The sequence below is a fragment of the Alteromonas sp. G5_S2_22_S1 genome, assembly GCF_054968525.1.
This window is the reverse complement of sequence record NZ_JBQKUJ010000002.1, coordinates 1-57,671: the sequence shown is the minus strand read 5'-3', so window position 1 is coordinate 57,671 and position 57,671 is coordinate 1. Positions and strand designations below refer to the sequence as shown.

52 protein-coding genes (1 of these 52 running past the window's edge) are annotated in these 57,671 nt (G+C 45.3%); 31 read left to right on the top strand and 21 right to left on the bottom strand.

Annotated features, from left to right (window positions below; genetic code table 11):
• The 5 genes from rapA to ACTRWF_RS02480 form a co-directional block, all read left to right on the top strand.
• A protein-coding gene (rapA, locus tag ACTRWF_RS02500; RefSeq protein ID WP_015066178.1) for an RNA polymerase-associated protein RapA crosses the window boundary here: on the top strand, nt 1-57 show its 3' portion. It extends 2,787 nt beyond the left edge of the window; the window shows 57 of its 2,844 coding nt (coding positions 2,788-2,844); its start codon lies off the left edge, out of view; the stop codon is at nt 55-57.
• Nucleotides 58-96: 39 nt separating this feature from the next.
• Nucleotides 97-813, top strand: coding sequence for a bifunctional tRNA pseudouridine(32) synthase/23S rRNA pseudouridine(746) synthase RluA (gene rluA, locus ACTRWF_RS02495; protein ID WP_015066177.1), 717 nt, complete (start codon nt 97-99; stop codon nt 811-813).
• A 163-nt stretch (nt 814-976) separates the two neighbouring features.
• On the top strand, nt 977-1,861 hold the full coding sequence (locus ACTRWF_RS02490) for a DUF3530 family protein (protein ID WP_015066176.1): 885 nt from the start codon (nt 977-979) through the stop codon (nt 1,859-1,861).
• A gap of 143 nt (nt 1,862-2,004) precedes the next feature.
• Nucleotides 2,005-2,328: a hypothetical protein gene (locus ACTRWF_RS02485; protein ID WP_012517198.1), complete on the top strand. Its 324-nt coding sequence runs from the start codon at nt 2,005-2,007 to the stop codon at nt 2,326-2,328.
• 97 nt (nt 2,329-2,425) lie between these two features.
• Nucleotides 2,426-3,772: an AmpG family muropeptide MFS transporter gene (locus tag ACTRWF_RS02480; RefSeq protein ID WP_462835091.1), complete on the top strand. Its 1,347-nt coding sequence runs from the start codon at nt 2,426-2,428 to the stop codon at nt 3,770-3,772.
• A gap of 28 nt (nt 3,773-3,800) precedes the next feature.
• On the opposite strand, the gene ACTRWF_RS02475 is transcribed toward ACTRWF_RS02480, so the two are convergent.
• From ACTRWF_RS02475 to rppH, 7 genes are all read right to left on the bottom strand, one after another.
• Complete coding sequence (locus tag ACTRWF_RS02475) at nt 3,801-4,778, bottom strand: sensor domain-containing diguanylate cyclase (RefSeq protein ID WP_012517196.1); 978 nt, start codon at nt 4,776-4,778, stop codon at nt 3,801-3,803.
• Complete coding sequence (locus ACTRWF_RS02470; protein ID WP_012517195.1) at nt 4,775-5,845, bottom strand: response regulator; 1,071 nt, start codon at nt 5,843-5,845, stop codon at nt 4,775-4,777. The genes ACTRWF_RS02475 and ACTRWF_RS02470 overlap by 4 nt, the downstream gene beginning before the upstream one ends.
• A 9-nt stretch (nt 5,846-5,854) precedes the next feature.
• Nucleotides 5,855-6,688, bottom strand: coding sequence for a thymidylate synthase (locus ACTRWF_RS02465; RefSeq protein WP_012517194.1), 834 nt, complete (start codon nt 6,686-6,688; stop codon nt 5,855-5,857).
• A gap of 18 nt (nt 6,689-6,706) precedes the next feature.
• Entirely contained in the window at nt 6,707-7,510 is an 804-nt protein-coding gene (gene lgt, locus ACTRWF_RS02460; protein ID WP_012517193.1) for a prolipoprotein diacylglyceryl transferase, read from the bottom strand.
• Between the two features lie 4 nt (nt 7,511-7,514).
• The gene (locus tag ACTRWF_RS02455) at nt 7,515-8,321 is read right to left on the bottom strand and encodes a TSUP family transporter (RefSeq protein ID WP_462835090.1); all 807 of its coding nucleotides are present in this window, start codon (nt 8,319-8,321) and stop codon (nt 7,515-7,517) included.
• 5 nt (nt 8,322-8,326) lie between these two features.
• Nucleotides 8,327-10,618, bottom strand: a complete 2,292-nt coding sequence (ptsP, locus tag ACTRWF_RS02450; RefSeq protein ID WP_462835153.1) for a phosphoenolpyruvate--protein phosphotransferase — start codon at nt 10,616-10,618, stop codon at nt 8,327-8,329.
• A gap of 253 nt (nt 10,619-10,871) precedes the next feature.
• Nucleotides 10,872-11,414, bottom strand: coding sequence for an RNA pyrophosphohydrolase (rppH, locus tag ACTRWF_RS02445; protein ID WP_024015674.1), 543 nt, complete (start codon nt 11,412-11,414; stop codon nt 10,872-10,874).
• Nucleotides 11,415-11,527: 113 nt separating this feature from the next.
• Here rppH and mutH point away from each other — a divergent pair, with 113 nt between their 5' ends.
• Nucleotides 11,528-12,205 carry a DNA mismatch repair endonuclease MutH gene (gene mutH, locus ACTRWF_RS02440; protein ID WP_012517189.1) on the top strand — a complete coding sequence of 226 codons (678 nt, stop codon included), beginning with the start codon at nt 11,528-11,530 and terminating at the stop codon, nt 12,203-12,205.
• 92 nt (nt 12,206-12,297) lie between these two features.
• Here the strand turns inward: mutH and ACTRWF_RS02435 are convergent, their stop codons facing one another.
• On the bottom strand, nt 12,298-13,380 hold the full coding sequence (locus ACTRWF_RS02435) for a helix-turn-helix domain-containing protein (protein WP_278383330.1): 1,083 nt from the start codon (nt 13,378-13,380) through the stop codon (nt 12,298-12,300).
• Nucleotides 13,381-13,440: 60 nt separating this feature from the next.
• Nucleotides 13,441-14,946, bottom strand: a complete 1,506-nt coding sequence (locus ACTRWF_RS02430; protein ID WP_020744882.1) for a CYTH domain-containing protein — start codon at nt 14,944-14,946, stop codon at nt 13,441-13,443.
• 172 nt (nt 14,947-15,118) lie between these two features.
• On the opposite strand from ACTRWF_RS02430, the gene ACTRWF_RS02425 reads away from it, so the two are divergent.
• Complete coding sequence (locus tag ACTRWF_RS02425; RefSeq protein ID WP_231125126.1) at nt 15,119-15,721, top strand: TIGR04211 family SH3 domain-containing protein; 603 nt, start codon at nt 15,119-15,121, stop codon at nt 15,719-15,721.
• Nucleotides 15,722-16,280: 559 nt separating this feature from the next.
• Here the strand turns inward: ACTRWF_RS02425 and putA are convergent.
• Nucleotides 16,281-20,078 (bottom strand): bifunctional proline dehydrogenase/L-glutamate gamma-semialdehyde dehydrogenase PutA, encoded by a 3,798-nt coding sequence (putA, locus tag ACTRWF_RS02420; RefSeq protein WP_462835089.1) that lies wholly within the window; start codon nt 20,076-20,078, stop codon nt 16,281-16,283.
• A gap of 490 nt (nt 20,079-20,568) precedes the next feature.
• Here putA and ACTRWF_RS02415 point away from each other — a divergent pair, with 490 nt between their 5' ends.
• The 10 genes from ACTRWF_RS02415 (at nt 20,569) to rpoS (ending at nt 30,228) form a co-directional block, all read left to right on the top strand.
• Complete coding sequence (locus tag ACTRWF_RS02415) at nt 20,569-22,191, top strand: methyl-accepting chemotaxis protein (RefSeq protein WP_278383327.1); 1,623 nt, start codon at nt 20,569-20,571, stop codon at nt 22,189-22,191.
• A 414-nt stretch (nt 22,192-22,605) separates the two neighbouring features.
• A complete protein-coding gene (locus tag ACTRWF_RS02410; RefSeq protein ID WP_278383326.1) occupies nt 22,606-24,321 on the top strand; it encodes a TIGR03545 family protein in 1,716 nt (571 codons plus the stop codon).
• 99 nt (nt 24,322-24,420) lie between these two features.
• Entirely contained in the window at nt 24,421-24,711 is a 291-nt protein-coding gene (gene ftsB / locus ACTRWF_RS02405) for a cell division protein FtsB (protein WP_012519942.1), read from the top strand.
• Between the two features lie 5 nt (nt 24,712-24,716).
• Nucleotides 24,717-25,433, top strand: coding sequence for a 2-C-methyl-D-erythritol 4-phosphate cytidylyltransferase (gene ispD, locus ACTRWF_RS02400; RefSeq protein ID WP_278383325.1), 717 nt, complete (start codon nt 24,717-24,719; stop codon nt 25,431-25,433).
• A gap of 14 nt (nt 25,434-25,447) precedes the next feature.
• Nucleotides 25,448-25,921, top strand: a complete 474-nt coding sequence (gene ispF / locus ACTRWF_RS02395; RefSeq protein ID WP_012517178.1) for a 2-C-methyl-D-erythritol 2,4-cyclodiphosphate synthase — start codon at nt 25,448-25,450, stop codon at nt 25,919-25,921.
• Entirely contained in the window at nt 25,918-27,003 is a 1,086-nt protein-coding gene (truD, locus tag ACTRWF_RS02390) for a tRNA pseudouridine(13) synthase TruD (protein WP_020744658.1), read from the top strand. Before ispF ends, truD begins: the two co-directional genes overlap by 4 nt.
• A gap of 78 nt (nt 27,004-27,081) precedes the next feature.
• Nucleotides 27,082-27,717 carry a protein-L-isoaspartate(D-aspartate) O-methyltransferase gene (locus tag ACTRWF_RS02385; protein ID WP_012517176.1) on the top strand — a complete coding sequence of 212 codons (636 nt, stop codon included), beginning with the start codon at nt 27,082-27,084 and terminating at the stop codon, nt 27,715-27,717.
• Nucleotides 27,714-28,292, top strand: coding sequence for a YqaA family protein (locus ACTRWF_RS02380; protein ID WP_012517175.1), 579 nt, complete (start codon nt 27,714-27,716; stop codon nt 28,290-28,292). Before ACTRWF_RS02385 ends, ACTRWF_RS02380 begins: the two co-directional genes overlap by 4 nt.
• A 1-nt stretch (nt 28,293) precedes the next feature.
• A complete protein-coding gene (locus tag ACTRWF_RS02375; protein ID WP_462835088.1) occupies nt 28,294-29,163 on the top strand; it encodes a peptidoglycan DD-metalloendopeptidase family protein in 870 nt (289 codons plus the stop codon).
• Nucleotides 29,164-29,235: 72 nt separating this feature from the next.
• A complete protein-coding gene (gene rpoS / locus ACTRWF_RS02370) occupies nt 29,236-30,228 on the top strand; it encodes an RNA polymerase sigma factor RpoS (RefSeq protein WP_012517173.1) in 993 nt (330 codons plus the stop codon).
• Nucleotides 30,229-30,406: 178 nt separating this feature from the next.
• On the opposite strand, the gene folA is transcribed toward rpoS, so the two are convergent.
• The 4 genes from folA to rplU all read right to left on the bottom strand — a co-directional run bounded on the left by folA (nt 30,407) and on the right by rplU (nt 33,128).
• On the bottom strand, nt 30,407-30,910 hold the full coding sequence (gene folA / locus ACTRWF_RS02365; RefSeq protein WP_462835087.1) for a type 3 dihydrofolate reductase: 504 nt from the start codon (nt 30,908-30,910) through the stop codon (nt 30,407-30,409).
• A gap of 195 nt (nt 30,911-31,105) precedes the next feature.
• Entirely contained in the window at nt 31,106-32,284 is a 1,179-nt protein-coding gene (gene cgtA / locus ACTRWF_RS02360; protein WP_015066163.1) for an Obg family GTPase CgtA, read from the bottom strand.
• 259 nt (nt 32,285-32,543) lie between these two features.
• Nucleotides 32,544-32,801 carry a 50S ribosomal protein L27 gene (gene rpmA, locus ACTRWF_RS02355; protein WP_012517170.1) on the bottom strand — a complete coding sequence of 86 codons (258 nt, stop codon included), beginning with the start codon at nt 32,799-32,801 and terminating at the stop codon, nt 32,544-32,546.
• Nucleotides 32,802-32,816: 15 nt separating this feature from the next.
• Nucleotides 32,817-33,128: a 50S ribosomal protein L21 gene (gene rplU, locus ACTRWF_RS02350; protein ID WP_012517169.1), complete on the bottom strand. Its 312-nt coding sequence runs from the start codon at nt 33,126-33,128 to the stop codon at nt 32,817-32,819.
• Nucleotides 33,129-33,832: 704 nt separating this feature from the next.
• On the opposite strand from rplU, the gene ispB reads away from it, so the two are divergent.
• Entirely contained in the window at nt 33,833-34,807 is a 975-nt protein-coding gene (ispB, locus tag ACTRWF_RS02345) for an octaprenyl diphosphate synthase (RefSeq protein ID WP_015066162.1), read from the top strand.
• 204 nt (nt 34,808-35,011) lie between these two features.
• On the opposite strand, the gene ACTRWF_RS02340 is transcribed toward ispB, so the two are convergent.
• The 3 genes from ACTRWF_RS02340 to ACTRWF_RS02330 all read right to left on the bottom strand — a co-directional run bounded on the left by ACTRWF_RS02340 (nt 35,012) and on the right by ACTRWF_RS02330 (nt 39,546).
• Nucleotides 35,012-35,728, bottom strand: coding sequence for a ZIP family metal transporter (locus ACTRWF_RS02340; RefSeq protein WP_015066161.1), 717 nt, complete (start codon nt 35,726-35,728; stop codon nt 35,012-35,014).
• A gap of 300 nt (nt 35,729-36,028) precedes the next feature.
• The gene (gene pepQ / locus ACTRWF_RS02335) at nt 36,029-37,360 is read right to left on the bottom strand and encodes a Xaa-Pro dipeptidase (protein ID WP_462835086.1); all 1,332 of its coding nucleotides are present in this window, start codon (nt 37,358-37,360) and stop codon (nt 36,029-36,031) included.
• Between the two features lie 131 nt (nt 37,361-37,491).
• Nucleotides 37,492-39,546, bottom strand: a complete 2,055-nt coding sequence (locus ACTRWF_RS02330; RefSeq protein ID WP_462835085.1) for a transglycosylase SLT domain-containing protein — start codon at nt 39,544-39,546, stop codon at nt 37,492-37,494.
• A 496-nt stretch (nt 39,547-40,042) separates the two neighbouring features.
• Here ACTRWF_RS02330 and fadB point away from each other — a divergent pair, with 496 nt between their 5' ends.
• Both fadB and fadA read left to right on the top strand, forming a co-directional pair.
• On the top strand, nt 40,043-42,193 hold the full coding sequence (fadB, locus tag ACTRWF_RS02325; protein ID WP_020744651.1) for a fatty acid oxidation complex subunit alpha FadB: 2,151 nt from the start codon (nt 40,043-40,045) through the stop codon (nt 42,191-42,193).
• An 18-nt stretch (nt 42,194-42,211) separates the two neighbouring features.
• Nucleotides 42,212-43,375: an acetyl-CoA C-acyltransferase FadA gene (gene fadA / locus ACTRWF_RS02320; protein WP_015066159.1), complete on the top strand. Its 1,164-nt coding sequence runs from the start codon at nt 42,212-42,214 to the stop codon at nt 43,373-43,375.
• Between the two features lie 76 nt (nt 43,376-43,451).
• On the opposite strand, the gene ACTRWF_RS02315 is transcribed toward fadA, so the two are convergent.
• Nucleotides 43,452-44,420: an integron integrase gene (locus ACTRWF_RS02315; protein WP_012517162.1), complete on the bottom strand. Its 969-nt coding sequence runs from the start codon at nt 44,418-44,420 to the stop codon at nt 43,452-43,454.
• A 696-nt stretch (nt 44,421-45,116) separates the two neighbouring features.
• Here ACTRWF_RS02315 and ACTRWF_RS02310 point away from each other — a divergent pair.
• The 7 genes from ACTRWF_RS02310 (at nt 45,117) to ACTRWF_RS02280 (ending at nt 51,254) form a co-directional block, all read left to right on the top strand.
• Complete coding sequence (locus ACTRWF_RS02310; protein ID WP_013785562.1) at nt 45,117-45,473, top strand: hypothetical protein; 357 nt, start codon at nt 45,117-45,119, stop codon at nt 45,471-45,473.
• Nucleotides 45,474-45,628: 155 nt separating this feature from the next.
• Entirely contained in the window at nt 45,629-46,039 is a 411-nt protein-coding gene (locus tag ACTRWF_RS02305; protein WP_462835084.1) for a hypothetical protein, read from the top strand.
• A 541-nt stretch (nt 46,040-46,580) separates the two neighbouring features.
• Entirely contained in the window at nt 46,581-47,189 is a 609-nt protein-coding gene (locus ACTRWF_RS02300; protein ID WP_150140892.1) for a hypothetical protein, read from the top strand.
• 541 nt (nt 47,190-47,730) lie between these two features.
• Nucleotides 47,731-48,207: an Imm26 family immunity protein gene (locus tag ACTRWF_RS02295; RefSeq protein ID WP_015066149.1), complete on the top strand. Its 477-nt coding sequence runs from the start codon at nt 47,731-47,733 to the stop codon at nt 48,205-48,207.
• A gap of 140 nt (nt 48,208-48,347) precedes the next feature.
• Nucleotides 48,348-48,950 carry a class I SAM-dependent DNA methyltransferase gene (locus ACTRWF_RS02290; RefSeq protein WP_156085911.1) on the top strand — a complete coding sequence of 201 codons (603 nt, stop codon included), beginning with the start codon at nt 48,348-48,350 and terminating at the stop codon, nt 48,948-48,950.
• A 125-nt stretch (nt 48,951-49,075) separates the two neighbouring features.
• Nucleotides 49,076-49,444: a hypothetical protein gene (locus ACTRWF_RS02285; RefSeq protein ID WP_150140876.1), complete on the top strand. Its 369-nt coding sequence runs from the start codon at nt 49,076-49,078 to the stop codon at nt 49,442-49,444.
• A 1,378-nt stretch (nt 49,445-50,822) separates the two neighbouring features.
• The gene (locus tag ACTRWF_RS02280; protein WP_462835083.1) at nt 50,823-51,254 is read left to right on the top strand and encodes a hypothetical protein; all 432 of its coding nucleotides are present in this window, start codon (nt 50,823-50,825) and stop codon (nt 51,252-51,254) included.
• A 503-nt stretch (nt 51,255-51,757) separates the two neighbouring features.
• Here the strand turns inward: ACTRWF_RS02280 and ACTRWF_RS02275 are convergent.
• Nucleotides 51,758-52,210 (bottom strand): hypothetical protein, encoded by a 453-nt coding sequence (locus ACTRWF_RS02275; RefSeq protein WP_020743520.1) that lies wholly within the window; start codon nt 52,208-52,210, stop codon nt 51,758-51,760.
• A gap of 1,554 nt (nt 52,211-53,764) precedes the next feature.
• On the opposite strand from ACTRWF_RS02275, the gene ACTRWF_RS02270 reads away from it, so the two are divergent.
• Together ACTRWF_RS02270 and ACTRWF_RS02265 are read left to right on the top strand one after the other, a co-directional pair.
• Complete coding sequence (locus ACTRWF_RS02270) at nt 53,765-54,460, top strand: hypothetical protein (RefSeq protein WP_462835082.1); 696 nt, start codon at nt 53,765-53,767, stop codon at nt 54,458-54,460.
• A 959-nt stretch (nt 54,461-55,419) separates the two neighbouring features.
• Nucleotides 55,420-55,767 (top strand): DUF3024 domain-containing protein, encoded by a 348-nt coding sequence (locus ACTRWF_RS02265; protein ID WP_071951667.1) that lies wholly within the window; start codon nt 55,420-55,422, stop codon nt 55,765-55,767.
• Nucleotides 55,768-55,872: 105 nt separating this feature from the next.
• On the opposite strand, the gene ACTRWF_RS02260 is transcribed toward ACTRWF_RS02265, so the two are convergent.
• Nucleotides 55,873-56,175 carry a type II toxin-antitoxin system RelE/ParE family toxin gene (locus tag ACTRWF_RS02260; RefSeq protein ID WP_020745299.1) on the bottom strand — a complete coding sequence of 101 codons (303 nt, stop codon included), beginning with the start codon at nt 56,173-56,175 and terminating at the stop codon, nt 55,873-55,875.
• Complete coding sequence (locus tag ACTRWF_RS02255; RefSeq protein WP_020745298.1) at nt 56,172-56,414, bottom strand: type II toxin-antitoxin system ParD family antitoxin; 243 nt, start codon at nt 56,412-56,414, stop codon at nt 56,172-56,174. The genes ACTRWF_RS02260 and ACTRWF_RS02255 overlap by 4 nt, the downstream gene beginning before the upstream one ends.
• A gap of 195 nt (nt 56,415-56,609) precedes the next feature.
• Between ACTRWF_RS02255 and ACTRWF_RS02250 the strand changes: the two genes are divergently transcribed.
• On the top strand, nt 56,610-56,948 hold the full coding sequence (locus tag ACTRWF_RS02250; RefSeq protein WP_012517155.1) for a nuclear transport factor 2 family protein: 339 nt from the start codon (nt 56,610-56,612) through the stop codon (nt 56,946-56,948).
• 137 nt (nt 56,949-57,085) lie between these two features.
• Complete coding sequence (locus ACTRWF_RS02245; RefSeq protein WP_333973737.1) at nt 57,086-57,544, top strand: VOC family protein; 459 nt, start codon at nt 57,086-57,088, stop codon at nt 57,542-57,544.
• Nucleotides 57,545-57,671: the final 127 nt, after the last annotated feature.

The window sequence follows — 57,671 nt, the reverse complement described above, 5'->3', positions numbered from 1 at the left end:
ATTCAGGAAGCTGATGTTCAGCTAGATGCGTTGCGAATTGTGGTAAACAATCCGTAACGCTCCTCCTTAACGGCTACTTATAAGTGACACAACGCAATGGCTAACCCGAGCTTTGTTTATAACCCACCAATGACGCCTTATCTTGATATTTTGTATCAGGATGAGGATATGGTGGTAGCACACAAACCCAGCGGGCTATTGAGTGTTCCCGGTAAAGCACTAGAACACCGCGACTCTCTGATTAGCCGTGTTAACACTGTGTACCCCACTGCTACCGTGGTACACCGGTTAGATATGGCCACTTCGGGTATTTTAGTACTGGCACTTAACAAAGACAGTCATCGCCATATCTCTAAGCAGTTCGAGCTTCGGCTAACCCAAAAACGCTATTTCGCGCGGGTTCACGGCCATATAGAGGAAGATTCGGGCGAAGTAGACTTACCCCTTATCTGCGACTGGCCTAATAGACCAAAACAAATGGTGGACTTCGAACGGGGCAAAAAAGCCATTACGCGGTTTGAAGTCATTGAGCGTGCCACTGACGATGCAGCGCGCCGCTATACCTTAGTGGCGTTATATCCCATTACAGGGCGCTCACACCAACTACGGGTACACATGCTAGCCTTGGGCCACCCAATCTTAGGTGACCGGTTGTATGCTCATGACGAGGCGCTTAGTATGGCCCCTCGCCTTCAACTTCACGCTGAAAGTTTAAGCTTGACTCACCCAACATTGGAAAAGTGGTTACATTTTAAAACCCCTATCCCGTTTAGCCATTATCGCCCGAGCGCCCTTTCTATTGATAGAGACTAGCGTTAATTTGCCTTTTACTATGACGTGCCCCCCCCGTTATTCTTTTTAACCATTGCTATAGTTTTTACTTAGAGTGCCGATAACTGTTTCAGTTATTGGTACAAACGAAGCAACGGGTAAAGCACCAGTTAATGGGTAGAACTAAAAGGTAAATCTCTCTTCTATGAAAAGGCAAACTATCCTTCTGTTATTTGCTGTCATCGTATCCCTCTTACCTATGACGGCGCACAGCAACTTTCTGAAAGACGTTAGTAATGCTTACTTACCTGGTGAAGTAAGAACAATCATGGTGGGTGAAGGCGAAGCACCGATCATTGAAATAGGGGCCAAAACACCACTGCCTCTTGGTACAGCCATAGTTCTTACCGAACCTTTCCCATCTAGCCTCACACTTTCACAAGGCAATAGCCTTGCCGATTTGCTCGCAGAAAAAGGCTGGAACGTAGTCATTAGCCCTTTTCATTTACCCGTAACACCCAGTGAGCCAATAAACGAAGATACGATTCCTGGTTCTTCGAATGAGGGTGATAGCGCGCCTTCATCACAACCCAATGAGATACACCCTCGTAGCAATCAACTCACACAATACCTTAGCTTCGAAATGACCGTTACTTCGCTCACGCTTCAACTCAGCGCGTTGAATAATTATTTACAGGACCGAGGCGGCTATCGCATGGTAATAGCCCAAGGCATGCTTGCCACCACATTTTTGTCTGCCACAGAACAACAGCCCGCCTTAGACCCAGATACATTCATTGCCATATCGCCCTTTTGGCCCGAAGAGTCAACCAATAACTTAGTAATAGAAACCATGGCTCAGGCCAACTACCCTGTCCTAGATGTTTCTCTTAACAACTTTAATGATTGGGAGAGCAATACCACATTAAAAAGGAAAATTAGAGCAAAAAACGCACTAAAGTTGCACTACCGGCAAATAAATATTCCAAATAATTCTTTAACCTTTAGTATAAGAGATATTCACAAACCCCCACAAATTCAGATGGTTGCAAATAGCGCCATAGGCTGGACTCGCCACTTGGGCTGGTAATTTATTCACCTACCGATTAGGCTAAATTAGCACCCAAAACAGTTACCTAAGTATTTCAGACAAAATAATACCCTGCCCTGGCACGTGGTAACTGCGTTATAGACTATAATATTTCATAGCAAACAGAGACGGTTGAATTACTTGTGAATGTTCAAGATTTTGTAGACAACAAAGCAAAGCAGCTGTGTTTCTATTTGAGAGCATTTTGGCAAGGAGAGCTTCCTATCGAGGAGATCGAGCTATTTTTCTGGGATAGTATGGAAGAGTGGGGCCAAATTGAATACACGTTAACCCAGCCCTATACACAAAAAGAACGGGTGTTTTGGCATGTACTTCATCAAGTGCATTACTGGAACGAAGAGAAACTGACAAAAGATCAGTTTCTCATTGATGAACTTAATAACTGCGTCAATTTTCTCGAAGGATTAGGTCATTGCCCTTTGGACTGCGTGGGGATACGCCCTTAGGCTCCCGTCTACGGCAAAAATAAGTGACCAACAACGTCACAGGATGTCGATACTTACCTATTGCCGCTCAATGGGTTATTGCTAAACCTCGTACTTCGTGGCTCAATATGCTTTTGAGTTATTGCCAAAGGCTGAAGTTTTGCTTACCGCTTTAAAAACGTTCAACGACAAACGCTATTTAAGTATTTTTCTGTTTGGTATTTCCAGCGGTTTCCCTTGGATAATGATTGGCTCAGTGCTATCAGCGTGGCTAAAAGACGAAGGCTTGTCCCGCTCTGCAATCGGCCTTTTCGGAATTATCTTTGCCACTTACTCATTCAACTTTTTATGGTCGCCCCTTGTAGATAAGCTCAAGCCACCACTATTAGGTCAGCGTAAAGGGTGGATTTTCGCTATGCAAGGCTGCATCGTTTTACTCTGTCTTGGTATGTCGCAGCTAAGTGCAACTTACGACTTGTATTACGTAGCGTTAATTGGTCTGCTCATTGCTGTAGCGTCAGCTACACAGGACATCGCCATTGATGGCTTTCGCATCGATTGTGTGGAAAAAGAGGATAAAGACGGTATGTCAGCAGCGTCCTCTGTGGCGACGGCTGGCTGGTGGACAGGGTATGGTGGGCTTGGTGCCATACCGTTTTTCTTGGCCGACTTAACGACGTGGTCATGGCCCAACATTTATCTTTTGCTAAGCGTAATAATGGTACTTTTAATGTGCGCTACGTGCATAGCAGATGAACCTCAGATTGATAGAGAGGCTTTGCTTGAAAAGATAACAGACGCCAACGCTACGAGCTCGCCACTTGTCTATTGGATTAGAACCACGCTTATCACGCCTTTTGCCGAGTTTTTTAACCGCAATGGTGTGAAACTAGCAGCGTCGTTTCTGCTTTTCATCTTTCTATTTAAAATTGGCGAAGCATTTTTAGGGCGCATGAGTATCGTTTTTTATAAAGAGGTAGGGTTCTCCAACAGTGACATTGCCACCTATTCGAAATTACTCAACTGGTGGGTGACCATTGTTTTTTCTTTGTTAGGAGGCTTAGTTAATATTCGCTACGGCATATATCGAGGGCTGATGATTGCGGGCGTCGCCATGGCGGCGTCGAATCTTCTTTTTGCGCTGATTGCGCAAACGGGCCCATCCACCTCGTTACTCGCCGTCACGGTGATCGTTGATGGGTTTACCGGCGCATGGAGTACGGTAGGGATGGTCGCTTTTATCTCGCTGCTGTGCAACAGAGCCTTTAGCGCCACTCAGTATGCGCTGATGGCGTCATTAAGTGTAGCCGGCAGGACATTGGTTGCCTCTAGCAGCGGTATTGTTGTTGATAGCTTAAACGGCAACTGGAGTTTATTTTTCATCATTACTGCCGTAATGGTTATTCCAAGCCTTTGCTTTTTGTATTCAATTCGTCACCATATAAAGCGCGTGGAAACGGCTTAACACTCTAACTAGCTTGCCTGTTAGCAAGCTAGCGTTGGCTTGTATCATAAACGCGATATTGATTTCGACCGCTTTCTTTTGCGTCATAAAGCGCCTTATCTGCGCATTCTAACCATGCCAGAGGGCCTTTAAACGCTGAACAAAATTGGGCAAGACCAAGGCTGACGGTGAAATTTATCGACTCGCCTTCGTGCTCGACCACCAAACGCTGTGCGAGCTGACGAATTCGCTCAGCGACAATACGCGCATCTTCAACGGTAGAGTCATTGAGGATAATCGCGAACTCTTCTCCACCATAGCGCCCGGCTAAATCGGTTTCGCGCACACAGCGTTTTATCAAAGCCGCTAGCATTTTTATGACCTTGTCGCCCGCCTGATGACCGTAGGTGTCATTAATGCGTTTAAAGTGGTCAATATCTAGCATAACTGCCGTGCTAGGCTTGTCTCTTCTAACGCAAAGCTTATACATTTCGTCAAAACGTTCTTGCCAGTAGCGACGGTTGAATAGCCCGGTTAGGCCATCTACACGGCTCGCTGTTTTAAGCTCTTGATTGAGGTGCTCCATACCTAGCTTACCTAGCGCTTGCTCTGTCACATCGTATACAAGCATACAAAAACGCTCCACATTGCCATCTTTATCAACGATGGGAAACATGGTCACGTTCTGATACATATACTCAGCAGCACAGGTAACGGGGCGATTACAGGCAAATTTGAATAGGTAAGGGCGCTGCTCCCAAATAATAAACACGGGGCTTTTCAAATTAAAAACCGGGTCGACCTTGGTTCTAAGCCACTTTTCTTCTATTTCAGGAAAGTGGTCAAACAGGCTATGCCCGATTATAAAATCGACTTTTTTAGCACTGTGGTTTTCTAAAAATTTGTTCCATACTTGTACGGTGAAGTTTCTATCGAGCACGGCAATACCAACCTCAATAGAATCTAATAATTCCAAGGGAACTTGAGATACCGCACTGCGATTCAAAGTATCAATGGATGCATTCATAGACCTTCCTTGTCATCTGTATCGTAGCTATCGTCAAGTAGGCGCGAATAGACCTGACTCATGGCATCGCCGGGAAATAGCAGCAGTAAATCAAAGGAAATATCTCGCGCTTTGATTGCATAGCCTATTTCAATAGCCATAAGTTTCCCCCAACGTTGTACGTTATCGCTTAGCAGCGCTGATAGGCCTTGATGCTGCCCCAATAACACAGGGTGTGTGTGACTAAACGCCACCTTTAGCTGTTCTGATAACCCGTTTAAACACGCCCCTATTAGAATATTAGACACGTCCATAAGGGCTTCTAGCGCTAGTTTGTCAGATGACGCCGACGGCGGGTACTTAAGCAGCTCAACAATGTTTTGAGAGTTCGTATCGTTAAAGATTACCAGTGCTTCCCCACTAACCCCCTCACTAATGAACCCTTTTGAAACCGCAGACACACTCTCGTTGCGGTTAATCTCGGCTACCGCCATGGAAAGTTCGTTGCTTTCAATCAGATTAACATTGGGAATGGGCAGGTCAATAAACTCACCAAGTAGCTCTGCTAAGCTCTCGCCTGCCCGCCCCATGGCAATGTTCACCATTTCGCGACAGGCGTCTAACTTTTCTTCGGTGCTTGTAACACGTTGACTTGCGGTAGCCTTAGTTTGGCTAGCTTCTTCTACTTTTTGTAATTTGGCACCAGAAGAGTGCGTTTCTCCACTGTAAATACCATAAGACGATAAAATATGGCTGAGCTTATCGTTGTCGATAGGCTTTCGAATAAAGTCCAACGCACCCAAGGCGAGCATCTTTTCTCTCGCTTGCGCCTGAACGTCACCAGAAACCACAATCACTAAACACGGAAGGTCGTGCTTGCGAATTTCTTCCATTGTTTGGTAGCCGTCCATTACCGGCATGTTAAGGTCTAGAAAAACTACATCGCCTTTGCCTTCTCGAATAAGCGTCAAAGCTTGCTCGCCATTTTCAGCAAAAGAAATATCCACATCCCAGCTATCGGGCAAGCTACGCGCCATTTGACGCCTAGCGAAACCTGAATCGTCGCAAATCAATATTGGAGTACTCATGGATACTCCTTATATGGCAACAGGGGCTTTAATATGTGGGTGAGATTGATAATTTTTGAGCGTAAAGTCGTCGAATGTGAACCCAAAAATATCTTTTACTTCTGGGTTAATTTCCATTGTTGGACGTTCGAACGGTTCGCGACTGAGCTGTAGCTCTACCTGCTCAAGATGGTTTGAATACAAGTGAGCATCGCCCAACGTATGGATAAAGTCACCAGGCTCTAAATCGCACACCTGTGCAATCATCATAGTAAGTAGCGCATAGCTTGCAATATTGAACGGAATACCTAGGAAGATATCACCGCTTCGCTGATAAAGTTGGCAGCTTAGCTTTCCATCTAGAACATAGAATTGAAAAAGCGTATGACAAGGTGGCAACGCCTGTTTACCCATGGCGGCATTTTCTTTTGGCGAATAGTTAGTATCTGGCAATACCGCTGGATTCCAGCCACTCACAATAAGGCGACGTGAATCAGGGTTGTTTTTAATTTGCTCTACAACCTCGGCAATTTGGTCGACTGACGTACCGTCACCGCGATCCCAGCTACGCCACTGATGACCGTAAACAGGGCCAAGTTCGCCTTCATCTGTGGCCCACTCATCCCAAATCTTCACGCCATGTTCCTTCAAATAGGCAATATTGGTTTCGCCTTTAAGGAACCAAAGAAGTTCATGAATGATGGATTTAAGGTGACACTTTTTCGTTGTCACCAAGGGAAACCCTTCCTGCAGATTAAAGCGCATCTGATACCCGAACACACTTAACGTACCTGTACCAGTTCGATCTTTCTTTTTCACACCTGTATCACGTACATGGCGCATTAGAGCGAGATATTCTTTCATCGTTATTCTTATATTTTTTTACTGTTCAACACGGTCTTTGCCGCGCGTATACGCACGGACTATTAATCCTATTCCTAAAGCTATCATAGGTAAACAAAGAAGTTGCCCCTGACTGAGGCCCATTTGGTATAGGCCAATATGAGCATCGGGCTCTCTGAAATACTCAACGATAAATCTAAAGCTACCATACCCAAGCAAGAACAAACCACTTACCGCCCCTACCGGACGCTTTTTAGCTGAATATAGCCAAAGAATAATAAAGAGCAGAACACCTTCAAGGGCAAATTCATAAAGCTGCGACGGGTGGCGAGGAATATTGCCCGCATTAGGGAAGATCACTGCCCATGGTACATCCGTACTTCGCCCCCACAATTCCGCATTAAGAAAGTTACCTATCCGCCCCGCGCCTAAACCAATTGGGACAAGGGGCGCTACGAAATCGCCTAATCGTAAGAATGTTGTATTCATACACTTAGCGCGCCAAAATAGTGCAGCTAAAACCCCCAGCAGCCCGCCGTGGAAGGACATACCGCCGGCCCAAATTTTAAATAAATACAAGGGGTCGTCGAGGAACATGCCAAACTGATAGAAAAATACATAGCCAATACGGCCGCCTAATATCACTCCCACAAAGCTCCAGAAAAGCAAATCGCTTAACTGCTCACGGCTCCAGCTGGTTTGCGACAGGCGCTTTTGTGCTAATAAATACGCGGCAATAAAGCCAACGAGATACATTAAACCATACCAACGTACGCTTAGCGGGCCCATACTGAAGATAACGGGGTCGATACTGGGAAATACCAGATAACTGCTCTGTTCCATTACTTTATTCAATTCCTAAAATCATTCTAATGCTTACCAACACGAGTAAGCACGCCAACATTGCTTTTAACACCCGCACATTTACTCGCTGTCCGAGCTTCGCCCCTATGTTTGCGGTAAACATAGAGGTGGCAACAATACCAGCTGTGGCGGGCAAATACACATAACCTAAACTATGTTCTGGTACATCTATCGCATTCCACCCAGCAATCACGAAACTCGTAGTACCAAAAACAGCAATAACGAGCCCGCAAAAAGCGGCGCAGCCAATAGCCGCCCTAATATTCACACGAAACCACACTAGCGCAGGAACCAGTAACGCACCACCGCCAATTCCCATTAGCGCGCTTAGTATACCTGCTGTGCCGCCAACGGCTGCTAATGTACCTTTGGAGGCTTCATTATCTGATGCTTTTTGCTTACCAAAAATCATTTGCAGCGCAATTAATATTACCAATACCGCAAACACATCTTTGAGCAGCTCCCCAGACATGTGGCTGGCCACCTGGGCGCCGGCGATAGCACCAAACGCAATTCCCAAACCAGTATAAAGCACGATATAGCGCTGAATATTACCGAGTTTATAGTGCGCTAATGCCGACGACGTGCCGGTAAAGATAATGGTTGATAAAGACGTTGCGATAGCAACCGACATAACGGTTTCAGTGGTCATGCCCATAAAGTGAACAAGTAAATAGCTAAGTGCAGGGACAATAATAAGCCCTCCGCCAATGCCCAGCATACCCGCAAGAATTCCAACGACAGAGCCTAAAATCAGACAGCTGACGATAATAACAACAAATGGGTCCATATGTCCTAAGCACCTGCTCGGATAAGGCCTCCTAGGCCCTTGGTTTCAAGATACTGATTCAAGTGCACAAAGACTTCTTCATGGCTGACAGACGTCAGGGCCAGCGAAAGTAGCTGCTTACATTCATCCAGCGTTACTTTTCTGATAAGCCAGTTTATTTTTCTTAAGTTAAACCCGTTCATACTAAGGCGACGATAGCCCATTCCCATTAGTAGCAATGCGCCAGCAGGTTCACCGGCAATCTCACCACAGATAGTAACAGGGACCTGATTTTGATTGGCTTTTTGCACCACATCGTATAGCGCCCCCAATACCGCAGGATGATAGCTGTTGTACAGATCGGCAACCCGCGTATTGTTTCTATCTACCGCTAATAAGTACTGCGTTAAATCGTTGCTACCCACTGAGAAAAAGTCGACGTGTTTTGCCAATTGTGGCAATTGATAAAGCACTGAAGGCACTTCAAGCATAATACCGAGTTTAGGCTTATTTAGCGTTTGCCCCGACTCCGCAATCTCATCAGAAATTTCGTAAAACGCCTGATTAATTAATCGCTTTGATTCTTGTACCTCAGACACCGTAGAAATCATGGGTAGCATGATTTGCAAGTTGCTAAGCCCTACACTTGCGCGCAGCATTGCGCGCACTTGAACTAAGAAGATTTCAGGATGATCAAGTGTAAGACGAATACCTCGCCACCCCAAAAACGGGTTCTCTTCATTAATCGGGAAGTACGGTAAAGGTTTATCCCCTCCCACATCGAGAGTACGCATAGTGATGGGTAACTCAGGCGCGGCCTCAAGTACTTGGCGGTAGAGCTTCACCTGCTCTTGCTCTGAAGGAAAACGCTCGCGAAGCATAAAGGGAATTTCGGTACGATACAGGCCGACCCCTGCGCCGATTTGCTCTGCATTTAGTTCAACTTCAGCAGAAAGGCCCGCATTGATGTAAAGCGACATTCTGCAGCCGTCCACGCTCTCGCAAGGTTTATCGGCTTCTGCATCAATCTTCTCTGCAATGGCCGATTCTTCTTCAATCAGCTGAATAAACTCAGACTTAATGTTGCGATCGGGCGAAACGATAACTTCACCGGAATAGCCATCAAGCAATATCTCTTTATCTTCAAGCAATGCTGGGGTGACGTTCTGACAGCCCATAACGGCAGGCACGCCCATCGCTCTTGCTAAAATGGCGGCGTGGGAGTTGTTCGAACCGCGAATGGAAATAATACCCTTGAGCTTATCTTTCGGAAACTCAGCAAGCATGGGCGCCGAAACTTCGTCAGCCACTAAAATGCTGGCTTCTGTAATTACCTTTTCGGTAACTTTTTGGCCATTAGCCTCATATAAAATATTTGCAAGAATGCGGTCTGACAGGTCAACGATGTCAATGGCACGCTCCTGCATGTAAGGGTCGTCCATGGCCCGAAAGCGGGCAGCGTAACTTTCTACCACCATTTTCAGTGACGACGCCGCATCCCACCCCTGTCGAATCTTTTCTTCAACTTCCCGACCTAAGCTGTTTGCATCAAGTAAGTGATGATAAAGCTGGAAGATAGACTTTACGTCATCGGGAATAGCGTCATCGAGGCGGTTGGACAATGTATCGACATGGCCCCGCGTCACTTCGACCCCTTTGCGGTAAAGCTTGATCTGATCTTGCGGGGATTTGGAGCGCTTTACGACCCAGTTTTTGAGGTTAATGGACTTATCGGGCGACACCCCTTTACCAATTGCTAACCCCGGTGAGCCCGCGATACCGTGCACGTGCTTCTGTTGCGCAATGTTATCTGGGGAGTTTGAGAGCGTTAACGCACCGCGAATATCGGCATTGGTGATTTCTAAGGCTAATTGCGCTGCAAGGGTAACGAGAAACGCCTCTTCATCTTCACTGAAGCGTCGCATTTCTGCTTGCTGAAGTGTGATCACCCCCAACACTCGCCTTTGATTGATAATCGGTGTACCTAAAAAGGCGTTGTATTTTTCTTCTTTTACTTCGGGGTAATGCTTGAATCGAGGGTGGCTATGGGCATTAACGATGTTAAGCGGCTCTTCTCTTTGCCCTACAAGACCAATAAGCCCCTCTGAAAAACCTATGCGTACTTGCTCAACGGCATCTGGATGAAGGCCGTCAGTGGCTTTAAGTATGAATTCTTGCGCTTCATAATCGGCAAGATATATGGAACAAGAGTCTACGTTAAGGGTGTGCTTTACACGAGAGGCCAGCCTAAACAATGCGGTATCGAGAGCAGGAATTTGATTCATTTCCTGCACGATACGTTTTAACGTTGTTAACATTGCGCCTTGTTGACTTTGAGGACTCACCGATTCTTCCTTATCTACTCGAAGTTCGCTCGCCGCTTACTTTTTCATACATCGCTTTTCGCTCATGGCCTACTCTTTCGCTCATCGCCTTTTTTTTCGCTCATCGCCTTTTTTTTCGCTCCGGGCTGAATACTCGCTCAGGGCTTTTTGCTCGCGACTCGCTCAGGGCTGCATACTCGCTCAGGGCTGTTTCACGCGATGCATCTTCAGCCCTGGCGTTGTACCGTTAGCCACGCCTTCGCTTTTTTCCACGCTTGTGTGGCGCTGCGCTTTGACGCTGCAAAGGGCGCTGCTGGGCAGACATAACAACAGGTGAAAACTCCTTCATTACCCGCCTGTAAACATCCCGCTTAAACGATACAACGTTCCTAATAGGATACCAGTAACTTACCCACCTCCAGTCATCAAATTCAGGATGACCTGTCTTAAGCACATTAACATCGCGCTCGTTGCAATCTAGCTGCAACAAGAACCATTTTTGTTTTTGCCCTATACAAACAGGGTTACTACCTTGTCGAATTAATCGCTTTGGCAGCTTATATCTAAGCCAGTTACGGGTAACACTTAAAATGGTGACATCTTTCGGTGTCAGCCCTACTTCTTCGTGAAGCTCCCGGTACATAGCTTGTTCAGCAGATTCCCCTTCATCAATTCCGCCTTGAGGGAACTGCCATGAATGTTGACCATAACGTCTTGCCCAAAATACTTGACCCATTTTGTTGCAAATCACTATGCCCACATTCGCACGGAATCCATCGGCATCTATCACATAGACTCCCGGGCACACTATACTGTTATATGTTTTCATTCTTCCACAAACTATGCTCCAATCATAGTCTTAATGTTCGCTCTTGCTTTTCAAACAGGAAATTAACGTCATTTATGCAACCACCAGCCTCTCCCCCCTCTTCGCCAGATAGTCTTTTAAAGCGTTGTCACGCGATTGCCGGGCTGACGCTTGGAGAATTAGCTGAAATGGCCCATGTTGCTATACCGGCAAACCTGCAGCGCCACAAAGGGTGGCCAGGCATGCTAATTGAGAAGTGGTTAGGGGCTAGCGCAGGTTCAAAGCCACAGCAGGATTTTCCAGAGCTCGGTATCGAGCTTAAAACTATTCCTATCGACGCTAACTTCTCGCCCTTAGAAACCACCTATGTATGCTTTGCGCCACTGTTGATGTCGCCAGGTATCACATGGGAAACCTCAAACGTTCGCAATAAGCTTCAGCAGGTGCTGTGGTTGCCCATTGAAGGTGACAGAGCTATCCCTCTTGCCGAGCGGCGTGTGGCGACGGGTTTTTATTGGCGCCCTAATGAACACGAAGACGCCCTACTCAGGCATGACTGGGAGGAACTGGTTGAGTACATTGCAACCGGGCAAGTCGAGTCAATCACTTCCCGGCAAGGTGAAGCCCTTCACATACGTCCAAAAGCGGCTAACGGAAAAGTGCTGACCGATGCATTAGGGCCAGAAGGGCAGCGCATTAAAACCCGCCCGCGAGGGTTCTATTTGCGTAAAACCTTTACGCAACAGATTTTAATGAATGCCTTTGGCGGATAAAAAAGCCCGCGTAGCGACTAAGCAAAGCATGCAGCAACTAATGCCATCTATTGGAGGATAAACCTGTTGGTGCACTCAACACGGTTGTCGCTCTACTTCTTTTGAGAGCGAGTGTGTAAGTGCTTGACCAGATACTCGCTTAAGAACTTTTCTGAATTCACTCCTATACGTTTTGCCACCGCTTCAAGTTTAGCATCACTGCGCAGCAGCACATTTTTCGCATACTCAAGACGATAATGAAAAATAAACCGCCTAAAGTTCTTTCTCTCTGAAAGCTGTAGAGCCAGGGCTAACGACGTAGGGTCGATATCAGCCCCTTTGCAAAACGCGCTCAGCGTAAGAAAGCGGGTTTTATACGCTTTCGATTCCAACGTATAGCGCTCGGCTTTTGAAATAATACTGCTAATTTCATAGGGCGTCGCTTTACCTTCATCTAGGCGCTCGTAATCAAGGGGGGATGGCGACGTACGGCGAATAAAGGTTAATGAAAACAACACGATTAATATTGCAGTACCTAACATTAGGTGATGAAAGCTTTCCCAAAACGGAACGGGAAAAAAACCAAAGGTCGCCGCCGTTACTAGTAAAATACTCATAAACGCGACACCGACCAAGCTGCCCATCACCCCAGCTAGCTTTGGCATTTTTAAATTTTTAATATCTACTGCCTGCTCAGGAAGGTGCCTGTGATACATTTGAATATGTTCGGTAATAAGAATACCAATTAACAGTACGCTAAACCCTGTAAGCAGTGAGGCGATATACGCTGGCCACAAAACAAAGGGCTCGCCGTGAGGTGACGACAACAGCCACTGCTGTTTATCCTCTACGGGGATCAGCAATACGGTGCATTGAAAAAGTGCAGTGACCACAACAGGCCACCACAGACGTTTTCTTGCCGTTGGGTAGGCCAGTAACATTGGCTTTATCGCACGGTAACAGCAGGTAATGGCTAAAACAGCAAAAACGTCTGACAGCCCGTAAATAACCGCTAGATCAGTAGCATGAGCGAGACGGAGCCATTCGTCTAACATGAAAAGTGGCCAGCACACAAAAGCGCCAATAAGCCAACACGTACTGCTTAAATTAACTTTTTGCACGAACAGACGCACAAACCCTACGGCATACACACCCAATAGTGCGTAAAGGCAATAACTAAAGATAGCTGAGGTCATCAGCGCCCTCCATCCTTGAGAAACAACGTACTAACACAGCCCTCACCTGGTAAAAATTGACTACCAGTAAACATCACGTTGCATAGCGACGGTGCGTGTACGTTCCATAATACGTATTAGCGTGCTGAGCTTTTCTGCGGTCCATTTACGAACCTCGTCATGCGAGTCTACCTCGGCATCATCTATCGACTGCTTAAGCATCAAAAGTGCGTTAAGCTCATCAATGCCGGTTAGCAAATCGAGCCAGGGCGCGCGGAAATTGCCGCGTTCTTCAACAAACAAGTCACCAAGTAAGAAGCCGCTCCACAAGGTTTGGCGCAACATGATTTCCACCGCACTATAATTCACTGGCCCCATGGTTTTACTTAACGGCATGCTCTGCTGTACCGTCTGCCAACCTTGTGAAAGCCAACCTTTAGCGTGGTCGAGCACGGGGTGGTCATAGCCTGTCGCTTCTTTCTGCCAAGGTTTGTTTTGAATAAGGCTAATTGCATGCAGCTTAATGTCGGTAGCGTCGTTATCGAAAAACAGCTTTTCAGGTTCGTGGGCCTGCATAAGCCCCGTTTGTCTGCCTTGTAAATAACTTACCACCGCGGGGTGCTTACTTAGTGTTTTACTAAACATGCTCTTTTTAGACAGCAAGTAACGCAGGCTTTGAAGGTCGTCCTGCCATCCCCATTTCTGCGCATGAGCGACGAGTTTTTTGTGCAGTGCCAATAATTCGGGGCATTGAAGGACAGGAAGATACAGTGAAACGCTTTGCAGCAACAGACGTACACTTTTGGCGACTTCCGCGAGCATTTTTATCGACCCGCTTTCACAGAATACGTGCTCGTGGTGCTGCCAATGTGCAAGCGCAGTTTGCACCGCTCGGCTAAATGCTTCTTCTGTCGTGGTGGTATCTTCTAGCGCGAGAAAATCAGGGAAGTGGCGAATTTTCGCATTAAAGCCATGCAGCAGTTGATAACCCTGGGCCGCTTTCGACACATCGCTCAGCCTTACCGGCATGTTGTCATTTATCAATACCGCTAGAGTAAACAGGGTATTAATATCACCCGACATTAGCTCTAGTTCAATTTCATTGATAGGTGAGCTGGCTTTTTCAGTGCTGGCTTTGCCGCAATCCAGCACGATTTCAACCTCGCTGTCATCAAGTGCAACTACATAAGCATTGCGCGTAAAGTGGGTGCTAAACTGCTTTGAGAGACTTGCGTTTTTAGCCGATACATCCCAGCCTTGTGGCCATACGCTTTCATCAAACAGGGCAAGGTCGGGCTGTGATTTTTCAAGGCTGACATTATATTCCATACGTTTGTGCAGGCCGCCGCTAACCACGCCGTTCGTTTTTAGGGTTTGTTCGTACTCACCATTATTCCCACGCACTCTAAAGCCCATTTTTTGATTTTGAAAATCGAGCTTTTCGGTATCGTAATAGTCGTTTTCCAAGCGCATTTCGCGATGCGAGTTAACTTGGATACGGTGTTTTTCAAAAAGAGGAAGGACCCGTTGCGTAAACGCTTGGTGCGCGTCGTCACCTGTAACAAATTTTAATTCTATTTCTGACATGGTTGCGCTAAGCACAGCTGATGATGCTGACACCTTACCTTTGTCACTTAGTTTTCGCAATGCTACAACACCTTTCTTAGGTGCTAAATTTAGACAAAAGTGGAACAAACTTGCCTTTATCGCGGTCAACCAATACCATCTTCACGTTTTAAATTCTAAAATTGGACTTCATATGATTCGAAAGTGGTTAGCAGCAGCCCTTATTGCGTGCTCTTTTCAAGCATTTTCGCTACAAGATATCGCTGATTTAGAAGCGTCTTCTTCACATTACATTCGAGATGACTTATTTATCTTCGTGCATACTGGGCCTGGCCGTAATTACCGTATTTTAGGGTCAATTGAAGCGGGTACCCCCATTACGGTACTTGCCAGAGATAACGATGCCGAGTTCACACAGATTACCGATCCGGAAGGTCGTAAAGGCTGGGTAGAAAGTAAATTTGTGTCGAATACTATGTCACAGGCAGAGCAGCTTCCTATCATCAGCGAGAAACTGGCAGAGAGCCAGAACAGTCTGCAGACCTTACAGTCTGACAACGCAAAGCTCCGTCAGCAGTTAAACGATGCTCGTCAGCAAGTATCGAAACTTACCACAACGAATGACGAGCAAGCCTCGCAAATTATTCGTTTAACGGCGAAGGTTGAAAGCGCGAATAAAGATGAGCTAGTAATGTGGTTTACCCGCGGCGGACTAGTGGCTGGCATCGGTATTTTGCTAGGCGTAATGCTAACCTATCTGCCAAAGCGCAAGCGCCGAAGCAGTGAATGGATGTAAGCGTTAATGCTTTTAAGAAACAACACAACAACGCCGATGACAATCATCGGCGTTGTTGTTTAGGGTGTGAGTAATTGCTGTCACATCCACTCTCGATTCGGGCAACGAGGCATTTTCATCGCGCCCCAGCCACAAAAGGGTCTCTGTTAGAGCGGCCATGGTCTACGCGAGACAAGGTTATTCACTTTTTTATTTTCACTATCTATAACCCGATGAAGCAAAGCTGAACTGCTTCGAGTGACGGCAATAGGCGTTCTTAATTCATGACGAGCATGGTTAACAAAATTTCGCTCTCGGTTAAGCGAATTGCGCATTAGGTGTGCCTATAACTTGACGCACGGCGCATCCCTACCTTCTGTTTACTAAAACATGAAAAGAGCGAATGATGCACCGAACGTGTGATTTCAGTTAACTATTGGCAGCTAGTGTCCCAAAAGCAGGGTTAAGACGGGGTTAAGGTGGGAAAAGTAGGCGTAAAGAATACGTAAAGTGCGCTAAAGAAAAGGGCCAGCATAATCGCCGGCCCTTACTTATGAATTTACATGATAAGGATTATCGCTTATTCATCATCTTCTACTAAGGTCATCAATGAGGTGTTGCCACCGGATGCCGTAGTATCGATACTGATGGTTTTCTCAGTCATCAAGCGTTGAATAAGGTTATCGTTATACTCGGCGGTAATAACCGGCAAGATAGCCCCTTCGCGCGATGACAGCATTGCCGTGATACGCGCCGTACGCTCAGTACTTGAGTCAACAACCACACCTGATAAGTCTTCATCCATTAATAGCGTATCTAAATGCGCAAGACGAGCGACTTGGAATAATCCCTTCGGGGCACCCGTTGACTCAAACTTGTTCTGAATTTCTACAGCTTCTTCATAGAAGATTTCAGAGACGACTGACACTACGGGGTTACCGGTAGAAAGCGCAGTGACAATAGACAGCAACCAGTATTCAAACGTTACTTCTTTATCGGCGAAACATACCAGGATACCGCGCGGCTCTAAGTAAAGCTTGTTGGATTCACCCGTTGGGCCAGGCAAAGTCTGAGGCTTGGCCAATTTACGCTCTACACTGGTTAATTGCTGACGGGCCGTTGCCAACGTGCGGTTCAAGTCGTCGGCCAAGTCATCGACAATATCTACCTTGGCAATTTTTGCTAGTAGCTGGCGTACCATTGAGATGCGATCGTTGATAGGCGTGTGACGCCATTGGATTTCAACGGCTTTAGCCTTGTCCATCATTACGTGGGCACGCTCGGCAATTTTCTCATCCCCGATAAGCGCTGCATCGGTACTATCTACATCATCGATATGAGACGGCTTGGGTGTGGCGCGTTCCATCATTAGACGAGGCAGGTAATTTGGACCACCGGCTTTAGGACCAGTACCAGAAAGACCACGCCCACCAAAGGGCTGAACGCCAACAATTGCCCCAATCATGTTGCGGTTGATATAAACGTTGCCCGCACGACTCTTCGCTGCTAACTCGTTAGCACGCTCTTCAATGCGCGAGTGAATCCCCATCGTTAGGCCGTAACCTGTACCATTGATTTGCTCAAGCACGTTATCGAGCTCTTTTGCCTTAAAGCGAACAATATGAACAACCGGTCCAAATACTTCTCGCTCAAGAACATCGATATTTTCAATTTCATAAAGCGTAGGCGCGAAGAACGTACCGTTTTCAAACCCTTTTGACATTTCACTGCGATAGAGCAACTTACCTTTACCTTCCATATAGTCTTGGTGGTCTGTCAGGCTTTTCAGTGCTTTTTCGTCAATAACCGGGCCGACGTCGGTAGCTAGCTGCGTGGGGTCTCCCACCGTTAGCTCTTTAAGTGCGCCGATTAACATTTCGGTTAGTTCATCGGCAATGTCGTCTTGAACAAACAACACGCGCAGTGCTGAACATCGCTGGCCCGCACTTTGGAACCCAGAATGGATTACATCGTCAACCACCTGCTCTGGCAAGGCCGTTGAGTCTACAATCATACAGTTTTGACCGCCGGTTTCTGCAATAAGCGGTACCTGCTCACCACCTCGCTCTGCCAATACTTGCGAAATTAGCGTACCGGTTTGCGTTGAGCCCGTGAACATGACGGCTTTAATACGCTCATCAGGCAGCAACGTTTCACCGACTTCTTTACCTGGCGATACAATCAGCTTCAATGCATCTTCGGGTAAACCTACCGAGTGCATAATATCGACTGCGCGCTGCGCAACGATACTGGTTTGTTCCGCTGGCTTAGCCACTACCGTGTTACCCGTAACAAGCGCGGCGGCAACTTGTCCCAGGAAAATTGCCAGTGGGAAGTTCCAAGGGCTAATACACAGCACCACACCACGGGGAAGTAAACGCTGATCTTCAGCAAGCTCTTCGGCGCGTACTGCATAATAACGACAAAAATCTACCGCTTCACGGACTTCGTCGATGCTATCTTGCGCTACTTTACCCGCTTCACGCATACAAATAGCAATAAGCTCGGCCATGTGACGCTCGAGCGCATCTGCCGTACGATTAAGAATTTCTGCCCTTTCGCTGACGTCTCGCTTCGACCATGCTTCAAAACCTGCATCTGTGTCGTCTAGCGCCTTACGCATATCGTCTGGCGTAGCGTAGTAATGATAGCCAACAATGTCAGTATGGTCGGTTGGGCTAAGTACAGGTGTTGCCCCTTCCGGCACCTCATCGGTGACTTTGTAGTAATCCTGCCAACGCTCTAGTTCATGCTTAAGTGCAGTAACCGCGTTGGTGTCAGTAAGGTCTAAACCACGTGAGTTATCACGCTCTGGCGCGTATAAACCACGAGGAGTTTTAATAAGCTTATTGTAGCGAACTTTGAGGCGCTGCGTTTTCTCTACTGGGTCTTCAAGTAGTGACTCAACAGGCTTTTCATCATCAACAATAGCGTTTACAAACGACGAGTTCGCTCCATTTTCAAGAAGACGACGAACAAGATAAGCCAATAAGTCTTCATGCTCTCCCACCGGCGCATAAACACGGCACTGAATCTTATCTTCTGTCACGACTTGATCGTAGAGGGTATCGCCCATGCCGTGCAGGCATTGAAATTCAAACCCCTCTTTATCGTCGCCAGCAAGCTCTACGATAACAGAAGCGGTGTAGGCGTTGTGCGTAGCAAACTGCGGATAGATAGTATCGCGGTACTCAAGCAAGCGATTCGCACAGGCGTGATACGACACATCTGTTGACGACTTACGGGTAAATACAGGAAACTCTTCAAGACCCGACTGCTGGGTAAGCTTAATTTCGGTATCCCAATATGCACCCTTAACTAAGCGCACCATCAATGGTCGGCCCACTTCTAACGTTAGGTCACGTAAATGTTCGATAACGTGAATTGCGCGCTTTTGATAAGCTTGCACCGCCAAACCAAAGCCAGTCCAGCCGTTGAGATCGTCATCGCGGAACACCGCTTCAATAATGTCTAAAGAAAGCTCTAAGCGGTCGGCTTCTTCAGCATCTACTGTTAGGCCGATATCATACTCTTTTGCCATCATACAAAGGGCTTTTAAGCGCGGTGGAATGTCGACCATGGCACGCTCGCGATGAGAGAATTCAAAGCGCGGATGAATAGCAGAAAGCTTAACGGAAATACCCGGAGAGCGTTTCGGACCACGGCCATTTGCCGCTTTACCGATAACCTTGATAGCCTTTACGTATGCGTCATAATAGCGGTCAGCATCACGCATGGTACGCGCGCCTTCACCTAGCATATCGTAAGAGTACACATAACCTTTCGTTTCTTTCTCTTTGGCGCGGTCTACCGCATCCTCGATAGTTTCACCCATGACGAATTGACGGCCCATAACGCGCATTGCAATATTCATTGCTCGGCGAATAACAGGCTCACCTAAACGGCCAATCGTTTGCTTCAATAAGCCAAACTGCTCTTTTTTACGCTTGTCGGCATAATTGACCATGTTGCCAGTGAACAACAGGCCCCATGCTGACGCGTTCACAAACAGAGAGTCAGAATTCCCCAAATGTGGTGTCCACTGCCCTTTTGAAAGTTTGTCTCGGATGAGTTCATCTTGTGTCGCGCGATCTGGTACACGCAGTAAGGCTTCAGCCAAACACATCAACACTACGCCTTCTGCAGTAGATAGCGAGTATTCGTTTAATAACGCATCTACGCCACCGTGGCCTTCTTGTTCACGGCGAATTTGAAGCACCATCTTACGTGCACGTTCCCACGCACGGCTTCGTGCACGAGGGTTTACCTCGGCAATGGGAAGAATTTGGTCTACAGCCACAGACTCGCTAATGCGATAGTAGTCTCTTATACGCTGGCGTAGCGGTGAAGTAGTATGAAGTGTATCGTTTATGAGCATTGCAACCCTTTCATAGAAATAGCTGTAACAAAAAGCGTTCCCGCCGTGTACTTCTGCTCACGGTTACATGGAAGCGGCCAAAAAAACAAGCAAAGTCGAAACCGTGCTTTAACGTGTCGTTTTTCTTTAAACTTTATACTTTTGAATGAAGATCACGACAGCGCCAAATTTGCGCGGATGTTAGCACACAAAAAAGCCCTGCCAAGCCCCCACACAAAAAGTTTTTCAGATACCGTGTCAAGCTACATATTCACTGCGTTAGATGACATTTATCACGCTGTATATCCCCTTCATTTTTGAACTTAATTTTAAAGACATTAAGTCAACAACAAGATTGCCGATAAAGTTTAAGTGACAAGCTGCTTGGCGCTATAAGCGGCCATGCCAACAATGATTCTTTTTTGCTCAATTTTAAATCAATACAATGAGTAGAAGTGAGAATAACGTCTACACTTACAAAAAACAAAAAATCCAAAAATAGGTTTGTCTTATGTGGTTAAGAAAATTTAGTTTGATTCAACGTTTGGGCATTATAGCTGCTCTTATTACCCTGCTATTTGTCTTGCTTACTGCACTTGTTTTGAACAGGCACTACGAGGCATTAAAACAAAAGTCTTACGATGAAAATCAGCACCTTGTTGAAGTTGTGCATACCTTATTAGGGAGTTTTGCTAAGCGCGAGGATGTAGACGAAGCTACGGCCAAACAGTTAGCACTTGAGGCGGTTAAAGCGCTTAGATACGACGGCAACAACTATTTTTGGATTCAGGATGAAACCCCTTCCATGGTAATGCATCCGATGAAGCCTGCTCTTGATGGCAAAGACCTTAGAACCTTTAAAGATGGTAATGGCAAAGCGTTTTTTATTGAAATGGCGCAAAAAGTAAAAGCTAAAGGAGAAGGCTTTGTCGACTATGTTTGGCCTCTTCCTGGCGAAGAAGCCCCAACCGATAAGATTTCTTATGTAAAAGCATTTAAACCATGGGGGTGGACAGTAGGCTCAGGTATTTACCTTACCAATCTTGAAGAAGAATATGCCCACCTGCGCAATGTTATCGTGGTGTTTTGCGTGGTAAGCGTAGTTTTAGTCATTCTGCTTATCTACGTAATTGGCGGCAGTATCGTTAAGCCGGTTCAGGAAGTCAGTGAGCGCATGAAAGATATTTCCCAAGGTGAGGGCGATCTTACCCGCTCATTACCGGAAACAGGGCAAGATGAAGTGACGCGCTTGGCGCGCTATTTCAACGAGTACACCGAGAAGATGCGTCAATCTTTATTGGGTATTCGGGAAAATATTAATTCCCTTACCCAACAGGCTGAGCTGGTAGAAACTTCCAGTAAAAACAGTAACGCGCAAGCGCAAACGCAAAATGAGAACATGCTTCAAGTTGCCGCAGCGATGGAAGAAATGACCACGCAAATTAACGAGGTAAGCAATAACGCTGACTCTGCTGAAAAAGGCACCAGTAGTGCAAGAAGTAACGTGCAGCACGGTACGTCTGTGGTAGATAGTACAGTTCAAGATATTCGCTCATTAACATCTGATATTGAAAGTGTGAGTAACGTGGTGACCGAGCTTGCCGCACAGACAGACAGTATTGGCGCTGTACTTGACGTTATCCGCGGTATTGCAGAACAAACCAACTTGCTTGCACTTAATGCCGCCATTGAAGCTGCGCGGGCCGGGGAGCAAGGCCGAGGTTTCGCAGTCGTTGCCGATGAAGTGCGAACGCTAGCAAGCAGAACGGGACAAAGTACCGATGAAATACAGGCCATGATTGAGAAACTGCAGAGCAATGCGAAAAATGCCGTGGATGCAGTAAAAGTGAGTCAAGCTGCGTCGTCTAAAACCGTAGATAACGCCATACAAGCAAACCAAAACCTACAAGAAGCCGACCGTCTAATGACAGAAATCGCAGACAAAAGCAGTGAAATAGCAAGAGCGACTGAGCAGCAAGCGGAAGCGGCGACCGAAGCCAACATGAGAATTAATGCGCTGTCAGGTGCAGCGGATAGCAGCCTTCGTACGGCTGATGAGCTAGCAGCGGCTAGCCAAGCGTTGCGCAGTAGCTGTTTAGCCATTATGGAAATAGCTAATCGATTTAAACTGTAAATTCATTGCGAGGCGTCGGTCAAATTAAGCCTGGCGCTTTCGTTACACACCGCTTATTCATTAGCGATGATACCAGCGAATAAGCTCTGGCAATGTCCAGAGCCTTTCGCCTCCCTCCCTATACTGAACGCCTACGTTGTAGGCGTTTTTATTTAACACTAGCCAACGCCGGCACTCACCGTTTGTTTGAAAAGTAAACGCAGTATGGTGATCAATGAAATAAGCCAAAGACGGCCCGCTAATCGCCCTGTATACTTTCTTCGTATGGAAGATTACAGCGGACTGCATTACACTGAACTAATACCAACAGTGGCTGTCTTTCGCATGCTTACGTGTAATTTTTTACCACAATCACACGTAGAGAAGAATGAAGCGCAATAACCGTTAGATGCGCTTAAAATCAAGGAGTTGAAAATGAGTAGTGGTTCAAAGGGTAAGCCTATTTTATTGTGGGTTGTCGGTTTTTTTGTATTGCTGTTTTTGGTGTACGTGCTGTTCGCCAATACCATTATCAAGTCAATCTTAGAGTCAAAACTTGGCGAATCGTATGGCGCTGAAGTTAATATAGATGACTTCGATCATTCCCTTTACCCAACGACGGTGACGCTTAAAGGTATAGCGCTAACCAACCCCACTAAACCTTCTCACAACCAAGTCTTTGTGGGTGAAGCCAACGCAGATGTGGCATTGAAGCCTCTTCTTGACGACCAAGTTATTGTAAATAATCTTAATTTATTAGAAGTTCAGTTCGATACTGAGCGCCCTTCTGAAGGTGAAGTGTATCGTGTACCTGAACGCTCGCTATCATTTAACGAAATTAAAGCTAAAGCTCAAGAAGCGGTTCCAACCGTTGACGAATTGCTTGCTCGTAACCCGTTGAAAACGACGGCTGCTATAGAAAATGCTAAATCTGCATACGAAACTTATGGCAAAGGTCTGAAAGAAGATTATCAATCATTGCCTAACAAAGAGCGCATTGCGTATTACAAAACACAAGTCGCAGAACTTAAAGACACCAATTACAAAGACCCTCAAGCCTTGGTACAGGCAAAGTCAGCATTTGATAAATTAAAAGAAGAAATGCAGGCTGATCGCGCTCTTATCACTGATTTTACAGCCAAAGCAAGCGATGCGAAAGAAGCGCTGAGTAATAGCGTTGAAGCCCTTAAACAGGCACCTCAAGAAGATTATGCGTTACTTAAAGGCGTGATAGCTGGCGATCAAGCCGCTCTTTCACAAGTAACCTATTTTGTTTTTGGTGACAAAGCAGCTGAGTATACAGAGTACCTAATGTCTGCGATGCAGATTGTGATGCCCTTAATTCAAGGGGAAGAAAAAAGTGAAGCCCCAGCTGAAGTACCGTCTATCTTAGTGAGAGAGGCGAACGTTTCTGTGCTATGGCAAAACGAATCGATTACCAGTAAATGGAACAATATCACCAATGTTCACGAAGTCTTTGGTAACCCTACTACATTTACCATTGAAGCCGCAGGCGATGTATTAAAATCGTTCACGTCAAGTGGCGAATTCTGGATTGATGGTGATGGTGTTGATGCTAGCCAAGTATGGGAACTGGCCGGTGTAAATATGTCTGATGTTTCCTTTAGCGGCAACGACACGTTAAACGCAGTGCTTAAGTCGGCCTTAATGAAAACCAACGGTTCAATGAAGGTCACTGATAATCTACTCACTGGTACCGGTGAAGTAGATTTACAGCAGCTTGTTATGGAAGCGACTGGCACCAGCGATATCACTAGCGCAATTGCTCAAGCGCTACAAACGTTGACGAGTTTAAATATGACCATGCTGCTAGATGGCACACTTTCTAACCCAGACTTCAATATCAAATCTGATCTTGATAATAAGTTGGCAAAGGCTGCACTATCTCAGCTTACCGCAAGTCAGCAAGATAAACTTGATGAGCTTAATACAAAGCTAAATAGCATGATAAGTAGCGAGCAGTCGCTATTGTCAGGCGAATTAGTTGATGTAAACAGCATGCTTAGCGCTGCGCAAGGCGACAGTGCCGCGCTGCAAGAGCTTCTTCAAGCCCAGCTAAATAACGTTGTTGAACAGCAAAAAAATAAGCTATTCGACAAATTGAAAGGTAAATTGGGTCAAGGTGAGTAAAGCGCCTTTGACTCGACGCCGCTTCGCGGCATAATAGCCTACACGCAGAGGCCTATTGCCTCTGCTTTTTTCCGCTTAACCACATTGTCAGGTGAATCTGTGTTGCAAGGTAAATGGCTTCCTATTGTGTTGTTAGTACTATTAGGACTACTGCAATACAGACTATGGTTCGGAAAAAATAGCATCCCCGACTACTTTAGCCGAAAGCAGGAAGTGCAGACACAAGCGCTGCAAAACGCTAACCTTGCCCAGCGCAATGCGCTTCTCAAAGCCGATATTAACGATTTAAAAATTGGTTTAGAGGCTATTGAGGAAAGAGCGAGGAACGAACTCGGCCTGATTAAAAAAGGGGAAACTTTCTATCGTATTTTGCCCGCAGACTCTAAGTGAAGAAAATGACATCACCCCGCGTGGTTGCAGTTATCCCCGCAGCCGGAGTTGGTAGCCGTATGCAGGCCGACCGCCCGAAGCAATACCTCTCTCTAAATGGTAAAACCATTCTTGAACACACGATTGATGCGCTACTCAATCACCCACATATTGATGATGTGATCGTTGCGATAAGCCAAGGTGACGAGTACTTTGACCAGTTAGGGCTTAGGCAGAAGCCTATTCGTGTGGTTGATGGTGGCAAAGAACGTGCAGATAGCGTATTGAACGGCATCTTATCGTTGGACGATAATGACTGGGCACTGGTTCACGACGCAGCGCGCCCGTGTGTAGATGATGCCGACATTTCCAACCTGCTGTCACTTATAGGCAGCGAAGACGTTACGGGTGGCATACTAGCGACGCCGGTGAGAGATACGATGAAGCGGGTAAAGCCTTCGTCAAATATAATCTCTCATACCGAAGACAGGGATGGGCTATGGCATGCCCTTACGCCCCAGCTGTTTCCAGCCATGTTGCTCAAACGGGCGCTTCAAGAGGGGTTGGCCCAAGGTGTTAGCATTACTGATGAAGCGTCGGCCATGGAGTTTGCTGGTCACAGTGTAGCCATGGTGAGCGGAAGCCCGGCGAATATAAAAATAACACACCCGGCCGACCTTCCTTTGGCAGAATTTTATCTTAAGCAAAAATTTAGCGCGCTAGGCGATAGCGCAAAAAATTAAAAGGCACAATTATAATGCGAATTGGACACGGTTTTGATGTACACAAATTTGGCGGCGAAGGCCCCATCACCATAGGTGGCGTGAGCATTGATTACGAGCAAGGTTTAGTTGCCCATTCAGATGGCGACGTATTGCTTCACGCACTATGCGATGCAATGTTAGGCGCTGCTGCGCTAGGCGATATTGGTAAACACTTCCCCGATACTGACGATGCCTATGCAGGCGCCGATAGTCGCGTATTGTTGCGCCACGTAGTGAGCGTGGTAGAAGAAAAAGGCTATAAACTTGGCAACGCTGACATGACTATTGTAGCGCAAGCACCTAAGATGGCACCGCACATAACCGCTATGCGTGAGGTTATCGCTAAAGACTGTAACGTGAACCTTGATGCAATAAACGTGAAAGCCACAACCACCGAAAAGCTAGGATACACAGGGCGCAAAGAAGGCATTGCCTCTCACGCCGTCGTACTATTGGAAAAACTATGAAGCCGTTAAATACCGACCATTGGCAGTACTATTACGCAAAGCCCGTATCGACCGGCATCTTTAAATTCCAAGCCGACGACTTTCAAGTAGTCGAAGACTTAGGTTATTCACCATGTGGCGAGGGAGAGCACCAATTTGTATTTGTTGAAAAAACGAATACAAATACCGCGTTTGTCGCAGAGCAGCTTGCGCGCTTTGTTAACCTCCCCCTTCGACAAATTACCTATGCAGGGCGTAAGGATAAATACGCCGTAACCCAACAGTGGTTCGGCATTCACGCCCCGGGAAAGCCAGATTTCGACTTCAGCAACTTTGAACTTGAAGGTGTTAAAGTACTCAAGCAAGTACGCCATAACAAAAAGCTACGAACAGGCCAGCTCAAAGGTAACCACTTCACAATTACGCTTAGGCAAGTACTTCACCCTGAAGCTATTGAAGCGCGTCTTCAGGAAATTGAAAAGCATGGAGTTCCAAATTATTACGGCGAACAACGCTTTGGCGTTATGCGATTAAACGACATGGGCGAAGTGCAGCGCGGCGGTAATTTAGTTATGGCTGAGCGTATGGTGAACGGTGAGTCCATTAGGCACAGAAACAAGCGCTCTATGGCGTTATCGGCTTTGCGCAGCTGGCTGTTTAATGAAATGCTCTCCACTCGCCTTGAGCAAAACAAGTTCGATACTGTTATTGAAGGTGACGCGCTAGTACTGACTGGATCAAACAGTTTTTTCATTAATGGCGGCGCCACCAACACAGACGAACAGCAAGACGCCCAGCGTCGATTTGACGCTAAAGACGTATGCCCATCAGCACCGCTTTGGGGTAAAGGTGCACTTGTGACCCAAGCCAACGCACTAGCGCTAGAACAAGCGGTAGCAGAACAAAACAGTGAAGTGATCGACTTTTTAAGCCAGTGCGGTTTCGATCAAGAGCGCCGAGCGATAAAAATTTGGCCATCACAGCTTGAATGGCAGAGTAAGGGTGATACATTTACTATCTCATTTGCACTTCCTAGTGGCTGCTTTGCTACTTCGGTCCTTAGGGAGTGTGTAGAGACCTTGTCTCCCATTAACAGGGTTTAAAAACTATAGAGAGCGTGGCACGCAACAATCCATATCTCGCGTAGCTGTGAATAAGAATAAAGGAAAGTACGCAACATCATGAGAGCTTCTAGAAAAGGAGACGCGTTAGCACAACTGCTTTATAACGAGGGAATACGTTCACAAGCAGTATTAAACGCCATTGCTGGTACGCCCCGGGAAAGTTTTCTACCCGATGCGCTGAAGCACAAAGCTTATCAAAATACAGCGTTACCGATAGGTCAAGGTCAAACGATATCGCAACCTTACATTGTTGCTAAAATGACTGAGTTGCTGCTAGATAGCCCCAATAAGCCGGAAAAAGTACTGGAAATAGGTACGGGTTCTGGCTATCAAACGGCTATTCTTGCGCAGCTTTTTGCCAAGGTGTTCAGCGTCGAGCGAATTAAAACATTGCAGTTTCAGGCTAAGCGTCGTATGAATCAACTTGACCTTCACAATATTGCAATGAAACACGGCGATGGTTGGAAAGGCTGGGCGTCGAAAGGCCCCTACGATGCCATTATCGTAACCGCCGCAGCGGCAAGTTTACCGCAAGATTTGTGCGATCAGCTCAAAGAAGGCGGGCGGCTCATTATTCCCGTAGGTAACGAGCAACAATCGTTATTGTGTATAGACAGGATTGAAGGTGAACTAAAAACATCTACCATTGAATCGGTACGATTTGTTCCCCTTGTAGCAGGAGAGCTAATGTGAAGCTTTTTGAGCCATGTTATGACATGGCATTACGCTGGGCGAGGCATCGCCACGCAACTAAATATTTAGGTGGGTTAAGCTTCTCTGAATCAGTATTCTTCCCCATTCCTCCTGACGTAATGCTAGCGCCAATGGCGCTTTCGCAGCCAGAAAAAGCATGGCGCTTTGCATTTATCACAACGATTGCGTCGATATTCGGCGGTATCGCGGGATACTGGTTGGGCTATTTTGCTTTCGATGCGTGGCTTGCGCCTTTAATTGAACAGTGGGGCTACTCCCATAAAATTGAAACCGCTATGCAATGGTTTAAAGATTATGGCGTGTGGGTGGTTTTCCTTGCGGGGTTCTCGCCTATTCCCTATAAGATATTCACCGTAAGTGCAGGCTTTTTGCAAATGGCGTTTTTACCGTTTGTTTTAGCATCAGCAATAGGTCGAGGCGCTCGCTTCTTCTTAGTTGCAGCGCTAATGAGATGGGGCGGCACAGCCATGGAACAAAAGCTTAGGCAGTATGTAGAAGTTCTCGGTTGGGCCGTAGTTATCCTCGCTGTAATTGCCTATTTAATCTTGCGATGACATGCATAGGCATCGGTTTTATTTAACATTATTCTTATATGTAAGTGTACTTCTGGGAGGCTGTGCAGGGCGAACTGCACCGGCCCCTGTTATTTTATTAAATAGCCAGGTTTCAGACGGCAGCGAAGAATATACAAAGAAAACCTATAAAGTGCAGCGCGGTGATACCCTTTACGCTGTGGCTTGGTATACGGGAAACGACTACCGCGACTTGGCAAAATACAACCAATTATCAGCGCCTTATACTATTTTCCCCGGGCAAATATTAAAGGTTACCCCGCCCGCAAACTTAGCTACAGACCGCATTATACCTAAGCCACAGACCAAAAGGCCAGCAGGTCCGACCTCACCGAATGTAGACAAAAGTTTGGTTGACCGCCCCACGCCACAAGCGTATCGTAAAAGTGAAAAAGTTGTTAAGCCACAAAACGTTAGCAGTGTCAAGAAACCGTCGACAAACGTCAAAAAACGGGTGTTAAATAGTTTTCCAGACAAGGTTCAAAGGTGGATATGGCCTGCAGAAGGTAAGTTAGTCGGTACTTTCAGTAAGTCAGAGTCAGGCAACAAAGGAATTGATATCGCTGGTGCTAAAGGCAGTAAAGTTGTAGCAGCAGCAGATGGAAAAGTTGTTTATTCAGGGAGCGCACTTAGAGGTTACGGTAATCTGGTTATTATTAAACACACAGATACCTTCCTAAGTGCTTATGCCTACAACGATACTATTTTAGTTAAAGAACGAGAGTGGGTGTCAGCGGGGCAGCAAATAGCGACCATGGGTGATAGCGGCACAAATTCGGTCAAACTTCACTTTGAAGTTAGGTATCGAGGGAAATCTTTAGACCCGATGAAATACCTGCCAGTATTAAAATAATAAAAATAAATAACAATAAGAAAGGAAAAAGGAGAAACGTCATAGGGTAAACCTTGTAGCAGGAGATTCACAATGGGTAAGTCAAATAAAGCCTTAGAATCAAAATCTCAAGATGACTTAGAAGTCATCGACATGCCAGCTGATATGAAAGCTGACGAAGCCTTGACCAACGACGCTGAACTAGAAAATGACGACGCCATTTTCAGTCAGGACGACCAACCTAAAAACCTAGATGCAACACAGCTTTATCTAGGCGAGATTGGATTTTCACCACTGCTAACCGCAGAAGAAGAAGTTTATTTTGCGCGCCGCTCACTGAAAGGCTGCGAGGCCTCTCGTAAACGTATGATTGTTAGTAACCTGCGCCTAGTCGTTAAGATTGCACGCCGTTACAATAATCGTGGGTTGGCACTTCTTGATTTAATTGAAGAAGGTAATTTAGGGCTTATTCGCGCTGTCGAAAAGTTCGACCCTGAACGCGGGTTCCGCTTTTCCACATACGCCACGTGGTGGATTCGACAAACCATCGAACGCGCCATCATGAATCAAACGCGTACTATCCGTTTGCCCATTCATGTGGTTAAAGAACTCAATGTTTATTTACGCGCTTCACGTGAACTTTCTCAAAAGTTAGATCATGAGCCTACTGCAGAAGAAATTGCAGCGGCACTAGACAAGCCTGTAGAAGATGTCACAAAGATGCTTCGACTAAACGAACGCATTACCTCTGTTGATACGCCTATTGGCGGAGAAAATGACAAAGCTTTGCTCGACATTATTGCTGATGAAAAAGAGTTCAGCCCTGAAGAGAGCCTTCAAGACTCAGACATCAAAAGTAATATTATTACCTGGCTTGAAGAACTTAACCCTAAACAACGCGAAGTACTCGCACGCCGTTTTGGGCTTATGGGATACGAGCCATCGACGTTGGAAGATGTTGGTGCAGAAATTGGCCTAACACGTGAGCGTGTTCGTCAGATTCAAGTAGAAGCACTACGCCGTCTTCGCGATATGCTGGGCCATCAGGGGCTTTCATTAGAGAATCTGTTCGACCAAATGAAGTAGCGACTGAACGCTTCATAAAAATGAAACTAAAATGCCAGCGTTGCAATACCCGATAGTCTAAGGTATCGCAACGCTGGCATTTTTTATTTTGTGCTGAAAAAAGTTAAGCTAACGACTCGAGTGCATTTAGTGCGCTTGCTAATTTAACGAAGCCAACAACAATAGGCTTATAGCCCTACTATTTATCTCGACTAAGCGTGACAAACGTATAAGCATGTTTGTTTTTTTCATCGGGGTCGTTTTCCTCACGAGATACTTCGCGCCATGTTCCTACGGCTTCATAATCTGGAAACTGAGTGTCTCCGTCTACCGAAAGGTCGATGTAGGTCAAATACAGGGTATCAGCTTTATCTAGGAAAGCCTGATAGATAGTCCCTCCGCCAATGATCATTATTTCGTCGCTATCAACACTTAGTGCTTTCGCCACTTCTAGTGCTGACTCTGGCGAATCAACCACGGTCGCATCAGATAAGCTGTAGTCTGCATTGTTAGTGATAACGATATTTGGCCTGCCAGGCAAAGCGCGCCCTATCGACTGGTACGTCTTACGCCCCATAATTACTGCTTTGCCCAAAGTAATTGCTTTAAAATGTTTAAGGTCAGCTGGCAAATGCCACGGCATGTCATTATCAGCACCAATAATTCGATTTTGGGCCATCGCTGCAATCATTGCTATTTTCATTTTTATACCTTCAAAGCTGCGGTTATTTTAAAGCGGCTGCAGTATATCAAGTTCAGCAAAAAAATGTGTAAAGGTAGATTGTTTCGCTTCCACACAAAAAAAAGCTCGCAACTATAAAGTGCGAGCTTTTATATTTTCAAAGCGAATTGTTACGCGCTATTAAGCAACATAAGAGGTAACGACTCTGCTGATCGCTTAGCGACGATACTCAACTTCTACGTCGTAGTCGTCTTCATCCCAATCATCATCATCGAGATCATCACCTAAGTCGTCTTCAAACTCATCGTGAGCTTCAAGGGTATTCTTATGGTACGTATCCCACTTGAATTCGACTTCTTTCTTCTCTTCTTCCTGCTCAGTTTCAGCGGGAAGGGTTTCGATGAAGTCCATAACATCGTTACAAAGCGGGTCTAGGTTCATCTTTTGGAACGCTGAGATTTGGTACACCGGCCCTTCCCAACCTAGCGCATCAATAACGTGCTGACAGCGTTCTTCTACTTCTTCTTCAAGCAGTAAGTCAACTTTGTTAAACACTAACCAGCGAGGCTTTTGGGCCAATTTAGGGCTATATTTTTCGAGCTCTTCAATAATCGCCTTGGCATTGTCCGCTGGATCTGTTTCATCGACGGGGAAAATATCGACAACGTGAAGTAATATGCGACAGCGTTCTAAGTGCTTTAAGAAGCGGATACCTAAGCCAGCGCCGTCTGCTGCGCCTTCTATCAAGCCTGGAATGTCAGCGACAACAAAGCTTCGTTGCGCGTCTTGACGTACCACACCTAAGTTAGGCACAAGCGTCGTGAATGGGTAATCAGCCACTTTGGGCTTAGCGGCAGAGACAGAGCGAATGAATGTAGATTTACCCGCATTTGGCATGCCCAGTAAGCCAACATCTGCAAGAAGCATAAGCTCTAGCTTAAGGTTGCGAATTTCACCTGGTGTGCCATTGGTCTTTTGACGAGGTGCGCGGTTAGTACTGCTTTTAAATCGCGCATTACCCAAACCGTGGAAACCACCTTGGGCTACTTTAAGCTTCTGACCGTGGCGTGTAAGGTCGCCCAACACCTCACCCGTATCGCTGTCGGTGGCGCGTGTACCTACCGGAACCATAACCGTAAGGTCTTGACCTTTTTTACCGATACAGTTGCTACCTTGACCATTTTGGCCACGTTCAGCGCGGTGAAAGCGCTCAAAGCGATAATCGATCAATGTATTTAGGTTTTCATCGGCCTGTAAAAATACACTGCCGCCGTCACCACCGTCGCCTCCATCCGGGCCGCCTTTAGGTACGTATTTTTCCCTTCTAAAGCCAATTACACCGTTGCCGCCATCTCCGGCTTCAACGCGAATTTCAGCTTCATCTACAAATTTCATTTATCACTCCGGGCTTCAAAGCCGTGGGTTATTAACTTGTTTACTGCGAATACTAAGTTTACACCAAATCGCGCGTCGGCGCTTTTATGTGTAACCAGAATTCTAAAAATTGAAATGTAAAACCTTACGCAGTATCAACGATACACTAGATTTCAGTGCTACTTAATTATGAACAGAAAAAGAAAGAAAGGTTTCACAAAACAAAAAACCCCGCTTGCGCGGGGTTTTTCTAAGCCTGTTCGGCGAGAAGCTTTCGCGCTTACTCAGCTACGATGCTTACAAATTTACGGTTTTTCGGTCCTTTAACGTCGAACTGAACTTTACCGTCTTTTAGTGCAAACAACGTGTGGTCTTTGCCGATACCCATGTTGTCACCAGCGTGGAAACGAGTACCACGTTGACGAACAATGATGTTACCAGCAAGAACAGATTCGCCACCAAAGCGTTTAACACCTAGGCGTTTACTCTCTGAATCACGACCGTTTTTGGTACTACCACCAGCTTTTTTGTGTGCCATGTGTTCGTGCTCCTATTATGCGTTGATACCAGTGATTTTCACTTCTGTGAACCACTGACGGTGACCCGCTTGCTTACGAGAGTGCTTACGACGACGGAACTTAACGATTTTTACTTTATCGCCACGACCGTGTGTAACAACCTCAGCAGTCACCTTACCACCAGCAACGATTGGTGTGCCGATTTTTACGTCGTCACCGTTGCTTACCATTAAAACTTTGTCAAATTCAACCGTTTCGCCTGGGGCTACTTCGATTTTTTCAAGACGAACGGTTTGGCCTTCGGCCACACGGTGTTGTTTACCGCCACTTTGGAAAACCGCGTACATAGTTAACTCCGCTCTGCGTCCACTGACGCTTCAATTCAAAAAACAGGGCGCGAATTGTACGTGAAACATCCGTAAATCACAACCCCGATTCGCAGAAAAATAGATTATTTTTCCAACATGGGCAGAATTATGCCCCAATTGCCTATTTGATGCAGCTTGAAATGCACCTAAACCAGCAAAAAATAGAAAAAAATTTGAATAAACGACAATGTTACCACGCGACTTATGCGTTGGAATAAGACGTTGAGCGCAGCATTTTACCCACGTTTTAGACCATAAATAAGCCTGATCTGAGAGACAGATCGGATTATGATCGGGTCGAAAAATAAAACGATCCCAAAAGCGATCCGCGCTTGTGTTCTTCTGACAATTGCGTTTTTGATAATAAAAGTTGGCGCCTATTCATTACATCGTCACCCCAAAATGTTCTGAAATAACCCTTTGGCAGGAAAAATTGATGAGAGTACCTATAATTCTAAATATGAGAGGGTAATGTGGCATGAACACATCGAAGTGGTGCGGATTAGCCTATTAGATAAAACCCTAGAAATTGTATAAATCTATTGAGCGTATTTCAGGAATTACACGTAAATGCGTTAAGCCGTCATTTTTTAAGACAATTTGGTGGATAGTACGGGTGATTAAGGTACAATCGCCTCCAATAATTGCCCAAGACGTAAGAGTAAGTATTTATTGCCATGCCTATGGATATAGACCAAATCCGCGCCCTGTCTAATGATGATATGCAGGCGGTTAATCAGCTGATTCAACAACAAGTCGACTCTGAAGTCGCCCTTATTAATCAGCTTGGTTTTTACATCGTAAACAGCGGCGGCAAACGCTTACGCCCACTTCTTACCGTATTAAGCGCGCGAGCCATGGGCATTGATAACAACGAACATCACACCTTAGCGGCGATAGTAGAGTTTATTCACACTGCCACGCTACTTCACGATGACGTAGTGGACGAGTCAACCATGCGCCGCGGCCGTGAAACCGCTAACGCGATTTTTGGTAATCAAGCATCGGTACTGGTAGGCGACTTTTTATATACTCGTTCTTTCCAAATGATGGTAAGTCTTAAACGCATGCGCGTTATGGAAATATTATCGGAAGCCACAAATCAAATTGCTGAAGGTGAAGTATTACAGTTGATGAACTGTAACGATGCCGGCACTACCGAAGCCCGTTATTTTGATGTTATTTACGGAAAAACTGCTCGATTATTTGAGGCCGCAACACAATTAGCCGCAGTACTTACCGAGCAAAACGAGCACATTGAGCGTGCGATGCAAGAGTACGGCAAGCATTTAGGTACAGCCTTTCAATTAGCCGATGATATTCTTGACTACATGGCTGATAGTGAAGAAATGGGTAAAAATGCTGGCGACGACTTAGCAGAGGGTAAACCTACCCTTCCGCTGCTTTACGCCATGTGGCACGCTACGAATGATGGCGACAAAGCACTTATTCAAGAAGCGATTGAGCAAAGCAATGGCCTACCACATTTGACGCGAATTCAAGGCATCATGGAAGAAACCGGCGCATTAGACTACACACGCCAATGTGCGCAAAAGGAAGTGCAGATGGCCATTGATAGCTTAAGCGCTATTGAAGACTCTAAATACAAAGAAGCGCTGATTGCGCTGGCGCATATTTCAATTGAGCGTACAAGCTAGTTATCGATAAGTAAGGTACGAAGGCGTGTTGTAATCAACACGCCTTTTTTGTTGGGGAGACCTAAACAAAATATAAAACATGGGCTTGTAGACTTATTGGCACACAGAATGTTTCTTGTGCTCTGGCAAGCCGTTTCAGTAAACATTTTTTCTGCATTAACTAAGCATTACAGCGATGTTTAGGCTAAACCTACTTTTAACAAGTTAGCCTTCAAGCATAAAACCTATCATCCCCACTAAGAAACCAAGAATACCGCCAAGGGGTGGAAGCCAATGATTTTCCATGCGGATTTGCGGGGCAATATCCTGAAATACCGAATATAGAATTCCCCCTGCGGCAAAGAGCATAATGCCACTCATAATCACAGGAAACTGCGCCAAGTAATAAAAGCCCACAAGACTAAACAGAGGGCCTAGTAAGGCCATACCTATGAACAGCAAAATAAGCTTTGTACTGCGCTGTTTATTTTTAGGCAGCATTTCTCTGTAGGCATTAAAGCCTTCGGGTAAATTTTGAACGGCTATCAAAAGCCCTAGCAACATAGTGCCGCCACCTAAAGCTGCGGTGGTGCCAAGAGCGATAGATTCGGGCACAAAATCGCTAAGCATGGCGGCTAGCTGGCTGCCCGCCGTTTGCTTCTTGGCCAAATAAATATCTAGTGCCATGAATGCGAGCGCACCGCCAACAAAACACGCGATAGCGGCAAAGACAGACACATCTTTGATGCCCTCGGGCACAAGCACCAGCCCTACCGCTGAGATAAGCGCGCCGGCTCCTAACGCCAAAATGCCGTGGCGTAATTCTTTCTCTAGCCACTTGGGCTGAATACCTTGATAAGTGGCTAAAATGGCGCCAGCGGGCATCGCAAGCCCAGCTACCGTTGCCATGATGAGTAAACCTACAATGTCGCCTTGTGGCATAGAGACTCCTTTCAACTATTTAAACTTTCTAACATTGTTTACTTATTGCAGCATCAATGGTTTACATAAAAAACAAAGGTAACGACCAATTGCTAACCCAATGCGCTTAATACAAATACGCCACATCTCAGCTTTTCATTCAAATAGTGACTGCCGTCACAAGCTAACGGTTATCACCTGATGACTTCGTTCTTATTACTTAAAAGCTGACGAGCTTAACGAAAAAGAACAGCTTTAAGCTGCTCTTTAATAACACTATGACTATTTTTACTCGCTAACAACGAGATACAGATTAACCTATTAGTTTAAATCTAAATCTCGGGTCATATCCTCGTTTTTATCGCGGTGCACAATAATATTGTCTTCAATACGAATACCGCCAAATGGTTTGTAAGCATCAATGGTATCCCAATTGATAAACTTAGACGCAGGCGTTGCTTTAAGGTCGCGCAGCAGGCTCTCGATGAAATACAAGCCAGGCTCGATGGTGAACACCTGTCGGGCTTCTACCATACGCGTGCAGCGCAAGAACGGATGATCATCAGGCGCAGGCTTAGGCGTACCGCGGTCGTCATTTACCAGCCCGCCTACATCGTGCACTTGTAGCCCTAAGAAGTGACCGATGCCATGAGGGAAGAAGGTGCGCGTTATACCCATTTCCACTATTTCAGGCGGCGTTAAATTTACCATGCCTGTGTCGTGAAGAATTTGCGCAATACCATCATGCGCCAGTAGATGAATGTCGGTGTAGGCGACACCAGGCTTTAACGAGTCGACTAAAGTTAAGGTAACTTTATCTACCGCCTGTATAAGGTCGCGGAACATCGCTGAATTTTGAACGTCGTTTTGACTGTAGGTACGGGTAATATCAGCCGCATAGCCGTTATAGTTAGCTCCCGCATCAATCAAAAATGAACGAGACTCTTTTGGTGCCACCGTATCACACTGCATGTAATGCAAAATCGAGGCATGTTCATTTAGCGCTACAATGCTGGTATATGGCACATCGTTATCGCCCTGCCGGCTCGCCATTGCATAGGCAAGGTTGATATCGAATTCGCTTTTACCTTCACGGAAAGCTTGTTCAGCAGCTTTGTGGCCAGCTACAGCAAGCTTATTGGCCTCGCGCATGCAATCTAGCTCGTAGTCGGTTTTGTAGGCGCGTTGATAATGCAAATAGTGCAATACGCGATCTGGGTTTACATTCTCAAAGCCCAACGCTTTCGCTACTTCAATATATTCGCCCACATAAGCAAAGCGACGCTTGTCGTAGGGTAAAAACTTTTCCACCGCATCGGCTTGCTGAAGCAACTTAATATCGAAACTGTCTGTCCAGAAGTCGTTTGGTTCAGGTGGCACTTTGTGCCAGAAGTCTTCAGGGCGATAGAAAATAAGCGTAGGCTTATCTACACCGTTAACCACCAGCCAGCAGTTAGGGTTATCAATAACCGGAAGCCACGCTTTAAACTGCGGGTTTACCTTAAACGGATAATGGTTGTCATCTAAGAAAAGGCGCTTGCCCTGCCCCGAGTGAATTACTAATCCGTCTAGCCCTTCTCGCTGTAGTGCCTCTCGGGTACGCGATTGTAGCTCTTCTATATGCTGTTGGTAGGTTGCTTGATGTTGCGACATAGCCCCTCTTATCTTTTTAGTCGTTAGATCCACTAGTGTAACACGAGGCCAGCATGACATGCATACTGGCTCAGACCGATACGCTTTCATTTACGCTAAGGCGCGCCTAAGCACGCCCTAACGGCATGTTGCTATCGCGGCGCTAGCTGCAAAGTGCCCGTTACCGGATGTGTACTTACCGCTTCTGCAGAAGGGATCATATCGCGGGTAAGTTGAGGGAAAATATTCTCGTTTCCACCTAACTGCTGGTCATAAATATGCTGATAGGCCATTACCGCTTTCACATAGGCTCGGGTTTCCTTGTAGGGAATGTTCTCAATCCAAATGTCCACGGGTAAGGCTTCATTAGCGGGTAACCATTCCAACACTTTGCGCCACCCCGCATTATAAGATGCCGAAACCAATACGGGGTTATTGTTAAGCTTATCCATCAAGTAACGCAGGTACTGTACGCCGTATTCAACATTGTCGTTTACTTTGAACAATTCACTTCGGCTTACTTTTTCTTTTGCTACATAGCGCGCTGTGCCCGGCATAAGCTGCATAAGCCCTGCTGCACCTACAGGTGAAATAGCGTCACTTCTAAACGAACTTTCTCGACGAGCAATAGCCATAGCAAAGGATTTTGAAATGCTGTAAGCCTGAGATTTTTTGCTAAATACATCGCTAAACGCTAACGGAAAGCGACGCTCCACGTCATCCCAATAGCCACTGCGTGCAAAACTGGTAATGGCCTGATCGTAAAGTCCCCACTCATAGGCTAAAATCCCTGCATCGGTCACTTTCGCTTCAGGTAAATGAGAAAGCAAGTAATACCACTCTCTGCGGGCCTCTGTGGTTCGGTCTAGTCTAAAGAACTCAACTGCACGCATGGTGGCTGGGGTTTTAGCTACACTGGCGATGGCAGCGGTATCTCTAGGTGCTGGCGTATGAGCAAGAGAAGGAATTTCACCTATATGCGCACTGGCCATAAAACCATAATAATGACGCTCTTGAGCTAATTCTTTGTATAGCACCGTTGCCTGCATACTTTGACCTAGCGCTTCTAACGCTCTCGCCTTCCAATAACGGTAGTTTTCTTCTTGCTGCAAACTTGCCGGTGCGCTGTTAATAACATCTACCACTTCCTGCCATTTATTCGTGCGCAATAAGTGAGAAATGTGCCATAACTTAACGTCATCGCTAGCGCCATTTACGTCAGCGAGTTCAAGCCAATGATGGGCTTGAGGTAAGCGGACTAATGTATAGCTAAGCGCAATAGCTCGTCGCATCATATGCTGTTGCGCTTGTGAAAAGACCTTCTTATTGTTGTAGCGCGAATAAACCTGACTCGCTAAATCCGGATTTCTCCACGCAAGTTTTTCTACCGCCCATACAATAATGTTGGCTTCATGCGAAGCATGTTTCAGCGGAAACAAAGCGGTTTTACTTACTCGGCTGGTATCGCGGGTTACTGACAACCACGCATCAGCTAAATACTGCTTATTGCTCGGAAGTTGCCGCTTAAGGTAGGAAATAATACTTCTATTCCCCTCTTTTGCGGCAATTTCAATTCGCTTGATGACCATTTCTGGCGTCATCATGCCCGCTTTCTTCCACTTTGCAAAAAGCGGGTCGCATTCATCAGGCTGAGACTGACCATGAAGCCACAGTGCATTGACTTCTTGTAACAGAACCTGCTCGCTCTCCCCTTCTTTTAACCGGTAGTTCAGCGCAATACAGGTAAGCCTTGCCCCCATGCCCGGGCGGTAATTATCTAAAAATGTACTGCGGTAGTTATTTTTAGCTAAGTAGTTAAGCCATTTATAACGCAGGCCATAACTTACGGGTTGACCATTAAAATCGGCTAAAAATTGCTTCACTTCACGCTTCGTCCTAATGGACATGGTGCGGTCTAGCTTAAGCCTCAATAAATAGGGGTATAGGGGGTATTCGGCCAGCTCATATATGTCGTTGTCGAGATTTCGGACCCTGCGCTTAGAATAAGTTAACAGCTTTTTTTCGACTTCGAGATATCGCGCTCTTTCTTCCTTGTAAATATCTTCGGGCAAGGATAAAGATTGTGATGCGTTGGCGGCTATAGACAACACCGAACATACTATCGCGCCCACCACAGTGGCGATAAATTTGACGTTGACTGTCAACGCTCGCTGACGCAACTTAGCACTAAAATAAAAACCAGACACAATAGAATTCCTACCCTGCTCTACACTCGAACGCTTATGAGCGCTGGCGACTTTGCCTAATCGAGCTGATTGTAAAATGTTGCTGAAAAAGCAGCATTGCGACTGACCCACTAGGTTTGTTTGACAAACAAAGGGAAATTTTCAGCCTTGGCTCCTTGCCAAAGAAGATGTTGTGCCAGCTGTCGTTAGCTATGCTTTACAAACATAGTTGACATGATTGTAGATTATTCTTTTGCTGGATTGGCGCTTTGCGCCAATAACGCTCATTATACAACCACCAATGCCGAAATGAAGCTTGAATTCGATATTTGCACTTGAATTTAAGTCATCGGACCACTACCTTAGACAAATTGAAACGCTTGTTTGATTTTTTGTTGAAATTTTGTGTGGCTTTGTAAAGAATCTAGCCACCCTAACGCGTTAGTGAATGCATACGACCCTACAAATTAGTTGGATTACTTCACTAACATCCTGGCCAATGCCGAAGGAGATGATAATGATATACACAGGCAAAAGTCTTTCCGTCAGCCTGTTAGATGACGGCTTTGCTGAGCTGGTATTCGACGCCGAAGGTTCAGTAAACAAGTTCGACCGCCAAACAGTGAGCGAACTTGACGAAGCAACCCAAGCCCTACTTGCTAAAGGCGATGTAAAAGGCTTAGTAGTACGCAGTGCAAAACCTGCATTTATCGTAGGTGCAGATATCACCGAGTTCACTGGTCTTTTCACTATGGACGATGCTGAAGTACTACAGTGGGTTGCCAATACGTCACAAGTATTCGACCGCTTCGAAGACCTACCTTTCCCTACCATTGCTGCTGTTAATGGCTTTGCGCTAGGTGGTGGTTGTGAGATGGCATTGGCGTGTGACATGCGTATTGCAGACACAACAGCTTCAATCGGTTTACCAGAAGTTAAGCTAGGCCTTATGCCTGGTTTTGGTGGCACGGTTCGCCTTCCTCGCTTAATAGGTGCAGATAACGCCCTTGAGTGGATGACTACTGGCCGTGACAGAAAAGGCGCGAAAGCCCTTGCTGAAGGCGCGGTTGATGCCGTTGTTGCTCCAGAAGCACTTGTTGAAGGCGCACTTTCAATGGTGAAAGACGCTGCAGAGGGCAAGTTTGACTGGCAAGCTCGTCGTGCGGTTAAGAAAGCCCCACTACAGCTAAACAAAAACGAAGCTATGATGAGCTTCAGTACTGCTCAAGCCATGGTATTCGCGCAAGCTGGTAAGCATTACCCAGCTCCGCACAAAATGGTTGAGACGGTACAAAAAGCAGCGGGCCTAGACCGTGACGGTGCACTTAAGCTTGAAAACGAAGGCTTTGTGGCCCTTGCGAAAACCGACGCAGCGAAAGCACAAATCGGCATTTTCCTTGCCGACCAGCTAGTTAAGAGCAAAGGCAAGAAGCAAGCAAAAGCAGCCACTAAGCAGTCTAAGCTTAACGCTGTTCTAGGTGCAGGCATCATGGGCGGCGGTATTGCATACCAAAGCGCAGTGAAAGGCACACCGGTAATTATGAAAGACATTAATCAAGGTGCACTAGACCTTGGTCTTTCAGAAGCGGCCAAAATTCTTGGTAAAGGTATGAAGCGCGGTAAAGTTGATGCGACTAAAATGGCGCAAACGCTTAACGCAATTACACCTACCCTTGAGTACAGCACGCTTAAAGATGCAGACCTTGTTATTGAAGCGGTTGTAGAAAACCCGAAAGTAAAAGGTATTGTACTTAAAGAAGTAGAAGACAATGTAGCGGACGACGCTATCATCACTTCAAACACTTCTACTATCTCTATCAATCAGCTAGCTAAAAGCTTAGACAAGCCAGAACGCTTCTGTGGTATGCACTTCTTCAACCCAGTGCACCGCATGCCGCTTGTTGAAATTATTCGTGGCGAAAAAACGTCAGAAGAAACCATCAATGCAGTAGTAGCCGCTACCCTTAAAATGGGCAAAACCCCAATTGTGGTTAACGACTGCCCAGGGTTCTTGGTAAACCGCGTATTGTTCCCATACTTTGCGGGCTTCAGTAAGCTACTTATCGACGGCGCTGACTTTGTTGCTGTTGATAAAGTAATGGAAAAAATCTTCGGCTGGCCAATGGGCCCGGCTTACCTAATGGACGTTGTAGGTATCGACACAGGCGATCATGCAGCAGACGTAATGGCAGCAGGTATTCCAGAGCGTATGGCTCGCCTAGACAACGACCCAGTAACCCTGTTCTACAAAGAAGAGCGTTTAGGTCAGAAAAACGGTAAAGGTTTCTACAACTACGGTGTTGATAAGCGCGGTAAGCCTAAGAAAACACCTGCTGAAGAAGCATATGCACTAATGGCGCCCCACGTAGCTGAGAAGACAGACTTTGAAGCTGACGACATTATTGCACGCCTTATGATCCCTATGGCAAACGAAGCAATTCGCTGCCTAGAAGAAGGCATTGTAGATAGCGCAGCTGAAGCAGACATGGCGCTACTTTACGGCTTAGGTTTCCCTCCATTCCGCGGTGGTATTTTCCGTTGGATTGAAACCATTGGCTTGGCGAACTTTGTTGCTATGGCAGACAAGTACGCTGAACTTGGTCCAATTTATCAGATTTCAGATGGCGTTCGTGAAATGGCCGCTTCTGGTAAATCCTATTTCGCATAAGACCCGGAGGAAAAACTAATGAAAGAAGTGGTCGTAATCGATTGCGTACGTACCCCAATGGGTCGTTCAAAAAACGGTGTTTTCAGAAATGTGCGTGCAGAAGACCTATCTGCAGCACTAATGACCGCGCTACTAGAGCGTAACCCTGGCGTAAACCCAGCGGAAATTGAAGACATCATTTGGGGCTGTGTTCAGCAAACTAAAGAACAAGGCTTCAACGTTGCACGTAACGCGCAACTACTCACAAAAATTCCACGCACAACGGGCGCGGTAACGGTTAACCGTTTATGTGGTTCATCAATGCAAGCCCTTCACGATGCAACAAGCGGCATAATGAGCGGCCGTGGTGACATTTACATGATTGGTGGTGTTGAGCACATGGGTCACGTACCGATGAACTACAACATCGACTTCCACCCTGGTCTTGCTAAGTACACGGCGAAAGCGTCGGGCATGATGGGTATGACAGCCGAGCTACTTGGCCGTCAAAATGGTATTACTCGTGAGCAACAAGACGCTTTTGGCGCACGTTCGCATCAGCTAGCGCACAAAGCACACCTTGAAGGCCGCTGGGCTAACGAGATTGTGCCTGTTGAAGGTCACGATGCAAATGGCGTATTAAAGCTAATTGACTACGATGAAGTAGTTCGCCCAGAGAGCACTGCTGAGAGCATGGCGGCGCTTCGCCCAGTGTTCGACCCAGTAAACGGTACAGTGACTGCGGGTACGTCTTCTGCGCTGTCTGACGGTGCATCAGGCATGCTGCTTATGTCAGCAGACCGTGCGAAAGAGCTTGGCCTAACGCCACGTGCGAAAATTCGCTCGATGGCTGTGGCTGGTTGTGATGCGGCAATTATGGGTTATGGCCCAGTGCCAGCAACACAAAAAGCCCTTAAGCGCGCTGGCCTAACTATGGACGATATTGAACTTGCTGAGTTTAACGAAGCGTTCGCAGCACAGGCACTATCTTGTATTAAGCAGCTTGGTTGGATGGACCACCTAGATACTAAGATTAACCTTAACGGTGGTGCTATTGCACTTGGTCACCCGCTAGGTTGTTCTGGTTCACGTATCTCAGGTACGCTTATCAACCTAATGGAATCACAAGACGTAAGCCTAGGCTTAGCGACTATGTGTATTGGTTTAGGCCAAGGTATTGCTACCGTATTTGAGCGTGTATAAGCGTTTAAATTAGCGCTTTTAAAGCTAAATTTTGAAAAGGGCCTTCGGGCCCTTTTTTGTTTCCGTGAACAAAAAACTAAAACGCTAAATTAGAAAGTGGGCTGACGACACCATTCGCTCCTTGTTGAAGTATATGGGTATAAATTTGAGTGGTTCTAACATCGGCATGACCTAGTTGGTCTTGCACCGTTCTGATGTCTGCGCCAGATTGCAGTAAATGAGTAGCAAATGAATGACGAAGCGTGTGAGGCGTAACATGCTTGATTATTCCCGCATCACTTGAAGCACGACTTACCGCGCGTTGTATCTGTTTTTCATCTATATGATGACGCCGTAATAGCTTGCTTTCTGGATCGATACTTAACTTTGATGCAGGGAACAAATACTGCCATTCCAGCGTTTTATTGCGCTGTTGATACTTTTTCCTCAACCCATGTGGAATCCAAGCACCAGCAAAGTCTGGCACCATCAAATCTCGTTGCAAAAGTTTTTCACTTTCACTGATATGATTTTTTAAAAGTGGGATAAGTGATTCTGACAGCGTTACCACTCGATGCTTGCCCCCTTTCCCAAACCAAATTCTCACACACTTGTAGTCGAAGTCTATATCTCCCGTTCTAAGACGCACGCACTCCATTAATCGAAGGCCGCTGCCATAAAGAAGTGCTACTGCTAAGTAATGATGGGTAGGCACCCTACCAAGCAATGCTTTTACTTCTAACTGGGTTAGCACAACTGGCAGCTTTCTTTCCCTTCCGCTTCCTACAAAATTCATGTCAGAAGGGAGTGGCTGTTCTAAATACTTGTTGTACAGGAAGACCAATGCATTAAGTGCTGTGGCTTGTGTAGACCGCGCATTTTTTCGCTTGGTAGATAGATGAGTAAGGTATGCTTCAACATGCAACACGTCGAGATCTTTCGGGTGCTGAAATTTGTGAAAACGAATGTAATCTGAAATCCAGTTTATGTAGGTTTGTATAGTACGCTTTGCATAGCGCTTGAGCATCATGTGCTCGTACAGGGATTTAATAAACTGAGACTTCATATTCGACTCCAAAATAAAAGAAGTCTATTTGATAAATCGCAACGAGATAACTGACTTTAGTGCCTGTTTTGTTGCAAAGGCACTCACGAAATATCCCAAATTCACCTGCAACCCGATTTGGTGTTTTTAGCTTTTGAGTAAAATACACCAAAAACGTATTTTACTAATCCTATCGATAGGTTATGGTTTAATCATATTTATAACCAAACGGACAAAAACCCCGTTCTGGTTCGTTAAATCGCCCCGTTTAGGGAACGATTAAATTGTTAGGCGTCATTTACTTACCGCATTAAGAAGTAGGTTCAGCTGTGACATTACAGCATCAAGGTTGTTTCACTAGGTTGTCTTTACAGCTTGCTTTTTCGGTAGTTCCAACGACTTTAGCAACGAGCTTTTCATTAACATAGCAACGCCAACATTCAACACTACAAGTTGTCAAAACTCGCTTTTTTATCCAGCATTACCGGTAACATCTGGCATTTCGCACAGGGTTGTTTTATCTTAAATTCAATAATTTAAACACGCGGTCTATTTGGCTAGTGGTGGCAGCAAAGCTGCGTACGTTTCGTTGTACGCCTAACAAAACGCTGTTGGCACTCCCTTCGGTCGCTGGGACGCTAACACGGGGGCTGGCTCGCTTCGCTCGGATTTTAGCCCACGTGCTAGCGCCCCAAAGCTTAGCGTTAGGTGTCAGGGATGAAAACGATATTACTGTCATTTATTGTCATTGTGTTAGCTGGGTGTACATCAGTCGCCAAACCTACTATCCATCTGCATTCCAACGGAATTAACGAAGCAAAGCTAACCAGCCTAAGAACCAAGTTAGAAAAAAGTGGGTATACAGTAATCAATAGCAATCAAGACTTTTCTCATTTCTTGTTTACGCCGCTCATAGTTGTTCCAAAAAACTCTAAACTCAATACACCAGAGCTTCGACAACAAATAACCGACACTTTAGGCTCTATACCAATTGTAAAACGTGGTAACTTTAAAAATCATAAGTATTCGGTCGGCCATATTGGTGTGTATCTTCGAGCAAACAATGCCACCTAACAAAAAAATTAAGTCACTCACTTCGTTCGCTGGGACGCATACATGCGGGGCGGCGTCGCCATTATGCCCCACATGCCTGCGCCCCTTATTTAAAAGCGTTATATTTCTTTCAAACGGCAAGGATGTAAATTTTGGTTCGAAATAGAAACAATAAAGTGACAGTTGCCTACAGTTTTTTGTTTCAATCAGACGCATCAGCTAAAAGTGGGTTTAAGGTTATTCAAGAGCGAACAGCCCCCTCAGAATGTTCCATCCGTTATACCAAGGAAGGCAAAGTTATTCTTCGTATCACTAGGCTTCTGGAAAATTCAGAACAAGCTCTATCTAACGTAAAAGAGGAATTGGAATCAGACCTTAAAAGGTATGGGGGTGAGTTTCAGAACTGGAAATATCACGTAATCAGCTCAAACGGATTATTGAAACCTAAGGCCATAACTCGCGCATCTACTTTACTTGCCTGGTTAACCCCTCCTGGAGATGCAAGAAACTATCGCACCTACAAAATGCCTTTTTACTCATTAGTATTTGTATTAGCACTAGGTTTAATTGTAGTTTTGTGGGTATGAAATATAACAATACGCTGTTGGCACTCCCTTCGGTCGTTGGGACGCAAACACGGGGCCGCTTCGCGATTATAGCCCCGTGCCTGCGCCCCAAAGCTTAGCGTTAGGCGTCATTTACTTACAACATTAAAATGTGGGTTTGGATGTGACATTCCAGCATCAAGGTTGTTTCGCTAGGTTGTCTTTACGGCTTACTTTTTTCGGTAGTTTCAACGGCTTTAGCAACGCGCTTTTTATCAACAGTGCAACGCCAATATTTAACATCACCACTTTTCTAAACTCCCTCTTTTATCCAGCATTACCGTTAACATCTGGCATTTCGCACGGGGTTGTTTTATCTTAAATTCAATAATTTAAATAAGCGGTCTATTTGGTTAGTGGTGGCAGCAAAGCTGCGTACTTTCAGTTGTACGCCTAACAAAACGCTGTTGGCACTCCCTTCGGTCGCTGGGACGCTAACACGTGGGCTGGCTCGCTTCGCTCGGATTTTAGCCCACGCGCTAGCGCCCCAAAGCTTAGCGTTATATTCACTGGAAAGTTCTGAATGGATGTTAAAATTGCTTCTGTTTTGATAGGTGTTTGTTTAGGTTGGTTTCTAAGTCAGCTAACGACACTTACAAAACATTTCTTCCTAAGAAAACAAAAAAAGGATGCTATATACACTGAATTGAGTGATTTATCAGCTTGGCTGGATAGGTACATAAAAACATCTGAATATAATATTCTCTTGACCATGAAGGGCAAAATAGCAACTAACCTTCCAACTAAGTTACACCCATTCATAATCAATGAATATTTTCCAGTAATTTGCGCTCACTTGCCTCGTGGCGCGAGATTAGGTATTACAGAATGTATTAGCCAAATTGAGAATCTTAACGATATTTCGAATCAAATTGCAGCTTTGTTGGAAAAACCATCTGAAATAAAAAACCAAGAACTGATCAATAGGTATACATCAATGTTCTGCAGCGCATTCGAAACAAAATGGAAGGTCGACTTCCTCTTAGAGAACAAAGATGGTGATTTGAACAAGCTTTCTGGCGCTGCTAAAGAAATATCATCAAAGTTGAAAGTAAGTCTCAAAGAAATTGAAAAGAAAGCTAGTGACAAAAGTGTCAGTGATATTCAGTTCGACTACTACGAGAAAGAGTGAACATAACAATCAAATTAAGTCGCTCGCGGGCTCGCTGGGACACAAACATGGCGGCTGTGTCACTTCGTGCCAATTATAGCCGCCACGTTTGCGCCCCTTATTTGGGTGTTAGGCGTCATTTACTTACAGCACTAAAAAGTGGATTCAACAGTGACATTCCAGCATTAAGGTTGTTTCGCTAGGTTGTCTTTACGGCTTACTTTTCGGTAGTTTCAACGGCTTTAGCAACGCCCTTTTCGTCAACTCAGCAACGCCAGCATTCTGCATCTCCAGTTGTTTAAACTCGCTCTTTTATCCGCCAATGTCGTTAACATCTGGCTTTTCACACAGGGTTGTTTTATTTTAAATTCAATAATTTAAACGCGCGGCCTAATTGGCTAGTGGTGGCAGCAAAGCTGCGTACTCTAAGTTGTACGCCTAACAAAACGCTGTTGGCACTCCCTCCGGTCGCTGGGACGCTAACACGGGGCCGCTTCGCGATTATAGCCCCATGTTAGCGCCCCAAAGCTTAGTGTTATGTGTCAGTGGTAAGTTGAAACTTATGAGCACTAAAATCAAAGCCTCAAAAGGAGATCTATTCTCTATCCAATTATCCTCAGAGACGTTTGCATTAGGACAAATTGTAGAAACTGTGGGCGACTTGTTATATCTAGTTGTTTTCAGTCAAAAGTTTGAATCAGAAATCAGAGATTTCAATATCGAAAAAATGGAAATTGCTCTAGCTTCACTTTCAACGGATGCAAAAATTTGGCACGGCCACTGGCCAATTCTCGGAAACACAAGAAAAAACCTAAACTCAATTCCCAAGCCATTTTTTAAGGTTCATTTTTACGAAGAAGACCAATACTTTATTGAGTCCCTAACCAAAGACTCAATTCGGCCAGCTTTAGACGAAGAACTAAGCAAGTATCCCAACCGATTTTCTATAACTCCAAAACGACTAGAAAACGCTACAAAAGCTTACTTTGGCTTTGAAACGTGGGATGAACGTTTTAATAAATTGAAATTTCACGCATAGTGGACAGGATGGTTGTTTTTAGATGACACATAACAAGCAAATTAAGTCACTCACTTCGTTCGCTGGGACGCATACACGTGGGCTGCTTCGCATTATAGCCCACGTGCCAGCGCCCCTTATTTAAAAGTTAGGCACTTTATATGAATCCCATACAGCAAGCATCCAATTACGATAAGATTGCAGAGCATTGGAATAGCGATCGCTTCAATAGAGAAAATGGTATTTCTCAGCATAAGAGAGCGCTTAACTTTGCCTCGAAGACGGGAAAAGCTATTGATATAGGTTGCGGTAGCAGCGGACGTATAATCGATTTATTATTAAAGTATGGATATGATGTTGAGGGGCTGGACCTTTCAGCCGAGATGCTAAGGCTTGCTAAAATAAGGCATCCTAAAGTCATATTCCATCATGCAGATATTTGCAACTGGGTTCCAAGTAACAAATATGCGTTCATATCGGCGTGGGATAGTATTTGGCATGTGCCCCTAGAAAACCAAGAAAGTGTAATTGGTAAACTCCTTGAGCATCTGGAAGTGGATGGCGTAATAATTTTTACAAGTGGGGCGGTCGATGAAAAAGGTGATGGTAGCAATCCATTTTTAGGTCAAGACTTATATCATGCAGCTCTTGGCATTCCAGCACTTTTAAAGTTATTGGAAAGTCACAACTGCGTGTGTCGACACTTGGAAAATGATGACTTTCCAAACAAACATTTATACGTGGTCGCACAAAAACGTGCCTAACAAAACGCTGTTGCCACTCCCTTCGGTCGTTGGGACGCTAACACGTGGGCTGACTCACTTCGTTCGGATTTTAGCCCACGCGTTAGCGCCCCAAAGCTTAGCGTTAGGCGACAAAAGGAATTTTTATGCCTCAAGTACCATTTGACAATCTGTATAAGACTCTTTGTTTCATTGGTGTTTTCTTGCTCGTTGTTCCGACACTCTACCTTGAAAAAGAATCCTCCGAGTTAAAAGTTGCAATTGCTGTTCTACAAGCTGAAATAGATTACAAGCGAGCACAATCGGATTTCACGTTTTCTTTGGACACCACAAAAAAATTAGCTGAGATTAAGGTTAAGAATGACATCCTAAGTAAAAGAGTTTCATACATATATTTTTTCCTTATCGGCGGCGCTTGGTTCACACTTGCAGGGGGCATTCAGTGGTACTTAAAAGTGCAAAAGCATAAGGACTTCCTGCTAAGTAAGGAAGCAGAGTTGCAAAAAGTCGCCTAACAAAAAAATCAAGTTCGCCCGCTGCACGGGCTGGGACGCAAACATGTGGGCTGCTCACTTCGTTCGGATTTTAGCCCACATGCCTGCGCCCCTTATTTAAAAGTTAGGCGTCATTTACTTACAGCATTAAAAAGTTCGTTCGGACGTGACATTACAGCATCAAGGCTGTTTCGCTAGGTAGTATTCGCGGCAAGCTTTCTCGGTTGTTTTAACGGCTTTAGCAACGTGCTTTTCAGCAGCATCACAACACCAACATTTAACATCATCAGCTTTCTAAACTCGCTCATTTATCCCACATAGTCGTTAACATCTGGCATTTCGCACAGGGTTGTTTTATCTTAAATTCAATAATTTAAACACGCGGTCTATTTGGCTAGTGGTGGCAGCAAAGCTGCGTACGTTCCTTTGTACGCCTAACAAAACGCTGTTGGCACTCCCTCCGGTCGCTGGGACGCTAACACGTGGGCTGGCTCGCTTCGCTCGGATTTTAGCCCACGTGCTAGCGCCCCAAAGCTTAGCGTTAGGCGTCATTTACTTACAGCATTAAAATGTTGGTTCAGTTGTGACATTCCAGCATCAAGGTTGTTTCGCTAGGTCGTGTTCGCGGCTAGCTTTCTCGGTGGTTTCAACGGCTTTAGCAACGCGCCTTTCATCAACATCGCAACGCCAACATTCAACATCACCAGCTTTCTAAACTCGCTCTTTTATCCAGCAATGCCGTTAACATCTGGCTTTTCGCACAGGGTTGTTTTATCTTAAATTCAATAATTTAAACAAGCTGGCTAATTGGTTAGTGGTGGCAGCAAAGCTGCGTACTTTCAGTTGTACGCCTAACAAAACGCTCAAGCCACTCCCTCCGGTCGCTGGGACGCTAACATGTGGGCTGACTCACTTCGTTCGGATTTTAGCCCACATGCTAGCGCCCCTTAGCTTAAAGTTAGGCGTCATTTACTTACAGCATTAAAAAGTAGTCTCAGCAGTGACATTACAGCATCAAGGCTGTTTCGCTAGGTTGTATTTACGGCTTACTTTCTCGGTAGTTTAAACGGCTTTAGCAACGGGCTTTTCATCAACTCAGCAACGCCACCACTCTGCATTTCCAGTTGTTTAAACTCGCTCTTTTTTCCAGCAATGTCGTTAACATCTGGCTTTTCGCCCAGGGTTGTCTTATCTTAATTTCAATAATTTAAACACGCGGTCTATTTGGCTAGTGGTGGCAGCAAAGCTGCGTACGTTCCTTTGTACGCCTAACAAAACGCTGTTGGCACTCCCTCCGGTCGCTGGGACGCTAACACGTGGGCTGGCTCGCTTCGCTCGGATTTTAGCCCACGTGCTAGCGCCCCAAAGCTTAAAGTTATGTGCCAGGAGAGTAAGATTAGTGCCAAGTAAACGTTTTGCATTTGTATCGGCCTTATGGAGCTTTCTTCCTAGTGCTTTAGTTATTCTGTTATTTGCTTTAACTGATATAGACCTGTATCAGAAAACATCTCAAGCAGCAGAGGGCTATCAATCTTTATTCTTTTTTGCGCCAATAATTTTATTACTTTTTGTTATTTATCACACAATTGTTGGCTATATCCAAACCACAATAAAGCAGCCTAAATTTTTGTTAGCTTTGCTATCTTCAATAGTCGCATCCGTGCCTTTTCCTCTTTTGGTAGCTTTGTCAAAATCAAATGCGACACAAGACGAGCGTTTAGCTCTTGTTCTTACGGCACTCGTAATCTTTGGCTTATTTTGGCTTTCTTTATTTACAGGTTCTTGTTATCAATGCCTTAAAATAAAAGGGCATAACCAGCATGGCACATAACAAAAAAATTAAGCCACTCACTTCGTTCGCTGGGACGCATACATGCGGGGCGGCTTCGCCATTATGCCCCACATGCCTGCGCCCCTTATTTAAAAGTTAGGCGTCATTTACTTACAGCATTAAAATGTGGGATCGGACGTGACATTCCAGCATCAAGGTTGTTTCGCTAGGTAGTCTTTACGGCTTACTTTCTCAGTTGTTTAAACAACTTTAGCAACGCGTTTTTCATAAACATCGCAACACCAACATTCTGCATCACCAGTCTTCTAAACCCGCTCTTTTATCCAGCATTATCCTTAACATCTGGCTTTTCGCACAGTGTTGTTTTATCTTAAATTCAATAATTTAAACAAGCTGGCTAATTGGCTAGTGGTGGCAGCAAAGCTGCGTACTTGCAGTTGTACGCCTAACAAAACGCTGTTGGCACTCCCTCCGGTCGCTGGGACGCTAACACGGGGCCGCTTCGCGATTATAGCCCCATGTTAGCGCCCCAAAGCTTAGTGTTATGCATGTGTATCAATTTTTGGAGAGCCTCCCATAATCTCAAATTTTTCTAAAAATGAGAGTGCAGATAGATTATTTTCATTTGAAAGTCCTTTGGATTTATTAAATTCTATATTTCCCCGTATCGCATCAAACATATTAAATTTTTCGTTCATAATAGGGTCTGACTCGGTGGGGTTCCGAAACGTACCGTTTCCAGTGGGAATTAACACCACGCTATGTGAAAAGAATACGGAGGAGAGGTCCGCGTCCCCAGATTTCATAAGTGCATTTGCCATTGCGCGGGCTTCGTTCCGAGACATGTTGGTTGGGTCAATAGTTTGAGCCAAATCTCTTAATGGGGTTGTTTTCTGTGGCTCAACAGCCTTCTCTGTCTTGCTAGGCGGCAAATTGTTGCCGCCTTTATTGATAGGTGTTGCCGTTGTTGTCTGAAAAACACTATTAACCTGCATGACTATCTCCTTTTTAATAGTTGCCTGATGGAGAGCAAGGTTTAAGCCATACCGCCGTTTATTGGGGGTAGCATAACAATCAGCTGCAGCGGAACAATTTACGCTGCGCTTCAATTGCCCGCTGAGCTGGGCGTTAGGCGTCATTTACTTACAGCATTAAAATGTGGGTTCAGTTGTGACATTCCAGCATCAAGGTTATTTCGCTAGGTTGTCTTTACGGCTTACTTTTTTTAGTTGTTTCAACGGCTTTAGCAACGGGCTTTTCATCAACTCAGCAACGCCAGCATTCTGCATCTCCAGTTGTTTAAACTCGCTCTTTTTTCCAGCATTACCGTTAACATCTAGCTTTTCGCACAGGGTTGTTTTATCTTAAATTCAACGATTTAAACGCGCGGCCTAATTGGCTAGTGGTGGCAGCAAAGCTGCGTACTTTCAGTTGTACGCCTAACAAAACGCTGTTGGCACTCCCTTCGGTCGCTGGGACGCTAACACGGGGCCGCTTCGCGATTATAGCCCCATGTTAGCGCCCCAAAGCTTAGTGTTATATGCTTTTTGGAAAGCTCATCAATAGGGAAATATCATGAATATAAATCTAACAATTTGGGGCCAAGTATCATTCATTATTGGCGTAATTGTTATCTTCTACACTATCAAATTTGCTAAAGGAAAATCTGATAACATTGGGTTAGTAGCTATTTATTCTTTCTTGCTAAATTTCTCGATTCCTCCTTTTGGTTGGTACTATTGCTACCGCTGGGCTAAGAAATAAGCGTAAAAAAATGAACGTCGTCTTACCTTATTGTTTGGGCACAATTTGGTAAGCTGGGCGTATACAAGGTTTTTAAATGCACGCATATAACAAACAAATTATAGCACTCGCTGTCGCTCGCTGGGACGCAAACATGTGCGCGGCTTCGCCATTTTTGCACACATGTCTGCGCCCCATATTTGGAAGTTAGGCGTCATTTACTTACAGCATTAAAGAGTACGTTCAGACGTGACATTACAGCATCAAGGCTGTTTCGCTAGGTTGTATTCGCGGCAAGCTTTCTCTGTTGTTTTAACGGCTTTAGCAACGTGCTCTTCATAAACACCGCAACGCCAACATTTAACATCACCAGTCTTCTAAACTCGCTCTTTTATCCAGCATTACCGTTAACATCTGGCATTTCGCACGGGGTTGTTTTATCTTAATTTTTTTTAAACACGCGGTCTTTTTGGCTAGTGGTGGCAGCAAAGCTGCGTACTTTCAGTTGTACGCCTAACAAAACGCTGTTGGCACTCCCTTCGGTCGCTGGGACGCTAACATGGGGCCGCTTCGCAATTATGGCCCCATGTTAGCGCCCCAAAGCTTAGCGTTATAAGGCGTCAGCCTAAACTCCGTTTGGCTTAATACAAATCCCAGTGCAACTCCCCTCGCCTGTTTTCATTTGCATCGCTCTAGCTTATGGGAGGGTTATATCCGCCGCTTTCAATTCAAAGGTGGTGTAATAGGCGCTTTATCGCCAAATTCTTATTTTCGTCTAGTAAGCGCCATTACACTCGGTAGCTCAAATGGCAGCTACCTTCAATCAAATCAAAAACATTTGTGCACAGTCGTTTTGCTTGTTTGTGTTAACAATCAATCGTATGCTGGCTTCAACAGTTTTTAAAAAGACCAAAGGAGCTGGCTCTGCTTATAACAAAGCGCTTAAGTCCACTCCCTTCGGTCGCTCGGACGCATTTACGCGGGGCGGCTTCGCCATTATGCCCCACGCAACTGCGCCGCTTAGCTTAATGTTATATTGCAATAAACATTGGAGGTTTGAAAAGTTGAATTCGAGAGTGCTTGCATGTTTTCTTATGCTCTTCCTTTCATCGGCCCAAGGAACAGAAGAGTATGTTTGGGATACACTAGCGTCACTAGATAAAGGGGCGATTGAAAAGAGATCAATCTCCTTTGTATTAGAGAAAATGCCTCATCTAAAAGGTGTTGAAATTAAGCTCGTACAAATAAATGCTCAATATCATAAGAATGGCCCAACTCTCAGTTCCTTGTTTATTCATGCGAACTCTTTTAAGCCAATTTCAGAGAACAAAACTCTTGGCTTTCAGGATCTAAGCTACGGCATAAGCCATTTTGCAGAGTTTGTTAGGGTGAATTTTTCAACTGCCGGCGTACCTGAAAATATCAGTTTTAACGAATCTCTTCTCGGGCAAAATGAAGAGGAGTCACTAGAAAGGTTCAATGAGCTATATAACTTCTATTAGCCTCAATGTCTGGCAACATAACAAAAAAATTAAGCCACTCACTTCGTTCGCTGGGACGCATACACGCAGGGCGGCTTCGCCATTATGCCCTACGTGCCTGCGCCCCTTATTTAAAAGTTAGGCGTCATTTACTTACAGCATAAAAAAGTGGGTTTAACTGTTACATTCCAGCGTCAAGGTTGTTTCTCTAGGTTGTCTTTGCAGCTTGCTTTTTCGGTAGTTTCAACGACTTTAGCAACGCGCTTCTTATCAAAATCGAAACGCCAACATTTAACATCATCAGTCTTCTAAACTCGCTCTTTTATCCAGCAATGTCGCTAACATCTGGCTTTTCGCACAGCGTTGTTTTATCTTAAATTCAACAATTTAAACACGCGGTCTATTTGGCAAGTGGTGGCAGCAAAGCTGCGTACTTTTAGTTGTACGCCTAACAAAACGCTGTTGGCACTCCCTTCGGTCGCTGGGACGCTAACACGGGGCCGCTTCGCAATTATTGCCCCATGTTAGCGCCCCAAAGCTTAGCGTTAGGCGTCATTTACTGACAGCATAAAAAGTGGGTTTAATCGTGACACTCCAACATCAAGGTTGTTTCGCTAGGTAATCATTACAGCTTGCTTTTTCGGTAGTTTCAACGGCTTTAGAAACGCGCGTTTAATCAACATCACAACGCCAACATTCTGCATCACCAGCTTTCTAAACTCGCTCTTTTATCCAGCAATGCCGTTAACATCTGGCATTTCGCACAGGGTTGTTTTATCTTTATTTCAACAATTTAAATAAGTGGCCTTATCGGCTAGTGGTGGCAGCAAAGCTGCGTACTTTCAGTTGTACGCCTAACAAAACGCTGTTGGCACTCCCTTCGGTCGCTGGGACGCTAACAAGGGGCCGCTTCGCGATTATAGCCCCATGTTAGCGCCCCAAAGCTTAGCGTTATGTGACAGGTGGAAAATTAAACTTTTATGGCCTTAAGTGAATTCGAAATAAAGAAGATAGAAAAAGCTGCCAACGCTTTTTTAAATAAGCGTAGGCCACCAGTGCATATTAGAAATGAGTTAGACATTGGTTGGCGGCTGGAGAAGCAATCAGTTTATATATATGAAACGCGTCCTGTTTGGAACAGCCCAAATGAATATCATGACCTGGACATGGCTAAAGCAACTTTTATCCGCGCTCAAGGTAAATGGAAAATTTTCTGGATGCGACAAGATCTAAAATGGCATGGCTATGAGCCAAATATGTATGTAAAAACTATTGAGCAAGTCTTTGCCGTTATAGATCATGATGAATACGCTTGTTTTTTTGGGTAAGTCACATAACAAACAAATTAAGTTCGCCCGCTGTGCGGGCTGGGACGCAAACACGTGGGCGGCTTCGCCATTTTCGCCCACATGTCTGCGCCCCTTATTTGGAAGTTATGCGCCAAAGCGTAAAGGATTTACATCCATACTTTTATGAAGAATTCTTATAACCAAAATTTCTTGGTTACCAGTTTGCTTGTAGAAAATAACGTGACTACCTTGCGGAAACTTTCTGTATCCGTCTCTTATTTCGTCGCAGCTTTTTCCGATATCAGGATTTTCAGACAACATCCAAAATGAATCATCGAACTGTTTTAGGTATACATTACGCTGTTCCCGCCCCCATTTCCGCTGTGTAAATAACGCGATATCTTTTAAATCGGATTTTGCGAGTATAGTTAACTTAAATGGTTTCACTCTTTTAATTCACCATCTAGTTCTGATATCAGGTTCTCAAGGTCGTATTCAGCCTCGCCGCTTTCTTCGCCTGCTACAAGTAATTGACGCAAAGTGTTTAATTTGGTTTCCTGTGTTTCTAGCAAGCGAAGAGCTGAACGAATTACTTCGCTCGCTGAGCCATATCGACCAGTTTGAATTTGACTAGCAATAAAGCCATCAAAATGGTCACCAAGGGTAATGCTGGTATTTTTAGCCATTTGCTTTCTCCAAGTACCAATATATACCTAATTATGGTATTTGTGCACTGTAAGTCAATAGCGCATAACAAACGCATTAACACTCGCTGCGCTCGCCAGGGACAAAAAAACGTAGGCTCCCTGCGCTTCGCTTGGTATTGTAGCCTACGTATTTTTGCCCGTTATGCGGGTGTTAGGTGCTTCTAAGGATTGGAAATGAATAATTCAGAAAAATTTAAATCTTACCTTCTCAGCTATCAAAACAAAGATATTGAAGCGATTTCGAACCTTTTTGCTCCCGATATTCATCTGAGAGATTGGAAAATTTCTGTTCATGGTAAAACTGTCGCCATATCGGAAACTCAGAAGAATTTTGACAACGCTTCAAGTTTAGAAATCGAAATCTTAAACATTATGGAAAACGATAATTCGGTCTCTGGAGAGCTCAAGATTGTAGTCAATCAAACAGAAGTACTTTTTGTCGTTGACGTTGTAACATTCAATAATGACGGTTTAATTTCTTCTTTAAGGGCTTATCTTGGCAGGGAAAGCTAGGATGTATCTACATGCACCTAACAAAAAAATTAAGCCACTCACTCCGTTCGCTGGGACGCATACATGCGGGGCGGCTTCGCCATTATGCCCCACATGCCTGCGCCCCTTATTTAAAAGTTATGTGCCAAGGAAACTCTATGTATAAAGGTTTTAAAGGATTGGTGTTTACAACTGTTTTTTTTGCGGCACTCTTTTCTAATGCAGCTCAAAGTAAGGAATTAAAAATGTCAGGTCCTGCTCAGAATGGTGTGCTCATCTACTCAAGCAACTTGCCACACCTTGCAGCGTTTTATGAACAACTATTTGGTATGCGTGTTACAAGGGAAACCAAAGATTTTATCAGCTTAGATAAAGACGGCTTTAATCTCATCATCCATGTCCCACCGTTCGATATACCCAAAGGTTCTTTCAGCCCAATTAAACTATTCATGTCAGTTCAAAATATGGAAGCAACAAGAGAAAAAGCAGTCACCTTAGGTGGCGAGGCATTCGATGGCGAATGGGCAAACCCAATATTCAAAGTGTCTAACATCGCAGACAGAGAAGGTAATCATATACAGATCAGGGAATTCAAAAATCCCGGCAAAGGCTTATAAGTAGTTTTGTGGGCAGGGCACATAACAATCGCATAAACTCGCTCGCGGGCTCGCTGGGACAATAACACGTAGGCTCAGTCGCTTCGCTCCAATTTTAGCCTACGTGTTATTGCCCGTTATGCGGGCC

Coding starts and splice junctions, on each gene's coding strand:
- rluA (WP_015066177.1), top strand. CDS start 97: ATGGCTAACCCGAGCTTTGTTTATAACCCACCAATGACGCCTTATCTT.
- ACTRWF_RS02490 (WP_015066176.1), top strand. CDS start 977: ATGAAAAGGCAAACTATCCTTCTGTTATTTGCTGTCATCGTATCCCTC.
- ACTRWF_RS02475 (WP_012517196.1), bottom strand. CDS start 4,778: ATGAATGCATCCATTGATACTTTGAATCGCAGTGCGGTATCTCAAGTT.
- ACTRWF_RS02470 (WP_012517195.1), bottom strand. CDS start 5,845: ATGAGTACTCCAATATTGATTTGCGACGATTCAGGTTTCGCTAGGCGT.
- ACTRWF_RS02465 (WP_012517194.1), bottom strand. CDS start 6,688: ATGAAAGAATATCTCGCTCTAATGCGCCATGTACGTGATACAGGTGTG.
- lgt (WP_012517193.1), bottom strand. CDS start 7,510: ATGGAACAGAGCAGTTATCTGGTATTTCCCAGTATCGACCCCGTTATC.
- ACTRWF_RS02455 (WP_462835090.1), bottom strand. CDS start 8,321: ATGGACCCATTTGTTGTTATTATCGTCAGCTGTCTGATTTTAGGCTCT.
- ptsP (WP_462835153.1), bottom strand. CDS start 10,618: ATGTTAACAACGTTAAAACGTATCGTGCAGGAAATGAATCAAATTCCT.
- mutH (WP_012517189.1), top strand. CDS start 11,528: ATGCAACCACCAGCCTCTCCCCCCTCTTCGCCAGATAGTCTTTTAAAG.
- ACTRWF_RS02435 (WP_278383330.1), bottom strand. CDS start 13,380: ATGACCTCAGCTATCTTTAGTTATTGCCTTTACGCACTATTGGGTGTG.
- ACTRWF_RS02430 (WP_020744882.1), bottom strand. CDS start 14,946: ATGTCAGAAATAGAATTAAAATTTGTTACAGGTGACGACGCGCACCAA.
- ACTRWF_RS02425 (WP_231125126.1), top strand. CDS start 15,119: ATGATTCGAAAGTGGTTAGCAGCAGCCCTTATTGCGTGCTCTTTTCAA.
- putA (WP_462835089.1), bottom strand. CDS start 20,078: ATGCTCATAAACGATACACTTCATACTACTTCACCGCTACGCCAGCGT.
- ACTRWF_RS02415 (WP_278383327.1), top strand. CDS start 20,569: ATGTGGTTAAGAAAATTTAGTTTGATTCAACGTTTGGGCATTATAGCT.
- ACTRWF_RS02410 (WP_278383326.1), top strand. CDS start 22,606: ATGAGTAGTGGTTCAAAGGGTAAGCCTATTTTATTGTGGGTTGTCGGT.
- ispD (WP_278383325.1), top strand. CDS start 24,717: ATGACATCACCCCGCGTGGTTGCAGTTATCCCCGCAGCCGGAGTTGGT.
- ispF (WP_012517178.1), top strand. CDS start 25,448: ATGCGAATTGGACACGGTTTTGATGTACACAAATTTGGCGGCGAAGGC.
- truD (WP_020744658.1), top strand. CDS start 25,918: ATGAAGCCGTTAAATACCGACCATTGGCAGTACTATTACGCAAAGCCC.
- ACTRWF_RS02385 (WP_012517176.1), top strand. CDS start 27,082: ATGAGAGCTTCTAGAAAAGGAGACGCGTTAGCACAACTGCTTTATAAC.
- ACTRWF_RS02375 (WP_462835088.1), top strand. CDS start 28,294: ATGCATAGGCATCGGTTTTATTTAACATTATTCTTATATGTAAGTGTA.
- rpoS (WP_012517173.1), top strand. CDS start 29,236: ATGGGTAAGTCAAATAAAGCCTTAGAATCAAAATCTCAAGATGACTTA.
- folA (WP_462835087.1), bottom strand. CDS start 30,910: ATGAAAATAGCAATGATTGCAGCGATGGCCCAAAATCGAATTATTGGT.
- cgtA (WP_015066163.1), bottom strand. CDS start 32,284: ATGAAATTTGTAGATGAAGCTGAAATTCGCGTTGAAGCCGGAGATGGC.
- rpmA (WP_012517170.1), bottom strand. CDS start 32,801: ATGGCACACAAAAAAGCTGGTGGTAGTACCAAAAACGGTCGTGATTCA.
- rplU (WP_012517169.1), bottom strand. CDS start 33,128: ATGTACGCGGTTTTCCAAAGTGGCGGTAAACAACACCGTGTGGCCGAA.
- ispB (WP_015066162.1), top strand. CDS start 33,833: ATGGATATAGACCAAATCCGCGCCCTGTCTAATGATGATATGCAGGCG.
- ACTRWF_RS02340 (WP_015066161.1), bottom strand. CDS start 35,728: ATGCCACAAGGCGACATTGTAGGTTTACTCATCATGGCAACGGTAGCT.
- pepQ (WP_462835086.1), bottom strand. CDS start 37,360: ATGTCGCAACATCAAGCAACCTACCAACAGCATATAGAAGAGCTACAA.
- fadB (WP_020744651.1), top strand. CDS start 40,043: ATGATATACACAGGCAAAAGTCTTTCCGTCAGCCTGTTAGATGACGGC.
- fadA (WP_015066159.1), top strand. CDS start 42,212: ATGAAAGAAGTGGTCGTAATCGATTGCGTACGTACCCCAATGGGTCGT.
- ACTRWF_RS02315 (WP_012517162.1), bottom strand. CDS start 44,420: ATGAAGTCTCAGTTTATTAAATCCCTGTACGAGCACATGATGCTCAAG.
- ACTRWF_RS02310 (WP_013785562.1), top strand. CDS start 45,117: ATGAAAACGATATTACTGTCATTTATTGTCATTGTGTTAGCTGGGTGT.
- ACTRWF_RS02300 (WP_150140892.1), top strand. CDS start 46,581: ATGGATGTTAAAATTGCTTCTGTTTTGATAGGTGTTTGTTTAGGTTGG.
- ACTRWF_RS02295 (WP_015066149.1), top strand. CDS start 47,731: ATGAGCACTAAAATCAAAGCCTCAAAAGGAGATCTATTCTCTATCCAA.
- ACTRWF_RS02290 (WP_156085911.1), top strand. CDS start 48,348: ATGAATCCCATACAGCAAGCATCCAATTACGATAAGATTGCAGAGCAT.
- ACTRWF_RS02285 (WP_150140876.1), top strand. CDS start 49,076: ATGCCTCAAGTACCATTTGACAATCTGTATAAGACTCTTTGTTTCATT.
- ACTRWF_RS02275 (WP_020743520.1), bottom strand. CDS start 52,210: ATGCAGGTTAATAGTGTTTTTCAGACAACAACGGCAACACCTATCAAT.
- ACTRWF_RS02270 (WP_462835082.1), top strand. CDS start 53,765: ATGGCAGCTACCTTCAATCAAATCAAAAACATTTGTGCACAGTCGTTT.
- ACTRWF_RS02265 (WP_071951667.1), top strand. CDS start 55,420: ATGGCCTTAAGTGAATTCGAAATAAAGAAGATAGAAAAAGCTGCCAAC.
- ACTRWF_RS02255 (WP_020745298.1), bottom strand. CDS start 56,414: ATGGCTAAAAATACCAGCATTACCCTTGGTGACCATTTTGATGGCTTT.
- ACTRWF_RS02250 (WP_012517155.1), top strand. CDS start 56,610: ATGAATAATTCAGAAAAATTTAAATCTTACCTTCTCAGCTATCAAAAC.
- ACTRWF_RS02245 (WP_333973737.1), top strand. CDS start 57,086: ATGTATAAAGGTTTTAAAGGATTGGTGTTTACAACTGTTTTTTTTGCG.